General features: G+C 62.5%; 43 protein-coding genes (2 of these 43 running past the window's edge). 23 read left to right on the plus strand and 20 right to left on the minus strand.

The genetic code is table 11. From position 1 onward, the window contains the following. From MPC4_RS00705 to MPC4_RS00715, 3 genes are all read right to left on the minus strand, one after another. On the minus strand, positions 1-866 hold the 5' portion of the coding sequence (locus tag MPC4_RS00705; RefSeq protein WP_174510836.1) for an ATP-binding response regulator. The gene continues 556 nt to the left of window position 1, outside the view; the window shows 866 of its 1,422 coding nt (coding positions 1-866); it begins with the start codon at positions 864-866; its stop codon lies off the left edge, out of view. Beyond that, complete coding sequence (locus MPC4_RS00710) at positions 853-2,004, minus strand: FIST N-terminal domain-containing protein (protein ID WP_174510837.1); 1,152 nt, start codon at positions 2,002-2,004, stop codon at positions 853-855. Before MPC4_RS00710 ends, MPC4_RS00705 begins: the two co-directional genes overlap by 14 nt. 130 nt (positions 2,005-2,134) lie before the next feature. Beyond that, positions 2,135-2,545 (minus strand): DUF4399 domain-containing protein, encoded by a 411-nt coding sequence (locus MPC4_RS00715; RefSeq protein ID WP_174510838.1) that lies wholly within the window; start codon positions 2,543-2,545, stop codon positions 2,135-2,137. A 203-nt stretch (positions 2,546-2,748) separates the two neighbouring features. On the opposite strand from MPC4_RS00715, the gene MPC4_RS00720 reads away from it, so the two are divergent. Beyond that, positions 2,749-2,991: a hypothetical protein gene (locus tag MPC4_RS00720; RefSeq protein ID WP_174510839.1), complete on the plus strand. Its 243-nt coding sequence runs from the start codon at positions 2,749-2,751 to the stop codon at positions 2,989-2,991. Between the two features lie 65 nt (positions 2,992-3,056). Here MPC4_RS00720 and MPC4_RS00725 read toward each other — a convergent pair whose 3' ends face one another. The 8 genes from MPC4_RS00725 to MPC4_RS00760 form a co-directional block, all read right to left on the minus strand. Beyond that, entirely contained in the window at positions 3,057-3,272 is a 216-nt protein-coding gene (locus MPC4_RS00725) for a CsbD family protein (RefSeq protein WP_174510840.1), read from the minus strand. 197 nt (positions 3,273-3,469) lie between these two features. Next, positions 3,470-4,324: a metallophosphoesterase family protein gene (locus MPC4_RS00730; RefSeq protein ID WP_210253568.1), complete on the minus strand. Its 855-nt coding sequence runs from the start codon at positions 4,322-4,324 to the stop codon at positions 3,470-3,472. A gap of 34 nt (positions 4,325-4,358) precedes the next feature. After that, positions 4,359-5,276 (minus strand): diacylglycerol/lipid kinase family protein, encoded by a 918-nt coding sequence (locus MPC4_RS00735; RefSeq protein WP_174510841.1) that lies wholly within the window; start codon positions 5,274-5,276, stop codon positions 4,359-4,361. Between the two features lie 52 nt (positions 5,277-5,328). Next, entirely contained in the window at positions 5,329-6,054 is a 726-nt protein-coding gene (locus MPC4_RS00740; RefSeq protein ID WP_174510842.1) for a phosphatase PAP2 family protein, read from the minus strand. A gap of 42 nt (positions 6,055-6,096) precedes the next feature. Beyond that, positions 6,097-7,809 (minus strand): cation:proton antiporter domain-containing protein, encoded by a 1,713-nt coding sequence (locus MPC4_RS00745; RefSeq protein ID WP_174510843.1) that lies wholly within the window; start codon positions 7,807-7,809, stop codon positions 6,097-6,099. Positions 7,810-7,815: 6 nt separating this feature from the next. Continuing rightward, entirely contained in the window at positions 7,816-9,498 is a 1,683-nt protein-coding gene (locus MPC4_RS00750; RefSeq protein WP_174510844.1) for an FAD-dependent oxidoreductase, read from the minus strand. Between the two features lie 433 nt (positions 9,499-9,931). Beyond that, positions 9,932-11,602, minus strand: coding sequence for a sensor histidine kinase (locus tag MPC4_RS00755; protein ID WP_174510845.1), 1,671 nt, complete (start codon positions 11,600-11,602; stop codon positions 9,932-9,934). A 9-nt stretch (positions 11,603-11,611) separates the two neighbouring features. Further along, positions 11,612-13,045 (minus strand): FAD-dependent oxidoreductase, encoded by a 1,434-nt coding sequence (locus MPC4_RS00760; protein ID WP_174510846.1) that lies wholly within the window; start codon positions 13,043-13,045, stop codon positions 11,612-11,614. Positions 13,046-13,335: 290 nt separating this feature from the next. On the opposite strand from MPC4_RS00760, the gene MPC4_RS00765 reads away from it, so the two are divergent. Then, the gene (locus MPC4_RS00765) at positions 13,336-14,643 is read left to right on the plus strand and encodes a UDP-glucose dehydrogenase family protein (RefSeq protein ID WP_174510847.1); all 1,308 of its coding nucleotides are present in this window, start codon (positions 13,336-13,338) and stop codon (positions 14,641-14,643) included. A 117-nt stretch (positions 14,644-14,760) separates the two neighbouring features. On the opposite strand, the gene hrpB is transcribed toward MPC4_RS00765, so the two are convergent. Beyond that, a complete protein-coding gene (gene hrpB, locus MPC4_RS00770; protein WP_425312408.1) occupies positions 14,761-17,295 on the minus strand; it encodes an ATP-dependent helicase HrpB in 2,535 nt (844 codons plus the stop codon). 188 nt (positions 17,296-17,483) lie between these two features. On the opposite strand from hrpB, the gene MPC4_RS00775 reads away from it, so the two are divergent. The 3 genes from MPC4_RS00775 to MPC4_RS00785 all read left to right on the plus strand — a co-directional run bounded on the left by MPC4_RS00775 (position 17,484) and on the right by MPC4_RS00785 (position 22,955). Then, on the plus strand, positions 17,484-19,412 hold the full coding sequence (locus MPC4_RS00775) for a potassium transporter Kup (protein WP_174510848.1): 1,929 nt from the start codon (positions 17,484-17,486) through the stop codon (positions 19,410-19,412). A gap of 101 nt (positions 19,413-19,513) precedes the next feature. Next, positions 19,514-22,309, plus strand: a complete 2,796-nt coding sequence (gene mutS, locus MPC4_RS00780) for a DNA mismatch repair protein MutS (RefSeq protein WP_174510849.1) — start codon at positions 19,514-19,516, stop codon at positions 22,307-22,309. 160 nt (positions 22,310-22,469) lie between these two features. Continuing rightward, positions 22,470-22,955 carry a MarR family winged helix-turn-helix transcriptional regulator gene (locus tag MPC4_RS00785; RefSeq protein WP_174510850.1) on the plus strand — a complete coding sequence of 162 codons (486 nt, stop codon included), beginning with the start codon at positions 22,470-22,472 and terminating at the stop codon, positions 22,953-22,955. 137 nt (positions 22,956-23,092) lie between these two features. Here MPC4_RS00785 and hrcA read toward each other — a convergent pair whose 3' ends face one another. Both hrcA and MPC4_RS21050 read right to left on the minus strand, forming a co-directional pair. Further along, a complete protein-coding gene (gene hrcA, locus MPC4_RS00790) occupies positions 23,093-24,178 on the minus strand; it encodes a heat-inducible transcriptional repressor HrcA (protein ID WP_134489918.1) in 1,086 nt (361 codons plus the stop codon). A gap of 108 nt (positions 24,179-24,286) precedes the next feature. After that, on the minus strand, positions 24,287-24,646 hold the full coding sequence (locus MPC4_RS21050) for a response regulator (protein WP_244628767.1): 360 nt from the start codon (positions 24,644-24,646) through the stop codon (positions 24,287-24,289). A gap of 334 nt (positions 24,647-24,980) precedes the next feature. On the opposite strand from MPC4_RS21050, the gene MPC4_RS00800 reads away from it, so the two are divergent. The 3 genes from MPC4_RS00800 to MPC4_RS00810 all read left to right on the plus strand — a co-directional run bounded on the left by MPC4_RS00800 (position 24,981) and on the right by MPC4_RS00810 (position 31,724). Further along, entirely contained in the window at positions 24,981-27,770 is a 2,790-nt protein-coding gene (locus MPC4_RS00800) for a DUF6165 family protein (protein WP_174510852.1), read from the plus strand. A 490-nt stretch (positions 27,771-28,260) separates the two neighbouring features. Continuing rightward, positions 28,261-29,415, plus strand: coding sequence for a glycosyltransferase family 4 protein (locus MPC4_RS00805; protein ID WP_174510853.1), 1,155 nt, complete (start codon positions 28,261-28,263; stop codon positions 29,413-29,415). A 119-nt stretch (positions 29,416-29,534) separates the two neighbouring features. Further along, positions 29,535-31,724 carry an amylo-alpha-1,6-glucosidase gene (locus MPC4_RS00810; RefSeq protein ID WP_174510854.1) on the plus strand — a complete coding sequence of 730 codons (2,190 nt, stop codon included), beginning with the start codon at positions 29,535-29,537 and terminating at the stop codon, positions 31,722-31,724. Between the two features lie 160 nt (positions 31,725-31,884). Here the strand turns inward: MPC4_RS00810 and MPC4_RS00815 are convergent, their stop codons facing one another. Then, positions 31,885-32,607 carry an OmpW/AlkL family protein gene (locus MPC4_RS00815; protein WP_244628768.1) on the minus strand — a complete coding sequence of 241 codons (723 nt, stop codon included), beginning with the start codon at positions 32,605-32,607 and terminating at the stop codon, positions 31,885-31,887. Between the two features lie 295 nt (positions 32,608-32,902). On the opposite strand from MPC4_RS00815, the gene aroB reads away from it, so the two are divergent. Further along, positions 32,903-34,765 carry a 3-dehydroquinate synthase gene (gene aroB, locus MPC4_RS00820; RefSeq protein WP_174510856.1) on the plus strand — a complete coding sequence of 621 codons (1,863 nt, stop codon included), beginning with the start codon at positions 32,903-32,905 and terminating at the stop codon, positions 34,763-34,765. A 4-nt stretch (positions 34,766-34,769) separates the two neighbouring features. Then, complete coding sequence (locus tag MPC4_RS00825; protein ID WP_174510857.1) at positions 34,770-36,092, plus strand: HlyC/CorC family transporter; 1,323 nt, start codon at positions 34,770-34,772, stop codon at positions 36,090-36,092. Positions 36,093-36,191: 99 nt separating this feature from the next. On the opposite strand, the gene MPC4_RS00830 is transcribed toward MPC4_RS00825, so the two are convergent. Together MPC4_RS00830 and MPC4_RS00835 are read right to left on the minus strand one after the other, a co-directional pair. After that, positions 36,192-36,857, minus strand: coding sequence for a class I SAM-dependent methyltransferase (locus tag MPC4_RS00830; protein ID WP_174510858.1), 666 nt, complete (start codon positions 36,855-36,857; stop codon positions 36,192-36,194). A gap of 217 nt (positions 36,858-37,074) precedes the next feature. After that, a complete protein-coding gene (locus MPC4_RS00835) occupies positions 37,075-38,292 on the minus strand; it encodes a GNAT family N-acetyltransferase (protein WP_210253569.1) in 1,218 nt (405 codons plus the stop codon). 736 nt (positions 38,293-39,028) lie between these two features. Here MPC4_RS00835 and MPC4_RS00840 point away from each other — a divergent pair. The 4 genes from MPC4_RS00840 to MPC4_RS00855 all read left to right on the plus strand — a co-directional run bounded on the left by MPC4_RS00840 (position 39,029) and on the right by MPC4_RS00855 (position 43,152). Then, positions 39,029-40,045 carry an RluA family pseudouridine synthase gene (locus MPC4_RS00840; protein ID WP_244628769.1) on the plus strand — a complete coding sequence of 339 codons (1,017 nt, stop codon included), beginning with the start codon at positions 39,029-39,031 and terminating at the stop codon, positions 40,043-40,045. 359 nt (positions 40,046-40,404) lie between these two features. After that, positions 40,405-41,310: an RNA polymerase sigma factor RpoH gene (rpoH, locus tag MPC4_RS00845; RefSeq protein ID WP_174510859.1), complete on the plus strand. Its 906-nt coding sequence runs from the start codon at positions 40,405-40,407 to the stop codon at positions 41,308-41,310. 187 nt (positions 41,311-41,497) lie between these two features. Continuing rightward, complete coding sequence (locus tag MPC4_RS00850) at positions 41,498-42,190, plus strand: glutathione binding-like protein (protein WP_174510860.1); 693 nt, start codon at positions 41,498-41,500, stop codon at positions 42,188-42,190. A 215-nt stretch (positions 42,191-42,405) separates the two neighbouring features. After that, positions 42,406-43,152: a YebC/PmpR family DNA-binding transcriptional regulator gene (locus MPC4_RS00855; RefSeq protein WP_134489900.1), complete on the plus strand. Its 747-nt coding sequence runs from the start codon at positions 42,406-42,408 to the stop codon at positions 43,150-43,152. 9 nt (positions 43,153-43,161) lie between these two features. Here the strand turns inward: MPC4_RS00855 and MPC4_RS00860 are convergent, their stop codons facing one another. The 3 genes from MPC4_RS00860 to MPC4_RS00870 form a co-directional block, all read right to left on the minus strand. Beyond that, a complete protein-coding gene (locus MPC4_RS00860; protein WP_174510861.1) occupies positions 43,162-44,226 on the minus strand; it encodes a coiled-coil domain-containing protein in 1,065 nt (354 codons plus the stop codon). A gap of 209 nt (positions 44,227-44,435) precedes the next feature. Then, a complete protein-coding gene (locus tag MPC4_RS00865) occupies positions 44,436-45,068 on the minus strand; it encodes a fasciclin domain-containing protein (protein ID WP_174510862.1) in 633 nt (210 codons plus the stop codon). 68 nt (positions 45,069-45,136) lie between these two features. After that, positions 45,137-45,346, minus strand: a complete 210-nt coding sequence (locus tag MPC4_RS00870; RefSeq protein ID WP_134489894.1) for a hypothetical protein — start codon at positions 45,344-45,346, stop codon at positions 45,137-45,139. A 359-nt stretch (positions 45,347-45,705) separates the two neighbouring features. Here MPC4_RS00870 and MPC4_RS00875 point away from each other — a divergent pair, with 359 nt between their 5' ends. The 9 genes from MPC4_RS00875 to MPC4_RS00915 all read left to right on the plus strand — a co-directional run. Then, positions 45,706-47,163, plus strand: coding sequence for a circularly permuted type 2 ATP-grasp protein (locus MPC4_RS00875; RefSeq protein WP_174511084.1), 1,458 nt, complete (start codon positions 45,706-45,708; stop codon positions 47,161-47,163). Between the two features lie 137 nt (positions 47,164-47,300). Next, positions 47,301-48,263, plus strand: a complete 963-nt coding sequence (locus MPC4_RS00880) for an alpha-E domain-containing protein (protein ID WP_174510863.1) — start codon at positions 47,301-47,303, stop codon at positions 48,261-48,263. A 321-nt stretch (positions 48,264-48,584) separates the two neighbouring features. Then, the gene (gene rimP / locus MPC4_RS00885) at positions 48,585-49,355 is read left to right on the plus strand and encodes a ribosome maturation factor RimP (RefSeq protein WP_244628770.1); all 771 of its coding nucleotides are present in this window, start codon (positions 48,585-48,587) and stop codon (positions 49,353-49,355) included. 10 nt (positions 49,356-49,365) lie between these two features. Then, on the plus strand, positions 49,366-50,985 hold the full coding sequence (nusA, locus tag MPC4_RS00890) for a transcription termination factor NusA (RefSeq protein WP_174510865.1): 1,620 nt from the start codon (positions 49,366-49,368) through the stop codon (positions 50,983-50,985). 48 nt (positions 50,986-51,033) lie between these two features. Continuing rightward, on the plus strand, positions 51,034-51,699 hold the full coding sequence (locus tag MPC4_RS00895; RefSeq protein WP_174510866.1) for an RNA-binding protein: 666 nt from the start codon (positions 51,034-51,036) through the stop codon (positions 51,697-51,699). Positions 51,700-52,015: 316 nt separating this feature from the next. Further along, entirely contained in the window at positions 52,016-54,694 is a 2,679-nt protein-coding gene (gene infB / locus MPC4_RS00900) for a translation initiation factor IF-2 (RefSeq protein WP_174510867.1), read from the plus strand. 218 nt (positions 54,695-54,912) lie between these two features. Beyond that, positions 54,913-55,356, plus strand: coding sequence for a 30S ribosome-binding factor RbfA (gene rbfA / locus MPC4_RS00905; protein WP_134489884.1), 444 nt, complete (start codon positions 54,913-54,915; stop codon positions 55,354-55,356). Next, the gene (truB, locus tag MPC4_RS00910) at positions 55,353-56,255 is read left to right on the plus strand and encodes a tRNA pseudouridine(55) synthase TruB (protein ID WP_174510868.1); all 903 of its coding nucleotides are present in this window, start codon (positions 55,353-55,355) and stop codon (positions 56,253-56,255) included. Before rbfA ends, truB begins: the two co-directional genes overlap by 4 nt. Positions 56,256-56,364: 109 nt before the next feature. Then, positions 56,365-57,671: the beginning of an O-linked N-acetylglucosamine transferase family protein gene (locus MPC4_RS00915; protein ID WP_174510869.1), read on the plus strand. It continues 1,747 nt past the right edge of the window; 1,307 of the gene's 3,054 nt are visible here — the first part of the coding sequence; the start codon lies at positions 56,365-56,367; the stop codon falls past the right edge of the window.

A 57,671-nucleotide genomic window follows, 5' to 3' on the forward strand; every position in this document is an offset into this window, starting at 1 on the left:
CCGCGCTCATTCTCGCGCGCGGAGGCGCCGAGTTGCTTGAACTCCTCGAAAATCAGTTCGAGGTGGGTGCTCGCTATGCCGATTCCGGTATCAAGCACTTCGATCGCGACATCTTCGCCGCGCCGCCGGCAACCAATCAGGATCGAACCCTGCGCCGTATAGCGGAGCGCGTTGCTGACGAAGTTGCGCAGCACGCGCTCCAACAGCAGGCGGTCGCTGCGAATGACGGCGCTGCTCGGCGCGACCCGCAGGCAGAGGCCGACAGCTTCGGCCTGGGGCTGATAGTCCTGCCGCAGCCGGTCGAGCAATGGCTGGATCCGGAAAGTCGTGATCTCGACGGGCCAGACGCCGGCGTCAAGGCGCGAGATATCAAGCAGCGCGCGCAACAATTCATCGACGGTGTCTAGCGCCGCCTCAACGCCGCCGACGAGTTCGCGCCCATGCGGCGTCTCGATATGCTCCGCCAGCATGCCGAGAAACAGGCGGGCGACGTTCAGGGGCTGGTGCAGGTCGTGACTCGCCGCGGCGAGAAAACGTGTCTTGCTCAAATTGGCTTTTTCGGCTTCGCCCTTGGCGAGCAGCAGCGCTTTCTCCGCGGCGCAGCGCTCGGAAATCTGCTGAAACAGCTGATGCGTCAGATGCGTCAGCTCGGCGGTCCGCTCGACGACCCTGTTTTCGAGCGTAATCGCCGCCTGGAACAGCGTGAAAGCATTGGCGCCCTTTGCGCTCATGTCGTTTTCGACGCGGTCCATCAGCACATTGTTGATCTTGCGCAGCTTGGCGACCTCGGCGCGAAGCCGGTCGGCTTCGCTCTCCGGCGAGAGGCGCGCATCCCGGTTATCGCGGCCAATGTCAATCTGCGTCATAGGGCGTCCCGATGGCGATGGCGGTGAAAGTCTGGTTGAGGTGCATGCCTGAAAATTGTTCGCCGTAAGTGCTAAAGCCGATCACATTGTTGGCGGCGAGAAGCTCGCTGGCGAGATGCTTCGTTTGCGTCTTTTCGAGCGCCAGGCTTCGGTGGATGCAATCGAAGCCGATGATGAGCTCCGGCGGCCCGAGCGTCTCCTTCACGGACTGAAAGAAGGCCTCGAGGTTTTGTAGGACGGCCTCGCTTTGCGCCAGACGCAGGACGACGCCTTCATCGATCGCGCAGAAAAATGTCAGGCTTTCGTCGAAATGCGCCGCCTGGATGGAGCGCACGTGGAAATCCCCGCCAACCTTCACCATCAGAGGAAATTCGGAAAAGATCGCCGGCGTCAGCGTGAGTTCGGAAAGGCCGAGAATCCGCGCATATTCGCGCGCGGCCGGCTCGCCGTTCAGCTCAAAGACCTTGCGCTTCAGCGGATCGGCCCTGGTCACCACCATGCGCATGTCGGAACCGATGAAATGCTGGCATTTGACGATGCGAAAGGGCGCGTTGATCTTGATCGCTGTCAGAAGCGCGGCGTCGCGGTGGAAGGCGCCGTCGAAATAGATGAAAGCTCCGGTGAGGCGCAAATTGTCTCCCGCCGAGCCGCCGAGCAGCGGCGCCATTTCCATCAGAAGATGAATCGAGGCGAGGACGACTTCTTCATTGCCGGACATGCCGTCGATCAGCAGCATCGCGAAGGTGTCTTTGGGATCGAGGGTCAAGCCTTTTTCGTTCATCGCCGCGACAAGCTGTTGCGTCGCCGCGTGGCCGTCGGACATCTGGAATTGTGAGAGGTTTTCGATTCCGACGCTGGCGGCGCGGCAGTGCGAGGCGGCGATGCTGAAGCCTGTGATCGACCCGTCGACATAGCCGATGGGCGCGATTTCCCCCGACGTCGTACAGCCAATGACATGAATCCCCTCGAACGCCCGCCGCAGCTCCGGCTCCAGTATAGCGAGGTCGAAGCTGATGGAGCAGAAGAAGACGATAAGGCCGATATCGGGCTGGGCGATCGCCTCGCTGAATTCGCGCACCGCCGTCAGCGGATCGGGCGCGGTCGAAAACCCGCGCTTTATGACGCAGCGCGCAGCCACTGGTCGTCCCCTTCCGTTCGGCGGTTTCGTAGAAGGCCGGGGGCCGCAGCCTCAATCGGCGGCCCGTCGTTGCTTTTACCGCATGAAGGCTTTGGACGAAATTGATCTTTTCCGGCGCGGTCGGCGCCGGCTATGGCTTCACGTCAACGGTGATCGTGGAGCTGAGAGCCGGCCCGTAGGACAAATGGCCGCCATTGCCGAACTGCAGAGTGAGCGTGTGCTTGCCAGGCGGCAGCGTCAGTTGCGTTTCGGTCTGGGCCTTGCCGAAATGGATCGATTTTTCGTTCGCCGGGATGATCTCGTCTTTGGGCACGGGGCCGCCGTCGATGATCAGATGGTGGTGTCCGCTATCCGGGGTCGCATCGCCCGCGGGCTTCAGGGCGAACCCTTCGAGGCCGAATTTCACCTTGAAGGGGCTGATGACGACGGCGCCATCCTGCGGCTCGATGAAAAAAACGCGCGGGCTTGCGGCGTACAAAAACGAGGCGCCGACGCCAAGGCTCAGACAGGCGGCGAGCCCGATCGATGCGATATGTTTCATTGAGGCTCTCTGGACGGTGAGTTGCAGTACGCAAGCTTGGCGCAATATCTGGCCTCCAGCAAATGAAACCGGCGCGATCAAACCGCCTCGCATGGAGAAAATCAATTCATTCGATGCAAGCTGGCGATGGCCGAAACGCTGGAAACGCACTAGAAACGGCGCAGAACCAAAGTAGCAAGCGTATCCTTGACGGGGAACTGGACATGAAAACGCTCAGCGTAATGCTTCTGGCGGTCGCGGCCCTTGCCGCGCCCTTCCCGTCTCTCGCGCAGACCAACGCTCCGCCGCCGCCCCAGCCAAATGATGCGCCGCGCGATGATTGCCAGCCGGGTTATTCCGCGCAGTCCCAGGATCGGGCGGCCTATGATTGCTCGGGAACGCGCGGACGCATGGGCCTTGGCGCCGATCCCGCCCATCCTGAGGGGCCGGGCAATTTCTCAAGATAACAGCCGCACTTAGAATGAGGGCCGGCCCCTGCGGGCCGGCCCTTCGCATGAAACGACAGGCGCGATCAGAGCTTTTTATTGACCGCGTCGGCGACTTTATTGGCGCCTTCCTTGACCGCGTTCTTGGCATCGCCCACCGCCTGCTGAACGTGACCTTTGGTCTCCTGCACGATGCCTTCAGCCTCCAGCTTTTCGGAGCCGATGGCCTTGCCGACGCCCTGCTTGACATTTCCGGCGGCCTCATTGGCGAGGCCGGCGATCTTGTCTTTGGTGCCGCTCATTGCTGATCTCCTTGAAGAAAAACGGCCATCAGATCGGCCGTGCGAGAAACGCGCTTTGCTATCGAGAGTTCCACTTTACTGCTGGTAAGAAATTCACAAAATGACCCTGATCAATACGTTTTGAAACTAGCGGCAGGCAGAGCGTTTCACATCCAACGATGCGGACGAATGCTTGGAAGTGCTATGAAGATGGGCGGCTATTTCTCGCCACAGATGGGCAATGCCGCGCCATTTATATGGAGAGCTTCCGCTTGCGCGGCTTCCGTGCGTCGCGGCAGGCGCCAGACCGTCGCGGGGTGAAATTGCGAGCCGGACCATTCCATCGCCGTGACCTTGATCGTCTCGGCGTCGGCCTCAATCACAGAAAATCCGGCGGCCCGCCCCCTCGTTCGGCGCGACAAAGTGCCGGCCCCGATCGCATAGCTGCGCCCTTGCGCGAAAGGCAGCGCAAAGACAAAGGGATTATGCACGTGGCCGCTGAGAATGAGGTCGACGCCAGCTTCCGCGAGCACGCGCGCGGCCGCGCCGCCGCGATGAACCGCGCCGGTCACCACGGCGGTGTTCGTCCCGGCAAAAGGATCGAGAAGAGGATGATGACAGACAAGAACCTTCAGCGTCTTCGTCGAGGTTCTCATTTGCGCCGCGGCCTCGACCGCGGCGAGATTGATCGCGCCCTTGGACCAGTCGAGCCTTGGCTGCGCGCCGCGCGCGGTGTTGAGGCTTCTGACAGTGAGGCCCGGCAGATCGGCCGCCGTCTTCAGCGGCTCGCCGATGAAGCGCCGGTAGCGTGAGAAGGGGGCGAAAAAGCGCAGCGCGAGGTTCCAATAAGGCACGTCATGATTGCCCGGCGTCACGATCTGCGGCTGCGGCAGGCGTTTCAGCCAGAGGCTCGCGGCCTTGAACTGAAGGGATCGGCCATTCAATGTAAGGTCGCCGGATATAATCGTCAGATCCGGCGCACAGGCGTTTGCACTCGCGATGGCGGCCTCTACCGCAGCCGCGTTCTCACAGCCAAAATGCGGATCGCTGAGGTGAATGATGCGCAGGGTCACGGACGCGTCCCGCCTTTGCAAGTTCGGGCGCGCCTCAATGAGGGCGCGCGTCCGGCGCCGGAACGAGCGCGCGAAAAGCGCGGGGCAAGAATTTGAATTCGACCTCTCGATCCAGTCGATGTAATTCGCCGTCGAGCAGACAGGGGATCGGACGTCGCGAGAAGGCGCGGCCGCCACGGCAAAACTGCGCGCTCACCGCGGGATCGCTTCGAAAATCGCCAAGCAGCGCACTGACGCCGATGCGGCAGGCCTCGAGCGCATGACGTGGATCGAGCGCGATCGCCTCGAGCGCGGAATGGTCGGGGCAGAGCTCTGAAATGAGCGGCGAAATGAGCATGAGCGCTTCGGCTTTGACGCGCGGTCCTTGATCCAGTTCAAAGCTCAGCCTGCCGGTAAAGGCGCGCGCAAGCGCGCGCCGGGCATAGAGAAATGCGCGCTTCAGATTTCCATATCGCACAGCCTCGCGCGCCGGCGCCCAGAGCGCGGGAGCGCCGAGGATGGCGGCTACGTAAAAAGGACGGCCGCTGACGGTTCCGCCCGGAAACGGCTGGGCGAGTCCCGTGCTCAAGGCGCTGGCCAGCGCCTGACGCCAGTCCCGTTCGCCGTAAAGCGCATGGGGCAGCATGTTCATGGTGCCGCCGGGAAGGGGGGCGAGCAGCGGGCCGTCCGGGCCGCAAAGCTCGGCCGCCAGGCGCGCGGTGCCGTCTCCCGCCAGCGTGACGAGGAGATCCGGCAGAGTCTTGACGGCGGCGCGAACGGCGGCGTCTATGTCTTTTGGCTCGACGCTCGCGAGATGAAGCTCCGCCCCCGAGTGCGCGAGGATCGCTTCCATTTCAGCAGCGGCGTCTGGTCCGACGCCGCCCCCGGCGGTGTTCACGACCACGGCGATGCGCCTGAAGCGTGGCGAGGCGAACGGCTCGGCGTCCCGGTTTGGCAGCGTCTCAGCGTTCATGGCGTGAGAATGCATTGCCGCAGCTTGCGTTCCCTCGATCGCGCGGCGGAGGTCAGCCGCCAGCGTCCTTCTGAAGCGCCGCCTCGGCGTCCTTCGTTTCCGGCGCCGCCTTTCGCGTGATGATCCAGAAGCAGAGCGCCCAGGCGGCGCCGGCGCTCCAACCGGCGGCGACATCGGAAGGCCAATGGACGCCGAGATAGATCCGGCTGACGCCGATCAGCATCGTCACGAGCACGGCAAGGGAGACAAGATAGATGCGCACCGCCTTCGAGGTCTGCGTCTGCGCCAGAATCGCGGCGATGGTCATATAGGCCGCCGCCGATATCATCGCATGTCCGCTCGGAAAGCTGGCGCTCCAGCTCTGCGCCAGATGCGCGGCGATTTCGGGCCTTTCGCGATGAAAGCTGAGTTTCAGCGCGGTGTTGAGCAAGGAGGCGCCGCCGATCGCGGCGAGCAGAATGAAAAGCGCGCGCCAGCGCCTGGCAAGGATCAAAAAGCCGCTGGCGGCGATGGTCAGAAACCAGATGACGGTGAAGCCGCCGAGAGCGGAGATGTCGATCGCCGATTGCAGCAGCCAGGGCGGGCCAATCGGGATCGAAGGGTCTTTCGCCGTCCGGAAGGCGAGCAGAATCGCGCGGTCCGAGGCCGCCGTTCCGCCCTCCGCGACCTCCTCGACGAGATGGGCGAAGACCAGCGCGCTCGAGAGGCAGAAGAGAGCGATGAGCGGCTGAAAGCCGGTCCGTTCGATCGCCGTCCCGATTCTTTTCAATGCCGGCATGAGATTTTTCGTGAGGCGTGGCGGTTAAATCCGCTGTCCACGCTACTCCGCCGCCTCGGCGGTGGCGAGCGCGTCCGCCGTGCGCGATTGCTGCGACTCGCGCCAATTTTCAATCGCCGCGTCGTCGATGCCGAGTTCGCGCAGCACCGCCGCGCCGACGTCGAGACCGGGGGGAACGCTATCGTCGACGACGGGAATGACGCCGGCCATCTCGTAAGCCTCGCGCTCGGCCGGCTTGGCGATGGCGGCGAAGCGCCTGATATGAGGAAACGCCCGCGCCGCAAGGGGCGTCAGTTCGCGCGACACCTCGATCGCGGGCGCCGTGATGACGACGATCTTGCGATCGTGCATGCCGAGGGGCTCCCAGATACGCGGATCGGCGGCGTCGCCAAACACGACCGAATAACCGTCGGCGTTGGCGTCGGCGAAGGTCTTTTGATCCTTTTCGATGGAAGAGTAATTGATCTCGAATTCGGTCAGGGCGTCGGCGACTGTGCGCCCGACCGGCCCCATGCCGACGATCAGCACGGGAGCCGCGAGTTCGCGCTCCAGCGTCTCGCGCTCGTCCTTGGTCTTGCGGCGAGCCCGCATTTTACCGGCGATCTTGCGTCCGGATTTTGCGAGCGCCGGCGTCAGCGCGAGGCTGACGGCGACGGCGGCGATGACGATCGAGGCGACCTGATCGCCGACGAGCAGGCGCATCGCCGGAAGGCTGAGGATCACGAAAGCAAATTCAGACCCTTGAGCAAGAAGAAAGCCGAGTTGCATGGATCCCGGAGCCGACCAGCGAAAAATCAGGCTCGAGGCGGCGTTGGTCGCGATCTTGACCGCGATGAAAAGGATGGTGACGGCGATGACGGCGCCCCAATGCTGGCCCAGCGAGGCAAGATCCAGCGAAAGACCGACCGAAATAAAGAAAAAGCTCAGCAGCAGATTGCGGAACGGCTTGGTCTCGGACTGGATGATCGGCCGGTAGGGCGTCTCGGCGATGATCATGCCGCCAAGAAAGCCGCCAAGCGTCAGGGAGAGCCCGATCGAACCCGTCGCCCAGCTTGCGGCGAGCACGACGAGCAGCGCGCTCGCGGTGAACACTTCTTCATTCTCGGTGCGGGCGATGAGGTCGAACAGGGGCCGCACCACAAGCCGCGCCAGCACATAGGCGACGCCGAAGGCGATCAATGCTTTAACGACCGCCATGGCGAGTTGAGGCGCCAATGGACCGCCGTCGCCGTTCAAGGCGTTGACGATGATCAACAGAAAGATCGCGGCGACGTCCTGAAAGATCAGAATGGCGGTGGCGGTCATGCCGACCGGGCAATTCTGCTGGCGCCGCTCGGCGATCATGGCGGCGACGACGGCGGTCGAGGACAGCGCCAGCGTCGCGCCGAGCAGAAACGCTGGCAGCGGCGCGACGCCGATCAGCATGGCGAGAAGGCCAAGGCCAAGAGTGCCGAGAAGCACCTGCACCGGCCCAAAGCCGAAAATGTCGCGCGCCTGCTCGCGGATATGCTTCAGGGAAAAATGCAGGCCGATGTCGAACAGAAGAAAGACGACGCCGAGTTCCGACAAAAGCGCCACGGTCGAGCTTGTGTGCAAGGGCTCGACCCCGCTCGCCCTCAGCGCCACCCCGAGCGCGAGATAGCCGACGATCGGGCTTAGCTTCGCCGCACGGCACGCGATGGCGGCGACGACGCCGAACAATAGCAGCAGGACCACCGGGGCCAGGGACTGAAGAATGGTGTGCATATGATCCATGGTCGATCAGCCCCGCTTGGCTTCGAGGTAGCGATGAACATCGGAGACGACGACCGATCCTTCGCCGACGGCGGAGGCGACCCGCTTGGTCGAACCGGCCCGAACGTCGCCGACCGCGAAGATTCCCGGCTGCGACGTCGCGTAAGGCGAGCCCGTCAAGCCGGCGGCGGCTCCGGTCGCAACGAAACCCTTGCCGTCCAGCGTCAAGCAACCATTGAGCCATCCCGTGTTCGGCGCCGCGCCGATCATCACAAACATATTCGCGATCGCCAGGGTCTTGCTTTCGCCACTCTCCTGATGCGTCCAGGTGATGGCGCTTAATCTGTCCCCGCCCTGCAGGCGGCTGATCTCCGTCTGCGTGCGCAGCGTGATGCGGGGCGAGGCGAGGATTCGCTCGATGAGATAATAGGACATCGTCGACGCAAGGTCGCGCGCGCGGACGATCATGTGCACATGCGCGGTCTGGCGCGCGAGGAAAACCGCGGCCTGACCGGCAGAGTTGCCGCCTCCGACAACGACGACTTCCTCGCCTTCGCAGAGCTTGGCCTCCATCGCCGTCGCGGCATAATGAACGCCATGCCCCTCGAAGCGGTCGTAATCCTCAACGTCAAGTTTGCGATAGCGCGCGCCGGAGGCGATGATCAGGGTTTCGGTGCGGACCTCGCCGCCGCCGGCGAGCCGGAGGACGAACGGGTTTCTCGCACAGTCGATTCCAGCGACTTCGCGCGAAATCGCCAGCTTCGCGCCGAATTTCTGCGCCTGAACCTGAGCGCGGCCGGCCAGTGCCTGACCCGAGATGCCGGTTGGAAAGCCGAGATAATTCTCGATTCTTGAGCTCGTTCCGGCCTGTCCGCCGGGGGCCTCACCCTCGATCACCAGCGTGTCCAGCCCCTCGGATGCGGCATAGACGGCGGCGGCGAGGCCGCCGGGGCCGGCGCCGACCACGATGACGTCATGCACGCGTTGCGGATCGATCGTCTCGGTGAGGCCGAGCGCATCCGCCAGCGCCGCGTTTGAGGGGTTGTGCAGCACCTGATGGCGCACATCGATCACGACGGGCATGTGAGCCTTGCCGATCTCGAAGCAATCGAGGAACTCGCCGGCCTCGGCATCCGCGTCGACGTCGAGGACCCGGTGCGGATAGCCGTTGCGCGTCAAAAATCGCTGCAGGCGGATTTTATCGCCGTCATGCGTTTGGCCAATGAGCACGACCGCCGCGCGCCCATGCCGGATCATGCCGACGCGCCGAAGGATGAAGGCGCGCATCATGATCTCGGCGATGTCCGTCTCGGCTGAAGCGAGGCGACGGAAATCTGCGCGTTTGACGCGGATCAGCCGGCTTTCCACGGCCGTCCTGGCGCTGACCAGAGCCTCACGCTCGTTGAAGAGGTTAAGCTCGCCGGTGAACTGACGTTCGCTCAGGGCGATGAAGACGGTCGGCGCGCAGTCTTCGCTATGGTCGAGGATTTCTATTTTGCCTTCAAGGACGATAAAAAAATCGACGCCGCGCTCGCCGCGTTCGTATAAAGCCGCGCCGGCGGGCAGAGTTTCCTCTGCGCCGAACGTCGCCGCGCGCGCGATTTGTTCAGGCGTCAGCCGCGGAAAGGTCTGGGCTTCGCGCTCATAAGGATCGGTCGGATCGACCGTGAGCCCGGTTTCGGACGCGGCGTTCGCAGGTTCGAGATTCAAACGCGCTCTCCTGGTGCAAGGCGAAGACGGTTGGCGGCGGATCTTTGCGGCGGATGACTTTGGACGCAATCACAACGCGTTTCCGTCCAAAGGCTCAAATCCGTCTATCATCAACAAGTTAGAGATGAAGGCGTCCGAAAACCGATTCCCGCTTTTCGACGTCATGCCCTGGAGCGCTTTTCGATCGAATGGATCCATTCGATCGATCAGAAATCGCTCCATATTCAAAAGCTTGAGCATATTCCGGTCAGATCGAACCGATCTGACCGGAATATGCTCTGGCGCAAGCGGTTGATCGGATGTCGCCTTTTCTTGAATGACCACGCCAAATCCTTCCGCTTACGCCGGTTCCTCCTTTTGCGCCCGTGAACTTAAAGCATCAGCCGCCGCGGACAAGAGCCCGCGGCTTTGACGCCGGCCGTCGATCATCGCTTCAAGAGGCCCAGCGCTCGAAAGCCGATGAGCCTTTCGCGGCTTCGGGCGCGACATCGCCCTCGGCTCCCGCCGCCGCGTCAGGCAGGGTGATGAGGAAACGAGCGCCCGGATATTCTTCGGCGGCGTTTGCGCCCACCGCGCTCGTCGACGCCAGCGTCAGCGAGCCGCCATGCGCGCGAACGAGATCGGATGCGATGACGAGGCCAAGCCCGGTTCCGCCGGCGCGTCCCGAGCTGAACGCGGAAAAGAGCTTTGCGCGCGCGGCGAGGGGAACGCCGGGGCCGGTATCGGCGACCTCGATCACTATTTGCGTGCGATCCTGACTGACGCTTGCGAACCTGTCCTTTTGCGTTTCGCTCAGCCGCGCGTCGCCGTCGGCGTCGGGAGCGCAGGCTTCTTCACGCGCCAAAATGCGCACGCGCGCCGGCCACCCGGGGGAAGGACCTGCGCCCTGCAGCGCTTCCGCTCCGTTGCGGATGAGATTGACGAGCACCCGGAACATCTGCTCGGCGTCGGCGTCTATCTCGACGCCCTCGGGCACCGCATTAACGATTTCGATATGGCAGCCGGCTTGCGGCGTGACGCTTTCGACAGCCTCGTCGACGAGCGGACGCAGGGAGAAGCGGCGCAACTTCGGCGGCTCATCGACGGCGCGGCCATAGGTCATCGTCGCCTGACAGAAGCGGATGGCGCGGTCGAGCGTCGCGACCAGTTTTGGCGCAATTCTTTGAGCCAGGGGATCGGTGACATTGGCCAGACGGTCCGACAGCAATTGGGCGGACGACAGCATATTGCGCATGTCATGATTGATCTTGGCGACGGCAAGGCCAAGGGCGGCGAGATGCTTCTTATGATTGAGCTCGCGCACGAGCGATTCCTGCATCACGGCGAGAGCCGCCTCGGCCTGTCCGATTTCATGCTGCCGCCCGGACGGCACGATGATGCGGGCCGCATTCTCGGGATCCGCCCCGAATTGCGTGAGATTGGTGGTGAGGCGCCGCATCGGGCGCAGCACCATGACGTTGACCGCAATAGTGGCGAGGCTGGCGACGATCGCGGACATGACGAGGGTCATCGCCAGAAGCCGCCGCGAATAGGCCGCTATGCCGCGTTTCAGGGGCTGTTCGTCCATAGTGATGGCGACAGCCTCGCCGCCCATCGGAGCCTCGCCAAGAATGGTGATGACGCGTCCCTTCGGGGCCAGCATCGTCTCGATCGCGTGCATGAAGGAATCGCCGAACGACGGATTGCGCAGATCATAAACGGCGTCGACGGCGGGCGGCAGGTCCGACGCGGCGAGGATCCGCTTCGTTCCATGCATGTCGAGCACGATCACCCGCGCGCCGACGCTGTCCAGCAGCTGGAGTGACAGCGCCGGCGGCGCCATCGCGCTCGGCGCCGCTTCCAGCACGAGAGCGGCGGTATAGGCGGCGCTGAGGCGATTACGCAGCCAGTTCTCACGATAGATGGTAAGCCCCGGCAGATAGACCATCGTCGCGGCGATCATGACAAAAGCTGTGTTCAGCACCAGTACGCGCGTCGACAGCCCGAAGCTGAAATGACGGCGCGCCTTTTTGGCGACGCCGGGGCGCGCCGCATCCGCTCTCTCGCCCTGCGGGGCTCCGAGCGAGTCCGGTTTGGCGTTGGGAGGCATTGCGAAGTCGCTCATCAAAATCGCCTATGTCGATCGGCGCAAGAGGCGCAGGAGGCGCAAAAACCGCCACGCCGCTGGAGGCCGGCGGGCTTCGAAAGCGAGCGCGGCCGCCCGCGCCGCTTCGGAGAAGGACGGATAGGGCAGCGGGATCGAGGCTAGATCGGAGGCATACATCCCCTTGCATATGGAGAGCGTATAAAGGTTGATCAACTCCCCGGCCCCCGGTCCGACGATCGCCGCGCCAAGAATGCGGCCGGCGGCCGATGTGACGAGTTTCACATGGCCTCCTGTCGCTCCCTCGATCTGGGCTCTGTCGGTTGCCGCATAGGGCCACCGCAGCACGCGGATGCGACGCGCCCGCCGACGCGCCTCGGCCTCCGACAGCCCTGTGGAAGCGACCTGCGGGTCGGTCCATGCGGCGCGCACGCGCGGCGTTCGCCGCCGCCCGGCAGGAAACCAGGACGCAAAGGCGAGGATATGGCGAAGGATCTGACGGGCTTCGCATTCGGCGTCGCCGGTCGTCGCGCCGATCGCGTAGACGCGGCGGTTGCTGCTGCGCAGATTGGCGTCGACCTCGACGCCGCCCGCGTCAAATCGCACGCCCGCCGCCGCGAGGCCGAGACCCTCGAGCGCGGGGGAGGCGCCGAGGGCGAGAAGCAGATGCGACCCCTCGAGGGTTTCGATCTCGCCCTCCGTCTCGTCCGTGGCCAGCGCCGTGACGAAAACGCGGAGCCGTGCGCCATCGGGCTCGATGCGCAGAATTTTCGATGCTTCGCGCAGAACCACTCCTTCGCGCATCAATTGCGTGCGCAAGGGGGCGACGATCTCCGCGTCCTCGCCGGGTAAAATCCGGGTTTGCGCAACCACTGCGACCTCGGCGCCGAGGCGGCGCGCTCCCTGGGCGACGGCGAGCCCTTGGGAATCGCCTCCAAGAACGATCAGCCGCTCGGGCGGCGCTTCGAGCTGCGCAAGATCCGTGGCCGTTAGCGGCCGGATCAGATCGAGCCCTGGGATGGCGGGCGCCCGCATCTGCGCCGGGGCGGCGATGACGAAGCGACGCGCTGTGACGATCCGGCCTCCCGCCTCGACGGCGTCTGGCCGAACGAATCGTCCCGGAGCTTTGAGCACGCTCACATTCATGGCTTCGAGCCGGACCTGTGCATACTGGGGCCCTAGCGCTTTTTCGACCTGAGCGATGTGCGCTGCCACACGCGAAAATTGAAACGCCGGACGGCCTGGGACCGTGCCATACGCGGCGCGACCGATCGTCGCGGCGAGGTCCCCGCAAGCCCGCAAAGCCTGGCCTGGGGCGATGTCGGCGAGATGGTCCGCCGCCATCGGCTTGCCAACAATCACGACGGAAAGGCCTTGAGCGGCGGCGGCGGCGGCGAGGGCGAGGCCGGCGGCGCTCGCGCCCAGAATACAAAGGTCAGGGCGCAAGGCCTCGTTACCATTCATTATGATGCGCCCCTGTTCGCGCCCGCATTTTCGTCCTAGACGAGATGTCTTCGCTCATTCGCATGGTGATCTGCTTGATGATGACGCGCATGGTTTGGCTATTTCGCAGGCACGGCGTGGCGACTTTGAGATCAAAGTGGCCGCCGTCGAAGAAATCGGGTCACAATCGAAAGATAAAATGACAATTTGGCTACGGTCGCAATCAAACCTATGGTTGCTTCAAGACGTCTTCTAGTCGTGCTATCGCTTTTGAACAGCGGTTCATCGACGATCCATTTTTGGAGCGGGATATGCATATTGCAATGGTCGGATCAGGCTATGTGGGACTCGTTTCTGGGGCATGCCTCGCCGACTTCGGACACAACGTCATTTGCATCGATTCCGATGTTCGCAAGGTCGATTCTCTGAAAGCCGGCAAGATGCCGATTTACGAGCCGGGGCTGGCGGAGCTTGTCGGAAACAATGTTCGCCATAAGCGGCTTTCCTTCTCAACCGATCTCGTTCAGGCGGTCGGCGAAGCCGAAGCCGTTTTCATCGCCGTTGGCACGCCGTCGCGTCGCGGCGACGGCCATGCCGATCTGAGCTATGTTTATCAGGCCGCGCGCGACATCGCCGCGGGTCTCAAAGGCTTCACGGTTGTCGTCACCAAGTCGACAGTGCCGGTCGGCACCGGCGACGAGGTCGAACGCATCATTCGCGAGGCCCGCCCCGACGCCGAATTCGCCGTCGTCTCGAACCCTGAGTTCCTGCGCGAGGGCGCGGCGATCGACGATTTCAAACGACCCGACCGCATCGTGATAGGCGTCGAGGACGAACGCGCCCAGCAGGTCATGCAGGAGGTCTATCGCCCCCTCTATCTCAACCGCGCTCCCTTCGTCTTCACCAGCCGCCGCACCTCGGAACTCACCAAATACGCCGCCAATGCGTTTCTTGCGACGAAAATTACCTTTATTAATGAAATCGCCGATCTCTGCGAGCGCGTCGGCGCCAATGTGCAGGACGTCGCGCGCGGCATCGGCCTCGACAACCGCATCGGCGCGAAATTCCTTCATGCCGGCCCGGGCTACGGCGGCTCCTGCTTTCCGAAGGACACCCAGGCGCTGATCAAGACGGCGCAGGACTTCGGCTCGCCCGTGCGAATTGTCGAAATCGTAGCGGCGGTCAACGATCAGCGCAAACGCGCCATGGCGAGGAAAGTGTTCGCCGCCCTCGGCGGATCCGTCCGCGGCAAAACCATCGCCGTGCTTGGCCTGACATTCAAGCCGAACACCGATGATATGCGCGATTCGCCCGCGATTTCAATCATTACGGCGCTGCAGGATGGCGGCGCGCGCGTCAATGTCTTCGATCCTGAGGGGATGGATCAGGCTCGCCTCATCCTTGAGGATCTGACATTTTTCTATGATCCCTACAGCTGCTGCGAAAAGGCCGACGCTCTCGTGATCATCACGGAGTGGGACGAGTTCCGGGCCCTCGATCTCGAACGCGTCAAATCGCTGCTGAGCGCGCCCATCATGATCGATCTGCGCAATATCTATGACCCAGGCGAAATGGCGCGCAAGGAGTTCACCTATTCGGGCGTCGGCCGGGGGGGCTAAGCCTATTTCGATCCGATTGGTTCGATCTGACCGACAAAAATATGCTCAAGCTTTTGAAGCTGGAGCGATTTCTGATCGATCCGATGGCGCCTCAGAATTCCGGAAGCCGCGAAAAACTCAACTGCCGCGCGGCTTCGCCCTGGTCGTCGCCGTGGCGCTGGCGGGATCGTCCGGCCAGAGATGGCGCGGATAGCGTCCTTTCATCTCGGCTTTCACCGCCGCCCAGGAGCCGCGCCAGAACGTCGGCAGATCTTTGGTGATCTGGATCGGCCGCGCGGCGGGCGACAGCAATTCGAGGGTCAGCGCGACCTTGCCCCTCGCGAGGGCCGGATGGCTCGCGAGGCCATAAAGCTCCTGCACGCGGACGGCGAGGGTCGGGCCGCCCTCCGTCGCATAATCGAGGGCGATTCGCGATCCAGCAGGCGTTTCAAAATGGGCCGGGGCTTCCTCCTCCAGGCGGCGCTGCATGTTCCAGGGCAACAGCGCCTTCAACGCTTTTTCGAGATCATCGGCCGTGATCGAGGCGAGGCTGACGCGCCCCTCGATGAAGGGCGCGAGCCATTCCCCGACGCTCTCCGCCAACGCCGAATTGGAGAGGTCCGGCCAATCATCATCCGGCTCGGCGCGGCGCAGGAAGGCGACGCGATCACGCCATTGCGCAAGCGCTTTTGTGAAGGGAAGCTGCTCGACGCCGGCGCCGTCCGGCGCGAGATTGGCGATGCCTTCCGCGAGAATGCGCGCGGAGGCCTCGCCGGGCGGGACCGGTAGATTTTGCTCGGCGAGAACGAGGGCGCCGAGCCTGCGCCGCCGGCGGGCGCGCAAAGTCTTGCGCTCACGGTCGAAACTGACCTCTTCCTGCGTTTTGATCCTGTCTCGCGCAATGGCCTCAAGATCAGCCTCGCTCAGGGCCGCCGCGACATTGATGCGGGCGGCGCCCGCGCGCCCCGCGATTTCGCCGATCGCAAGGAACGTTTCGCGCGCCAGGGCCTCATGCGGCTCCAACATCGCGGCGCGGCCATTCGCCATCAAAAATTCGCCGGGAGCGCCGCGGGCCTTTGCGATCCGGTCGGGAAAGGCGAAGGCGAGCCATTTTCCGCAGTCGACCGGCTCCGCGTTCGAGGACTTCCTGCCGCCGGCCTCGCGCGCAAAATTCTGCGCAAGCCGCCGCGCATCCTCCGCGCGTCTCGAATGTTCGCGCCGGAAGCGGTCGAGCCTGACCGCGAGATCGGGCGAATCTCCGCCTAGCCCGCGTTCGACGAGAAGCGTCGCGATCTCGGCGCCGGCGAGAGCGTTTTTCTGCCGCGCGGCCTCGACGACCATTGCGGCCAGTCGCGGCGGCAGGGCGAGACCCGCGATCGCCTTGCCCGCCCCGGTCAGCGCGCCATCGGCGTCGATGGCGTCGATGTCGCGCAGCAGCGCCCGTGCTTCTTTCAACGCGGGAAGCGGCGGCGGATCGAGCCAGCGCAGACTCAAGGGATCGCGCACGCCCCATGAGGCGAGATCGAGGACAAGGCCGGAGAGGTCGGCCGCCATGATCTCGGGCGGCGCGAAAGGCTCGAGCGCGCCGGTCGCCGCCTCCTCCCACAAACGATAGCAGACACCGGGCTCCGTGCGGCCGGCGCGGCCCCGGCGCTGGTCGGCCGCGGCGCGCGAGACGCGCACGGTTTCGAGAGAGGTCAAGCCGCGGTCGGGTTCGAAACGAGGGGCGCGCGTCAGGCCGCAGTCAATGACGATCCTGACGCCTTCGATGGTTAGTGAGGTTTCGGCGATCGAGGTCGCGAGCACGATCTTTCGCGCCGGCTGCCTGACCGGAGCGATGGCGCGCTCCTGCGCGGCGCGGTCAATCGCCGAATAAAGCGGCGCAATCTCGATCGAGGGATCAGACAGCCGCTCGGCGATTATCGCGGCGGCGCGATTGATCTCTCCCTGGCCCGGAAGAAACGCCAGAATCGAGCCGCTTTCCTCGGAAAGCGCCCGCAGCGCCGCGGCGGCGACCGCCGCCTCGATACGCTCACCGGGCCTTCGGCCGATATATCTGGTGACGATCGGAAAGGCGCGCCCTTCGCTGAGGATGACCGGAGCGTCGTCGAGAAGCGCGGCCACGCGCGCGCCATCGAGCGTCGCCGACATGACGAGAATGCGCAAATCCTCGCGCAGCGCGGATGCGGCGTCGAGGCAAAGCGCAAGCGAAAGGTCGGCGTCGAGGGAGCGCTCGTGGAATTCGTCGAAAATGACGAGCCCGACGTCGGCAAGCGCCGGATCGCCGAGAATCATCCGCGCAAAAACGCCTTCGGTGACGATTTCAATGCGTGTTCTGCTCGAAACTTGCGTTTGCGAGCGCACCCTGAGCCCGATGGTCTCGCCGACGCGCTCGCCAAGCGTCGAAGCCATGCGTTCGGCGGCGGCCCGCGCGGCGATGCGGCGCGGCTCCAGCATGATGATCTTTTGGGCGCGGAGCCAGGGCTCGTTGAGAAGAACGAGCGGAACCCGCGTCGTCTTGCCAGCGCCGGGCGGCGCGACGAGGACCGCCTTCGGCCGGGCGGCGAGATGGGCGCGAAGCTCGTCAAGAACGATGTCGATGGGAAGCGCGTCGGGGCTCGGCATGGCTGTTCTGATCGCAGTTTGGCGCGCGGCGGACAAGAGCGTCGCCATCGCGGCGCAGCATTGGAGCATGCGCGGCGCAAGCTCCGCGAGCTAGGCTGTGTGGCTGGGTTGACACGGCGGCGGGAAATTGCGCCGTTCCCCGCTATCAACGGGTTTTGATTAAAGCTATTTTAAGCATGATCAGGAGCGGCCGATCCCCTATGGGAGGCCGCTGCCGCCTCGCGAAGGACAACAGAATGGCGCAGCAAATTGCGCACGGAACAAGTTCGCCGGTGACCGGGGAGCCCATAGCCGCCTGCGATCCTGCGCCGCACAAAAGCGCCGTCGGCGCTTTGGCGCTCGGATCTCTCGGCGTCGTTTTCGGCGACATCGGAACCAGCCCGCTTTACGCCTTGCGCGAGTCGTTGAACCATATGAAGACGACCGGCGTCACCGATGGCGGCGTGCTTGGCACTGTCTCCTTGCTGCTGTGGGCGCTGTTCTTCACGGTCACCGCCAAATATGTGCTTTTTCTCATGCGCGCCGACAACAAGGGCGAAGGCGGCACTTTGTCGCTGATGGCGCTGGCCCAGTCTGCCCTCGGCCATCGCGCCGCCGCGGTGTTCTTTCTGGGCGTCGCGGGCGCGGCGCTTTTTTCCGGCGACGCAATCATAACGCCGGCCATTTCGGTTCTCTCGGCGCTCGAAGGGCTCGAGCTCGTGACGCCGATTTTCACGCCCTATATCCTGCCGGCGACCATCGTCATCCTCATCTCCATTTTCTGGGTGCAAAGTCACGGCACCGCCCGCGTCGCGACTTTCTTCGGTCCCATCATGGCGGTGTTTTTTCTGACCATGGGCGTTCTCGGGGCGATGCATATTCATGATTCGCCGCGCATCCTCCTCGCCTTTGATCCGATCTATGGCCTGCGTTTTCTGTTCGGGCATGGCCTCATCGGTTTCGTCGTGCTCGGCTCCGTCTTCCTTGCGGTGACGGGAGCTGAGGCGCTTTATGCGGATATGGGTCATTTCGGCCGGCGCCCGATCCAGGGCGCGTGGCTGTTTTTCGTGCTGCCCGCGCTGACCTTGAATTATCTGGGGCAGGGCGCGCTCGTTCTGGCGACGCCCGCCGCCGTCGAAAATCCATTCTTCCTGATGGCGCCGCCCTGGGCGCTGCTGCCCCTCGTCATCCTTTCGACCGTCGCGACGATCATCGCGAGCCAGGCGGTGATCACGGGCGCCTTCTCCCTCGCCCGGCAGGCGATCCAGCTCGGGCTGTTGCCGCGCATGCTGATTTTGCACACATCGGAAACGCAGGAAGGCCAGATCTATATTCCAAGGATCAATCGCCTTCTTCTTGTCGGCGTGCTGCTGCTCGTGCTGATGTTCAAGAGTTCGAGTTCGCTCGCCTCGGCCTATGGCATCGCGGTGACCGGCACGATGGTGGTGACGACGTCGCTCGCCTTCGTCGTCGTCTGGAAGCTCTGGCATTGGCCGCTTTGGCTCGCGGCTTTGTTCATATCGGGTTTCCTCGCCATCGATCTCGCCTTCCTCGCAGCCAATCTGCTGAAAATCGTCGATGGCGGCTGGGTGCCCCTGCTGCTTGGCGGCTTCGCCATGGTCGTCATGTGGACATGGGTGCGCGGCGCTGATCTGCTCGCCCGCAAGACGCGGCGCGATTCGATCTCGATGCAAGATCTCATTCGCATGCTCGAGAAATCAAAGCCGATCCGGGTCGCAGGCACGGCGGTTTTTCTCACCACCTCGCCCGAGGTCGCGCCTTCAGCCTTCATGCACAATCTGAAACATAACAAGGTGATGCATGAACGCGTGCTGCTCATGTCGGTGAAGACGGGGGACACGCCCCGCGTGCCGCAGGCGAGGCGCTTTGAAATCACCAAATTGTCCGATGATTTCACCAGCATCGTTCTGAATTACGGCTATATGGAGAGCCCGCGCATTCCAGCGGCGCTCGCGAGCCTGCGCAAGGCGGGGCTCAAATTCGACATTATGACGACGTCGTTTTTCGTTGGGCGACGCAAGATCAAGCCGGCGCAGAATTCCGGCATGCCGGTCTGGCAGGACCGGCTTTTCATTGCGCTATTTCGACAATCGGCCAATCCAACGGATTATTTCTCAATCCCCTCCGATCGCGTGGTCGAGCTCGGCGAACAGTTGACCATCTGACCAAGCGCCGCCGGCCTCTTTGGCCGCTGCGATCGCTAAAATGCTCTGGAAAGTGCGTTTGCGGCAGTGCGGATCGCCGCCAGTCTTGCTAGCGTGCGCCGATGCCAAAGCGCGCAGCTCCCCCCTCCATCAAAGACGACAACACGCAGGTCTCCGGGAAGGCCGACGTTGTTTCGCCTCAGCTCGACGCCGCGCCGGCGAAAAACTCGCCGATGATGGCGCAATATTTGGAGATCAAGGCGGGTAACCCCGGCTCTCTTCTCTTCTACCGGATGGGCGATTTCTACGAATTGTTCTTCGACGACGCCGAGGTCGCCGCCAGGGCGCTCGGAATCGTTCTGACGAAGCGCGGCAAGCATCAGGGCGACGATATCCCGATGTGCGGCGTTCCCGTGGAGCGCGCGCAGGAATATCTGCATCGGCTGATCAGTCTTGGCCATCGCGTTGCGGTCTGCGAACAGATCGAAGACCCGGCGGAGGCGCGAAAGCGCGGCGGCAAGTCGGTCGTGCGACGCGAAGTCAAGCGCCTCGTCACGCCCGGCACGATCACCGAGGATACGCTGCTCGATCCCTCGCGCGCCAATCGTCTGCTCGCCATTGCGCGGGCTGCGCGATCCGATGGGCAATGGAGCTATGGCCTCGCGGCGCTCGACATTTCGACGGGAGAATTCCTCGTCAGCGAGGCGCCGGAAGCCGCGCTCGAGGCGGAAATCGCGCGCATCGAGCCGGCCGAGATCATCGTCCCCGACGCGCTGATGGATTCGCCTGGGCTCGTGCGCTTGTGCCGCGAGACGAAAGCGCCACTCACTCCGCTCGGGCGCCAGTCCGGCGAGGGCTCTTCGGCCGAGCGGCGGATCCTCGATTATTTCGGCCTCGCGACGCTCGATGGCCTTGGCGCCCTATCCCGCGCCGAAATCGCAGCCGCCGCGGCGGCGCTCTTTTATGTCGAGCGGACGCAATTTTCCGCGCGTCCCTCGCTGAACCTGCCCGCGCGCCTTTCGCGTGAAACTCATATGGCGATCGACGCTGCGACGCGGGCCAATCTCGAGTTGACGCGAACCTTGACCGGCGCGCGTGAAGGCTCGCTGATCGGCGCGATCGACAAAACGGTCACCGCCGCGGGCGGACGCTTGCTTGCGGAGCGGCTCGCCGCGCCCTTGACGGATATCGGCCAAATCGCGCGCCGCCAGACGGCGGTGGCGTTCTTCATCGACGAGCCGGGCTTGCGGGGCGAGGTGCGAAAGGCGCTGAAAGCCGCCCCGGATCTGATGCGCGCCATATCGCGTCTTGCGCTCGATCGCGGCGGCCCGCGTGATCTTGCCGCCCTGCGTGATGGATTTGCCGCCGCCTTCGGCGTTGCGCAAGCGCTGGACGGCGCGGCGGCTCTCCCCGAAGAGCTGCGCGAGGCCAGCGCAGCCGGCAGCTCCCTCGACGCCTCGGTGATGGCGCGCCTTGGCGAGGCGCTGGCCGACGCCTTGCCGCTCAATCGGCGCGACGGCGGCTTCATTCGGCCAGGCTTCGACGGCGCTCTCGACGAATGCCGCGCGCTGCGCGACGAAACCCGCAAAGTGATCGCCGCCCTGCAGGCGCGCTACTGCGAGCTTGCCGACACGCGCCAGCTCAAATTGAAGCACAATCATTTTCTCGGCCATTTCATCGAAGTGCCGCAAGCGCAAGGCGAAAAGCTGCTGCGGCCGCCCTTTGACGCAACCTTCATCCATCGTCAGACGATGGCCGACGCGATGCGCTTTTCGACCAGGGATCTGGCCGAACTCGAGGTCAAGATTTCTTCCGCCGCGGATGAGGCGATGAGCCGGGAATTGGCGATTTTCGCTGATCTTGCCGCTTTGCTCCTCGCGGCGAAGGCGAGCGTCAAGCGCGCGGCGGAAGGACTTGCTGCGATCGACGTCGCGGCGTCGCTTGCCGAGCTTGCCGCCGATTGCGACTGGACGCGGCCCGAGGTCGACGCGTCGCTTGCTTTCGCGATTGAAGGCGGGCGCCATCCCGTCGTCGAAGCGGCGCTGCGCACGAGCGGGCAGGCCTTCGTCGCCAATGACTGCGCGCTTTCGGGCGTTGCGGGAAAGGGGGGGCGGATCGCGATCGTGACCGGGCCGAACATGGCCGGCAAGTCGACCTATCTGCGGCAGAACGCGCTGATCGCCGTGCTGGCGCAGATGGGCGCCTTCGTTCCGGCGCGGCGCGCCCATATCGGTGTCGTCGATCGATTATTTTCGCGTGTCGGCGCCGCCGATGATCTGGCGCGCGGGCGCTCGACCTTCATGGTTGAGATGGTCGAGACCGCGGCCATTCTCAACTCCGCGCGCGAGCGCTCTCTTGTCATCCTCGACGAGATCGGGCGCGGCACGGCGACGTTCGACGGACTTTCCATCGCCTGGGCGGTGATGGAGCATCTGCACGAGAGCAATCGCAGCCGGGCGCTGTTCGCCACGCATTTTCATGAGCTGACGCAGCTCGCCAAGCGCCTCGAACGCATCGACAATCTCACCGTGCGGGTGACGGATTGGAATGGCGACGTCGTGTTCCTCCACGAAATTATTCCCGGCGCGGCCGATCAGTCGTATGGCGTCCAGGTCGCCAAGCTCGCAGGCCTGCCGACGCAGGTCGTCGCGCGCGCCAGGCATCTGCTTGCTGAATTCGAGGCGAGCGACCGTTCGCGGCAAAGCGATCGCCTCGTCGCCGATCTGCCGCTGTTCTCGGCCGCCAGCGCGCCCAAAACCGCCTATGATAACGAAGCGCAGCACGAGACGAAAGCGCGCGATCGAACGTCCGACGCGCTGGGCGTCGCGATCGACGCGATTGATCCGGATGAATTATCTCCGAAGAGCGCCCTTGAGCAGCTCTACCGCCTGAAGCGGCTCCGCGCTACACAGCATTGATTTTACGAGCTATTGCCTCATTCGAGAACAAGCAATTAAATTGTAAAAAATAGAATTGCGCAATGAATGCCCATTGTTCGTATTTTCTCTAGTTTCGTTTTGACGCAGGATGGCGTTCACGATGGCGCGTCGATAGCGAATCCGGCCGGGAGTGCATTCAATGTCTGAAGACGACGCCATGCCGCGGGTCGACCAGCAGCTGTGCTTTGCGCTCTATTCGACGCTTCACGCGATAAATAAAGTCTATGCGCCTCTTCTCGCCGCGATCGGCCTCACTTATCCGCAATATCTCGTGATGCTGGCGCTCTGGGAAACGGATGACGTGACGGTCAAGGCGATCGGCGAGCGCCTTCATCTTGATTCGGGCACGCTGACCCCGCTCCTGAAGCGGCTCGAGGCCGCGGGACTGCTCAGCCGCGCCCGAGATCCGAAGGATGAGCGTCAGGTGCGCGTCAAGCTGACCGAAAAGGGAAGCGACATGCGCAGACAGGCAAGGAATATCCCCGGACAGATGGCGCGGGCGATGGGCCGCCCCGCGGACGATCTCAAGGCCGTCCGCAAGGAATTGCGCCGCATCCGCAATGCTCTCCTCGGCAAGCGCGACAAATCAGAGAAAGGCGAGCAGCAGCGGATCGGCTCCTTTTGAAACGGGTCAAACCATGATGCCGAAAAGTTGCAGACTTGTCGGACCAACATTATGCGTCAAAACAAAGACTTAAAGACCAGAATGTAATGTGATTGCGTTTGAGCGCCTTCTGCTCAGGCTGCGGGCGATAAAGCTCTCTACCGATTCTGCAACATGCGAGAGACGACCTTCGAGGTGTAATCGACCATCGGCACGATGCGGGCGTAATTCAGACGTGTCGGGCCGATGACGCCGAGGACGCCGACGAGGCGCTGCTGCTCATCGTGAAAGGGCGCCGCGATCATTGATGATCCGGACAGCGAAAAGAGCTTGTTCTCGGATCCGATGAAGATGCGCACGCCCTCGCCGCCTTCCGCCCGGTTCAGAAGGTCGATCACGTCTTTCTTCGTCTCGAGGTCGGCGAACAGCAGGCGGATGCGTTCGAGGTCCTCGATTGCCGTCAAATCCTGCAAGAGATTGGCCTGGCCCCTGACGATAAGCTGCGGGTCGCCGGAACTCTCAGCCCAGCTTGCAAGGCCGGCGTCGATCAGGCGCGTCGTGAGTTCGCCGAGCTCCTTTTCGGCGGCCCGGTGGGAGGCCTCGATCTCGATCCGGACATCAAGCAAAGTGCGGCCGCGGATGCGCGCATTGAGAAAATTGCCGGCTTCGATGAGGGCGGAGGGCGGCAGCCAGGCGGGAATATGGAGGATGCGGTTTTCGACCGAGCCATCCTCGGAGACGAGCACCGCGAGCGCGCGCTCCGGCTCGATCCGGACAAATTCGATGTGTTTGAGACGCGCGTTGTCCTTTGTCGTCACGACGACGCCGGCGCCGCGCGTCAGTCCCGACAGCATGCTCATCGCGTCGCCGAGCACGGCCTCGAGCGATTGTTCCTGCGCCGCGGCCTTGACCTGCGCCTCGATATGTTCGCGTTCACCGGGGCTGACGTCGCCGATTTCGAGCATGGCGTCGACGAAAAAGCGCAGGCCAAGCTCGGTCGGAAGCCGCCCGGCGCTGGTGTGAGGGGCATAGATCAGGCCGAGTTCCTCAAGATCCTGCATCACATTGCGGACAGAGGCGGGCGACAGCGGCATCGGCAGCAGCCGCGCGACATGGCGTGACCCGACCGCCTCGCCGCTGGTGAGATAGGAATCGACGATCTGCCGAAAAATTTCCCGGGAGCGCTCGTTGAGGCTCGTCAAACCGCTGCCGTTAGGGCGCGTAGGGTCCAAAGGCATCGCCATAGGCACAGAATGGCGGTCACCGGCCCAGGATGCAAGAGGAGCTTTCTGTTCGCGGTCTGGCGCGGGGCCGGCTTCGCGCTCCGCCGGCGCGCTTTTGCTCCCGGCGCGCTAGCCGAGAGCGCTTTCGATAGCGGTTTCGAGATCGCCTAATTGAAATGGCTTTTGCAGAATTTTGGCTCCGAAATAAGCCTCATCCAGACCCCGCGAGCCGTAACCGGACAAGAAAACAAAAGGAATCTCTCGCGATTTCAGGATATCGGCTATCGGAAAGCTGCGGGCGCCGTTCAGATTAATGTCCAGCATCGCGAAATTCGGCTCGGCCCTGGTGAGAACTTCCATGGCCACCTCGACGGAAGAAGCGACGTCGACACATTTGCATCCGATATCGGCGAGCATGTCTTCGATCAACATGCTGATCAAAGCTTCGTCCTCGACCACGAGGACGCGAAAGTCGTTTTCGATTCTCAAGGCATTCCGCCATTCAACGAGGACGCGTGCATCTAAAATTCCACAACGGTTAGGTTGGTTCCTCGCGACGGTGAATTTTTCGGGGGAAGAAATCAGCCCTCGGGCGGCGGCGCCAAGGCCGTGATCGCGGCGCTGCCCATCTTGCTTCGCGCTAACCGTCAGGCCCGCGAAAGCTTTTTTCGTTTCAATCCCATTCGTGCTCCGGCGAGTCCGATTTCCGGCTCGCGTCAGCCAAGCTTCAGGTCCGGCGGAGATGTCCCGCTGCGTCAGTTGCGATCGTTTTGAAATTTGTCTCGGCCGGCGCCCCCGGCCGGCGCTGTTCGCGAGCATTTGAATGAGCGTACAAAAAGCAGGAGAGAGCGTTTCCGCCCAAGGCCGTGGCGAAATTCGCAACAAGGCGCTTCTCCAGGTCGCGATCACGGAGGCTTTTGCCTTTCTCAATTCGGGCGAGCCGCGCGAGGCGATCGCCCATCTCGCGCAATATGCGGATCTCGCCGCGCCGAGTGATCTCGCCAGCTATGTGTTCGGCCTGATTTACTTCAATGCCGAGGATTTCCGCAACGCTCTGATCTGGTTCAACCGCGCGTTGGCGCTAAGATCCGCCTACCCTGAAGCGCTTGGCGCGCGCGCTATTGTGCTGCAGCGGCTCGGTCAGCCTCAGGATGCGCTCGAGGCCTTTCGGGACGTGTTGAAGCTGCGCCCCGACGACGCCGATACGCTGTTCAGCATTGGCGTCATCCTGCAGAGCCTCGGGCGAATGAAAGAGGCGCTCGCCGCTTATGAGAGCGCGCTTCGCGTGCGGCCGAATCATTGCGAGGCGCTGACCAATCGCGGCGCCTTGCTGGAGCGGTTTGGCCGGTTTGAGGACGCGCTCGCCTGCTTTGAGGCGATCGTCGCGCTGCGGCCGGCCGACGGCGGCGCCCTCTTTAACAAGGGCTCGATCCTGCAAAAGCTCGGGCGTCATGAAGACGCGCTGAAAGCTTATGAGGAGGCGGCGCTCGTTGGTCCGCTCGACGCGGAGACCGAACTCAATCGTGGCAATGTGTTGCAAAAACTCGGCCGTCTGGAGGACGCGCTGGCCTGTTATGACCGCTCGTCACGATGCCGGGACGGCTATCCGCAAGCGCTCTATAATAAAGGCATCGCGCTGCAGGGGCTCCAGCGGCCGATCGAAGCGCTTGCAGCCTATGACGCCGCTCTGGCGCTTGATCCCCGTTATTGTGAGGCGATCTGCAACCGCGGCAACATATTGCATGAGCTCGGCCGCCTGGACGAGGCTTTCTCAGCTTATGCCGAAGCTTTGAAGATTCGGCCGGGATTTCCGCCGGCGCTGACCAATCGCGCCAATATTTGCCTGCAATGGGGCAGGGCCGATCAAGCTCTGCGATATTGCGACGAAGCGCTGCGGCATGACGCGCGGCACCCGCAGGCGCTCGGCATGCGCGGCGCGGCGCTGCAGAAGCTCGGGCGGCTCGAGGAAGCCTTGAGTTCGCTCGATCGCGCCGTCGAATTGAACCCGCAGGCCCCCGAGGTTTGGCTCAATCGCGGCAATGTTCTGCAGGAAGTTGATCGCCTTTCGGACGCGATCGCCTCCTATCATGAGGCCTTGCGCGTTCGCCCCAACTATCCCGAGGCGTTATCGAGCCTTGGGGTGGCGCTGAAAGAAACAGGGCAGATTGATCAGGCGCTGGCCTGTTTCAATGAAGCTCTCCGGCACAAGCCGGATTATCCGGACGCCCGCAACAACCGGGCCGGCGCCCTGCTTTTGAAAGGCATGCTGAAGGAAGGATTTGAGGATTTCGAAAGCCGTTGGGAGCGCTCGAACGCGCCGCCGAAAACGATCGCGGCGCCGCCGCAGTGGACCGGGGAGGATCTGACCGGCCGCAGCATTCTCGTCTGGGATGAGCAGGGCCTTGGCGACCTCATTCAGTTCGCCCGTTATCTGCCGCGTCTCGTCGAAGCGGGCGCCGACGTCACATTGCTTTGCCGCAAGAATATGCAGCGGCTCTTGAGCAATGTCTCGAACGAGGTGCGTTTCATCGACGCGCTCGACCCCGCAGCCGCCTATGATTTCCAGTGCGCTTTGCTCAGTCTCCCGCGCGGATTTGCAACGACTCTCGAAACCGTGCCTGCTGCGACGCCCTATCTCTACCCGGAACAGGACGCCGTCGCCAAATGGGCGGCCCGGATCGGCGCGCATGGGTTTCGCATCGGCGTTTGCTGGCACGGCAATGCCTCAATCAATCTCAAAAGGAGCGTTCCGCTGAGCTGTTTTGGCGCTCTCGGGGCGATCGCAGGCGTGCGACTGATCAGCCTCGTCAAGGACCAAAGGTCGATCGAGATCGAGACGCCGAAAGGACCGCTTCGCATTGAAAGCCTCGGCGAGGATTTCGACGCCGGTCCCGATTCGTTCATCGATTGCGCGGGCGCGATGACCGCTGTCGACCTTGTAATCACCTCTGATACGGCGATCGCCCATCTCGCCGGCGCCTTGGGCCGGCCTGTCTTCGTTGCCCTCAAGCAGGCCCCGGATTGGCGATGGCTGCTGGAGCGATCCGACTCGCCCTGGTATCCAACCATGCAGCTGTTTCGCCAGGAGCAACGCGACCAATGGGAGCCCGTCTTTAGCGAGATCGCGGCATGTGTCGCGCTGCGCGTCGGCGCGCGTTCAGGGCCCCCGGACCCGCTGGCGCAAACCGGCGCGGAAACGCCGGCCGCCGCAATCAGCGCGGCCGCGCTCATCGCGATCCCGGGCGCGGTCGGGGAACTCATCGACAAAATCACCATTTTGGAAATCAAGGAGAGCCGGGTCGAAGATCCATTGAAGCTCGCCAATATTCGCTTCGAATTGGACCTGCTGCGCAAACTGAAGGCCGAAGCCGACTTTGGCGGCGTCAAGCTCGATCGCCTCGAAACGGAGCTGAAAAGCGCCAATGAATTCTTGTGGAATGTCGAGGATGCGTTGCGGGCATGCGAAATGCGGCGGCAATTCGACGACGAGTTCATTTCCCTGGCGCGACTCGTCTACAAGTCGAATGATCGGCGGGCAGGGATCAAAAAACGCATCAATCTCTTGTTCAATTCAGCCATCATAGAAGAAAAATCATATGCGCACTCGCCGTAGAGCGCCTTCCGATCGAATGGGGTCATTCGATCGATCAGAAATCGCTCCAGATTCAAACGCTTGAGCATATTCTTGTCGACCAGATCGAACCGATCTGACCGGAATATGCCTAGCGCGAGTCAATGATCGCGGCGAGACCAAGCGGCAGGCGGGTCGTCTTCCGCAAGGATCGGTCCGCGGCAATCGGACGGGCGAACGGCTGAGACGGCGCGCGACGGCGTGGAAAGGCGCCGGCCGTCTTCCATCGCGGATTTCGCCGACGCGCAACTTCAGCGAACCCGCAAAACGTGCGCGGTTGCTCTCGCCATTTCCGCGCCATTCCCGCGCCATGTTAATCGTGCATCTGAGGAAAGCGCGGGTATTCCCAAAAACTCCAATGTCTTTCCAAGGGCAAGTTTTGGTTGCGGCGCCGAACAAAGTGGCGCCCCCAGTGGAACTTCCGCGCAAATACGTCATTGCAAGGATATCATGCCGTTGAAAGGAAGAGCTTATGCGTATAGCGCTCGTTGCTCCGTTGGCCGAAGCAGTGCCCCCGAAGCTTTATGGAGGCACCGAGCGAGTTGTCTCATGGCTGGCGGAAGAACTGGTCCGGCAGGGTCATCAGGTGACCTTGTTTGCGAGCGCGGAATCGCAGACTTCCGCTGATCTTGTCGTATCTGCGCCGCAGAGTCTGAGATTGGCCGGCATCCGGGACCATATCGGCAGCACGCTCGCCATGTTGCGCGAGGTCAGGCGCAGGGAGGACGAATTCGACGTCATTCATTTTCATATCGATTTGCTGCCGAATGCCCTTTTTCACGACCTTGTTCACAAATGCTTGATCACGCTGCACGGACGCCTCGATCTTCCGGACGCTCATCCGCTTTATCAGGCCTTTCCGGAAATGCCCCTTGTGTCGATCTCGGACTCGCAGCGCCTGCCGATGCCGAAATGCGCGAACTGGCTGGCCACCATTCAACATGGCCTTGCTTCTCACATCTGCCCCTTTGATTCTGAAGGCGGCGATTATCTGGCTTTCCTTGGCCGTATTTCTCCCGAAAAACGGCCGGATCGCGCGATCGAAATCGCCAAGAAGTCGGGGACCAAATTGAAGATCGCCGCGAAGGTGGACGCGGCCGATCTTGAATATTTCAAAAATCTGATCGAACCGATGCTCGATCATCCGCTCATTGAATTCATCGGCGAGATCGACGAGGATCAAAAATGCGAGTTTCTCGGCAGGGCCCGCGCGTTGCTCTTTCCCATCGATTGGCCTGAGCCGTTTGGTCTCGTCATGACCGAATCAATGTCGGCTGGAACGCCGATCATCGCGTGGCGCAATGGCTCCGTGCCGGAGGTCATTACGCCTGGCGTCAGCGGCGTGATCGTCGATTCGGTCGATGAGGCGGTCGCGGCGGTCGAGACGGCAACTCGAATGAGCAGAGCAGGGGTGCGCGCCGATTTCGAAAGGCGCTTCACCGCGGAGAAGATGGCGCGATCATATATCGCCGCCTACCGCTCCTTGTTGGCGATGGCGCCGGCGAAACAACGCTCCGCGCCGCCAGTCGTTCCGCATCCCGCTAAGGCGCCGCTCGCAGCGCAGGCCTTCCACCGCGAGCTTGGCCGTATCAACGGACCAAGCATGCTCGAAACGCCGCTTGGCTAGGCGGCGGCGCACATCGCGCGAAGAGCCGCCGAGGCTATAATAGTTTTTATTTGAGCGTTCAGGGGCGCCCTCATCAAGGGGGCGGTCCAGCGCATCTGACGATTGAGAGCGGACGCGCAATGGCAGAGGCTCCACGCGGCATCGATCACCTCATGGACGGGGCGATCGGGCTGCCGCAACATTACATCGAGACCGAAACGTCGTTGGTTCAGAGCGCGCTGCGCAGTCTGAAGCATGGCGACGCCTTCGCGGTATTCGACGAATATGGCGACATCGGCGTCGCCGGGCCGGGACCCGAAGGGCTCTATTTCAACGATACGCGTTTTCTCTCCCGCCTGAAGCTCCTTGTGGACGGAAAACGGCCGCTGTTGCTGAGTTCCGTCGTTCAGGATGACAACGTCGCTCTTTCCGTCGATCTGACCAATCCGGACATTCACATCGACGGCGCGATTTCGATGCCGCGCGACACGATCTGTATTGAACGCACCAAATTCCTGTGGCGAGGCGTTCTTTATGAACGGATCGGGTTTCGCAATTTCGCCGATATCCCGCGGCAGTTTCGCATCGACATAGGCTTTGGCGCCGATTTCCGCGACCTCTTTGAAGTGCGCGGGTCAATGCGCGAGAAACGCGGCCAGATCGCGTTCATGCGCGACCAGACCGGCGTCGAATTTCAATATGATGGCCTTGACCGGGTAAGGCGCGTCACAAAGCTAGTATTTTGGCCAGAGCCCGAACATGCCGATCAAACTCGCGCGCGTTTTCGATTTGATCTTGGGCCGCATGGGCGCGGATCCATGTTCCTTTCCGTCGTCTGCGCGGATCAGAACCCGCCGCATCTGACGCATTTCTCGATCGCTTTTCGCGACAGGCGCCGCGCCATTCGCGCCAAGACGGCGGCGATTGCGACGGTCAACAGTTCGAATGATCTCTTCAACGAAGTGTGCTGCCGGGCGACGTCCGATCTTTATATGCTGGTCTCCCGCACGCCCCAGGGGCTTTACCCTTACGCCGGCATTCCCTGGTTTTCGACAGCTTTCGGGCGCGACGGCATCATTACGGCGATGATGCTGCTTTGGCTCGATCCCGTCATCGCCAAAGGGGTGCTCAAGTTTTTGGCCGCGACGCAGGCGAAAACGATCGATCCTGCCGCCGATGCGCAGCCGGGCAAGATTCTGCACGAGACCCGCAATGGCGAGATGGCCCGGCTTGGGGAGGTTCCGTTCCGGCTCTATTATGGCTCAGTCGACGCGACGCCGCTCTTTGTCATGCTCGCCGGCATGTATTTCGATCGAACGGGCGATGTCGAGACGATCACGGCGATTTGGCCCAATATCAAGGCGGCGCTTCAGTGGATCGACGAATTCGGCGACAAGGATGGAGACGGATTCGTCGAATATGCGCGCGAGACAGGGGATGGCCTCGTCAATCAGGGCTGGAAAGATTCGTATGATTCGATTTTTCACGCCGACGGCGCCCTGGCGGAAGGCCCGATCGCGCTATGCGAGGTTCAGGGCTATGTGTACGCCGCCAAGTCCCACGCGGCGAAGCTCGCCGGATATTTTGGCGAACGCGATCTCGAATCAAAACTCCTCGCCGAGGCGCAAAGCTTGCAAAAGGCATTCGACGCGACCTTCTGGTGCGAGGATCTCGGCGCCTTCGCCCTGGCCCTCGACGGGCGAAAGAAGCCTTGCCGGGTCCGCGCCTCGAATTCAGGACATGCGCTTTTTGCCGGGATCGCCAGTCCGGAGCGGGCGCCCCGCGTGGTGCGGACGCTGCTGAGGCGGAGTTCGTTCAGCGGTTGGGGCATTCGCACGGTGGCCGATGGCGAGGCGCGCTACAATCCAATTTCCTACCACAATGGTTCGGTCTGGCCGCACGACAATGCGATGATCGCGCTGGGCTTCGCCCGCTATGGCTTTGCGCGCGAGGCCGCGCAGGTTTTCTCTGCGATGTTCGATGCGGCCGCGCACCAGGATTTGCGCCGCCTGCCCGAACTTTTTTGCGGTTTCATTCGCCGCCCGCATCGGGGGCCGACTTCCTATCCGGTCGCCTGCGCTCCGCAGGCCTGGGCGGCGGCTGCCCCCTTCGCCTTTCTGCAAGCCTGCCTCGGCATGGAGCTGTCTCAGCGGAACAACGCGATCCGGTTCATCGATCCGATGATGCCTGATTTCCTGGATTCCGTGACACTTACGCGCCTTACGCTCGGGGCGTCACAGGTCAAGCTGAAGCTCGAGAGGCATGGCGAGGACGTCACCCTCAACCTGCTGGAGCGGCGCGGCGACGCAAAACTCATGCTGGTCAAATGAGCGCGGCCTTTAAGCCCGCGTTTTAGCGCATGAGGCCAACAAGCCCGAACGTTTTCGGCGTCATGCGCTAGGCCGTCGCGAGCAAAAAAGCTTGCGACATTCGCCGCAAGCTTTCGAGCCAAGGGATGATCACACGAGACGCGTCGCCGCGCGGGGCCCATCAATATTTTGCGACGATCGCCGAGGCGGGACCGCCGAAACGATAGGTGATGCCGGCGCCGATCAGCCAGGGGCTGATGGCGGCGTTGCCTGAAACCGAGGCTATTCCCGGCGCCACAGTCGCGTTGACGCGCGTGTTCATCAGAAGTTTCTTGACGTCGAAGTTGAGGCCCCAATGATCGTCGATCATATAGTCGAAGCCGATCTGGCCGGCGACGCCCCAGGAATCGCCAAGGCTCAGCGAATTCAGAATTTGGCCATCCGGATGCACGGAGAAAAAGTGCGTATAATTCACGCCGACGCCGGCATAGGGCTGGAAAGCGCCGAGCGTCGTCACATGATATTGCAGCAGCACGGTCGGCGGAAACAGCAAGGTGTGGCCGATGTAGCTGCCGTTGAGCGTCCCACCCTTCAGGAAAAGATTGTGGTAGGAGACGCAGCAGACAGCTTCGATCGCGATATTCTTTGTAAAGAAATAGCTGACGTCTAGCTCGGGAATGACCGCGTCTGACGCCTTGACGCCGCCGCTGACAAAACCGCCCGTGGCGTTGTTCTGGAGAATGCCGCCACCTTCCGGCAAGACGCCGACGGCGCGCAGGCGCACCTGAAAGGGCTGGAACGCCTCGGGCAGAGCCGGGGCCGGCGCCAGAGCCGGCGCTGGCGCTACTGGAAGGTCGGCCGCGAACGCCGCGACGGCCGACGCGCCAAGCATGAGAGCTGCCATAGCGCAGCGAACGATCCTAATCATCAAAACCCCCGAACACTCCTAAACGGGCTTTTAGCCCCTGGCGGCGATCCGCCAACTGTGCCGTCGCAACGTGCTCCGATAGGCAAAGCTTCGGTTTGATTTAGATCAATTGCAAGGGTTGCTGGACTGTTAAGGACTAAACTGTTGCAAAGCTGCCACTTATTATGCGGAAACAGGCACATGCGCTAAAAATTGCTCAAAATTCTGCTGAGCCCGCGCGCAAGGCAAACTGCCGCTTAAATCCGATCCGGGCGCATGCTAGAGTTTAACGATGACCAGCGGCTCTGAAATCGTGAAGGACAGTCAAGACGGCGTGCGGGATCGCAGGATCGCCTCGCTGACGCAGACGCTTGGAGATCGCTCCATCGTTCTCGTCGGCTTCATGGGATCAGGCAAGACCTCGACCGGCCGGCGTCTGGCGCAACGCCTCGGACTGCCTTTTGTCGACGCCGATGTGGAGATCGAGGCGGCGGCGGGCATGACGATCGCCGAGATTTTCGCCAAGCACGGCGAGCCTTCGTTTCGTGATGGAGAGCGCCGCGTCATGGCGCGCATTCTCGAGGACGGCCCTCGCGTGATCGCAACCGGCGGCGGCGCCTTTCTGAACGAGGAGACGCGGGCGCGAATCGCCAAGCGGGGCGTCTCGGTCTGGCTGAAGGCCGACCCCGAGGTGCTCTGGCGACGCGTGCGCAAACGCTCGCATCGTCCCCTGCTGCAAAGTCCAGACCCCGAAAAAACTTTGCGTACGCTGCTCGAGCAACGCTATCCTCATTACGCGCGCGCTGATGTCACAGTGATATCCCGCGACGGGCCGCATGAGCTGGCGGTGGAGGAAATCATCTGCGCCATTGAGTTTTTCATGCGCTTTTCGCCTGACCCCCCGCCCCTCACGCCCTCGAGACCAATGAACCTCTCTAAAACCTCCGCGCCGGCCCCGATTTCCCTCGCGACGGGAGAAGTGCTGTTCGACGCGTCCGGTTCGCCGCCTGGCGCGGCGCAAGGGCCAGATGGCCGGCCCCCGGCCGCAAAGGTTCGGGTCGATCTCGGCGCGCGCTCCTATGATATTCTGATCGCCTCCGGCCTTATCGCCGAAGCCGGCGGCCACATCCAGCGTCTCGCGCCCGGGGCCGCCTGCGCAATCGTCACCGACGCCAATGTCGCAGAAATCCATCTTGCCGGGCTGGAAGAATCTCTCGACAAGGAGGGCGTTCGCCATTCCGTCGTCATCGTGCCGCCTGGCGAGACGTCGAAGTCCTTCGCGACTTTCGCCGAGGTCTGCGACGCCGTCATCGCGGCGAAGCTGGAGCGTGGCGATCTGGTGATCGCGCTTGGCGGCGGCGTCATCGGCGATCTCGCCGGATTCGCGGCGGCCTCGATCCGGCGTGGCATGCGCTTCGTTCAGATCCCGACCAGCCTTCTCGCCCAGGTCGATTCCTCTGTCGGCGGCAAGACCGGCATCAATTCAGACCACGGCAAAAATCTCGTCGGCGCATTCCACCAGCCCTCTCTGGTGCTCGCCGACGCACATGCCTTGGAGACGCTGCCGGCGCGGGAATTTCGCGCCGGTTACGCGGAAGTCGTCAAATACGGCCTCATCGGCGACGCCGGCTTCTTCGGCTGGCTTCAGACGCATTGGCGCGGCGTCTTTTCAGGCGGCGCCGACCGTGTCCACGCCATCGCGACGAGTTGCCGCGCCAAGGCCGCCATTGTCGCCCGCGACGAGCATGAGCGAGGCGATCGCGCGCTGCTCAACCTCGGCCACACCTTCGGCCATGCGCTGGAGCGCATCAACCATTATGATGGCGCGCGGCTGGTGCATGGGGAAGGCGTCTCGATCGGCATGGCTCTGGCCTTCCGCTTTTCCGCAAAATTGGGCCTCTGCCCGTGGGGGGACGCAGACCGGGTCGAGGCGCATTTGCGCGAGGTCGGCCTGCCGACGCGGCTCGCCGACATCAAAGGCCTCGCCCTCGACGCCGGCCAGATCATTGAGGCCATGTATCAGGACAAGAAGGTCGAGCGCGGCGCCCTGACCTTCATCCTGGCGCGCGAAGTCGGCGATTGTTTTGTCGCGAAGTCGGTGGACGCCGAAGAGGTTCGGGCCTTTCTTCAAGACGAATTGAACACAGGAATTTAACATCATGCACGGCGCAGGCGCCGACGTTCTGCCGGTCTCATTGTGGATCGCAATCGCCACCATCCTTCTGTGCATCGCCCTATCGGCCTTTTTCTCCGGCTCCGAGACAGCGTTGACCGCGGCGTCCCGCGCGCGCATGCACGCATTGGAGAAGGGCGGGGATCGGCGGGCCGCTCTGGTCAATCGCCTTTTGTCCAGCCGCAACCGGCTGATCGGCGCGTGCCTGCTCGGCAATACGCTGGTCAATATCGGCTCTTCGGCCTTTACAACGAGCATTCTCGTCGCCCTGGTCGGCGATCGCGGCGCGATTTACGCAACCGGCATCATGACGGTGCTGCTCCTCGTCTTCGCCGAAGTCCTGCCCAAAACCGTGGCGATCAATTATCCCGACCGCATGTCGCTCCTCGTGGCGCGGACGCTGTCCTTCTTTGTCGCCATTTTCGGTCCGGTGCTGGTCGCCGTCGAAATCCTTGTGCGCAGCGTCCTGAAGCTTGCCGGCGTCGACGCCAGTCAGCAGCGCTCGATCCTCTCCGGCCATGAGGAACTGAAAAGCACTGTCGATCTCTTGCATGAGGAAGGCGGCGTCGCGCGATCCGATCGCGACATGTTTGGCGGCCTGCTCGATCTGCGCGATCTGGAGGTTTCCGACGTCATGGTGCATCGGACCAATATGCTGACGCTCAACGCCGATTCGCCGCCAGAGGAATTGATCCGCGAGATCGTCGAGGCGCCCTATTCGCGCTTGCCGATCTGGCGCGATGATCCCGAAAACATCATCGGCGTTCTGCACGCCAAGGATATTTTACGCGCGCTCGACGAAGCGGGCGGCAAACTCGAGCATTTCGATGTCGAAAGCATCGCGCTCAAACCCTGGTTCGTGCCGGACACGACGCCCGTGCAGGACCAGTTGCAGGCGTTTTTGAAGCGCAAGATGCATTTCGCGATCGTCGTCGATGAATATGGCGTCGTGATGGGACTTGTCACGCTGGAGGATATTCTCGAAGAGATCGTTGGCGATATTTCCGATGAGCACGATCTTGTCGTTCAGGGCGTCCGTCCGCAGGCGGACGGCTCAGTCACCGTCGAAGGGTCGGTGCCGATCCGCGACCTGAACCGGGTGATGGGCTGGAACCTGCCCGACGAAGAAGCGACAACGATCGCCGGCCTCGTCATTCACGAGGCGCGCGCGATCCCCGAATCGGGGCAGGTCTTTACTTTCCACGGCTTTCGCTTCGAGGTCGTGCGGAAAACCAAAAACCGGATCACTTTGCTGAGGATACTGCCGGCCTCCGCCGCGGAAAAGGCTGGTCTGGCTGCGCCGCGTTGACGGCAATATGCGTCGCCGCCTGAAGGCGTCGCGGGCTAGCGCTCAAGCTCCTTATCGACGCGCGGCCGGTCGCGCAGATCCAGTCACTGAGCTGTCCCTCTACCCGCGCCTCCCGTCATATGTCCACAGCTCCATTTCCTGCCTAATGAGAGAGTCCTTTTTTGCGCCAGCATATTTGAGCCAGCCGGACGACCGAAATACGGAGGAATGAAAAGGATTAAGGTAGAAAATGCGGATTGGCCGTGGATTGGATTCGATCGTTTTTTTGATGTTGTCCAACACTAACTGCAATGTTTGGGAGCCGAAGGGATTGTTGAGGAAAAATACCGTTCCATCGCTGTAATCCATCTGCGCCGCGTCGCCGCAACGCACCTCAATGGGTGATAAGCGACCGCTCAATTGTTCCGCGTTTGCCGTCGCTTTGGCGGCGAAGACCGGAGATAACTCGATCCCCACGGCTTTGGACACGCGCTTTCGCGCGACATAGCAAAGCACCCGTCCATTTCCGCATCCGATGTCGAAAAAGACATCGTCTGGCTTAAAGACAATGCGGCCGACGAACCAAAAGACAAGTAAATAACTGCAGGGTTGGTTCTGCGTGGCGTCGTCGAATTTTCCGGCTTTCTCGGAGGAAGAACCAACGTTCGCGGCAGGGTCAACTTCCGGAAGAGTGTTGATTCTCCAGCGCCAATCAATCAGACGATCCGCGGCGAGCCGCAGATTGCTGCGCAAACCGCTTAGAACCGGTGAATTCAAAATCGACATATCCGGGCTCTCTTGCTGGGGACGATAACCGCGATTCCATAGCTGCATTCAAACAATGGATTCAGCCGCACATAATCTACTTGATTGCCTGCCAAACCACGGGTTCGGGCAGCAAAACCTGTCGCGCGGGAGGGGCGGGCGAGCCAATGTCAATTGAGAAGCAAGCCGACCTGCGCGAAACGCCAATTTATACGGGTGAGATCGAGGGCGCCTGGCGTCAAGCGACACGCGCTTTGACCTTCGCGAAACCCGAGATGATAATTTTTCGAACTTTGGCCGCGAGGCGAGACATGTGCCCGGCCAGCAATGAAAATTCCGCGAGACGACCGCGTGGGCTGAGAAATATGATGCGCGTCTTGTGACGCGTCTCGCTATTCGCCCAACGCGCCTTATAACTACCCTCTAGTGGCCGGAAATCGAAATCGAGATCGTTGGCGTGTGACCATTTCACCAGGAATTCCACCAGCAAGGTTCCGACCGAATAGAGGCGAAATGCGTCATCATATGTCGTGAAAAAACCCTCGACGCATGACTTTCCAACCAAATTCACGGACGCTGCGACCGGAACGCCGTTCACCTTCACAAAGGCGACAAGCGGAATGGACGATAAATCCGTGTGACCGGCGAGCGCGACGAAGAAATCCTTCAATCGATCGTCTTCCAGGTACGGCGTATTCAGCCCGCGCGACTGAGACCACTGCCGCTTGTTCGCAAACAGCCAGGTCAGAACCGCCTCGGCGTCGTCGACCGTTGTACACCAGCCGATCTCAGTGCGACCGCTTGCGTTCAGTCGCTTAAGGTCGCGGCGCAAGTTTTCGCGAAGCGACCGCGGAAGAGTGGCGAGAAAGTCCTCCCATCGAGGTATCCCCCGCAGCCGTATCGCGTATCCAGGAAGCGAGCCGAGGCGGTGCGGCAAGAGGGGCAGCATCCAGGATTGCGGAGCCGCGTCCAGCGCCTCTTGCAGGACGCTGCCCTCCTCAACGAGAACAATCTCCAGAATGTCCGCATGAGCTTTCATGGCGGCGCTAACCGCCGCCGTGACGGCCTCCTTGTCCGCTCTGCCTCTGACGAGCGGTCCGCCATATTCTTCGCCGCTTCCGCATGTCAGACCCTTGGCGATCCGCAACAGACCCTTGCGATGGATGGCGAGCGGCCAGATCGCCAGCAAACCGCCATCGTCGTAGACCATCGCTATGTTGATCGGCGTGCTCTTGGCCAGCGCGCGCGCCGCGGCGACTTCGCAAAACCCATAAGTCGCGCATTGAGAATAGTCCTGCGCGGCGGCGGCGAGTTCCTCCCAGGCGCGGCGCAGGGCTTTGAAAGCGTCCAAATCTTCGATGGTTATGATTTCGCCCCGGAGGCGGTTTCCGCGGCCGGACGTCATGTCGTCGGGCATCTCGCCCTGTGGATCGAAGGCCGCTGGTTTGTGATCCATGCTTTGCATGATCGTCCCTCTGATTCTTTTGGCGTCGATCGAACGCGGGCGGGTTTGATCGACGCCATTCTGATTTTCCACGGGCCGGGGTTGTTGACGCGCGTCAACAGGGATCGGTTTCGGGATAAAAATATACTATACACTGCTGGCTGATATGGCAGGAATATTACAAATTGCGGACTACCGTCGGCGCGATTGACCGAGGAATATTATTCTAATTTTATGCCGCCATTCGGCATTATAATTTTTCGTCTTTTTGAGGGGCGCACATTGATCGAGATCTGATGCGCGCCCCAGCTCCGTCCGGCGCCGACTTGAGGCTTTGAAACAGTTCGTCGCAATTGCTTGCGCGCAGCCTCTCATGCGCGCTCCGGCCGAAGCGGGGTTCATTCAATGGTGCAAGAGTAGCAGAGGACTGGCCTTGGACAAATCGGCTTTCGATATCGTCGGCCGTTTTCTTCGGGCGCCCTTCTGCGCCGGGGCGCGCGCCGGTCGCGAACTTTGGCGGGCGTCGGAAAGATCTCGATGCTTTTTGCGGCGGGGCGCTCCAAATACAGAATATAAGCGGCCGGGGCGGACATTGAGGGCGCGCCGCGGCCTGTTTCGCAGACGATGGCTCGTGGCGGCGGGGCTGGCGCTGAGGCGGGACGAGATCTCGCCGCCTCCCTATATGTCAGGGAAGCGAGCGGGAAGGGGATCGAAGGTGCCGACGGATTTGAGGGATCAGGCGGATTTAGTGGCCGCGGAGAGGGGCAAGGCTTCCTCGCGCGCCTTTCGCGTCGGCCCGGAGCGCGGCGGCGAGCGGCTTGACCGGTTTCTCGCGGCCGAGGTTTCCGCCTGCGGACTTTCCCTGTCGCGCACGCGGCTGAAAGCGCTGATCGAGGCCGGCTGTGTCGCGGTCGATGACGCCTTGGTGACCGACGCCAGTTTTTGTGTGCGCGCGGGGCAGACCATCGGCCTCGAGGTTCCGGCGGCGACCGACGCCGCGCCTGTGGGACAGGACATCCCGCTCAATGTGGCGTTCGAGGATGATCATTTGCTCGTCATCGACAAGCCGGCGGGGCTGGTTGTCCATCCGGCGGCGGGGCATCTCGATGGGACGCTGGTCAATGCGCTGATCGCTCACTGCGGCGCGAGCCTGTCCGGCATCGGGGGAGTGAGGCGGCCGGGCATCGTGCACAGGCTCGACAAGGATACCTCGGGCTTGATGGTCGTCGCCAAGACCGATGAGGCGCATCATGGCCTGGCGAAGACCTTCGCCGACCACGGCAAGACTCTATCCCTGACACGCGAATATCTATGTTTGGCGTGGGGAACGCCGACGCGTGCGTCGGGCGTGATCGACGCGCCGCTTGGGCGTCACGCCGTTGACCGAGAAAAAATCGCTATTGTCCCAGAGGCGCGAGGGCGCCACGCCGTCACTCATTGGCGCGCGCTTGAACGCTTCGGCGCCGACGCCAGCCTGATCGCCTGCCGGCTCGAGACCGGCCGCACGCATCAGATCCGCGTGCATATGGCGAGCATGGGACATCCCCTTCTTGGCGATCCGGTCTACGGACAGGGCTTCAAAAGCAAAGCGGCGCGCCTTTCGCCGCAAGCGCAAGCGGCGCTGAAAGCTTTGGCGCGGCAGGCCCTGCACGCCGCCGTACTGGGCTTTGCGCACCCGGTGACGGGCGCCCCGCTCCACTTCGAAAGCGCGCCGCCGCGAGACATGCTGGATCTGCAGGCGGCTTTGGCGGCGGGGGCGAAATGATCGCAAAGGCAATCTTCCCGCACAGCCTCGCGCAAGCGGGACGAGCGATAATGACAAGCGTTGAGCGCGGCGCGCGGTTTCTCCTGGCGGCGGTCAGGCCTGTCTTCATTTTTCCGTTAATGTGAAACCTTAAAGGGGCGCCGCGCGTAGTGGTTATTGACTCTCTTAAACGGCCAACAGCCGTGCTTAAGAACCGCGCCCCAACGGCCGCCAATGTTGCGAAAATGTAATGCGCTGCAACATGGCGCGCCCCTTTCAGCACTGGTTCAGGCGCCATATATTCTGATGTTGTGTGGCTGACTCCTTGAGTGGCCGCGCCTGGGCCTGCCGAGACGGGGGTCCCCCTGGAGGTGGAAATTATGAGTGCTGCGCTGCCGATGATCTCAAGTGAGAGTGGGCTCGCTCGTTACTTGAATGAAATCAGACGGTTCCCCATGCTGGAGCCGCAGGAAGAATATATGCTGGCGAAAAGTTGGCGCGAACACGCCGACAAGGACGCCGCCCATAAGCTCGTGACGTCGCATCTGAGACTCGTCGCCAAAATCGCGATGGGTTACCGCGGCTATGGTTTGCCGATCAGCGAAGTCGTATCCGAAGGGAACGTCGGCTTGATGCAAGCCGTCAAACGCTTCGAGCCGGATAAGGGCTTTCGTCTCGCCACATACGCAATGTGGTGGATCCGCGCGTCAATTCAAGAGTATATCCTGCGCTCGTGGTCGCTCGTGAAGATGGGCACGACCGCAAGCCAGAAGAAACTCTTCTTCAACCTGCGTAAGGTGAAGAGTCAGATTTCGGCGCTGGAAGAAGGCGACCTCAAGCCTGACCATGTGGCGAAGATCGCGCACCGGCTCGGAGTTTCCGAGCAGGACGTCGTCGATATGAACCGGCGCATGTCGGGCGACGCTTCGCTCAACGCGCCCCTGCGCGAAGAGGGCGAGGGCGAGTGGCAGGATTGGCTCGTCGACGATAGCGCCAGCCAGGAGAACACGCTTCTCGATCGTGAGGAGAAAGACAATCGCCTCGGCGCCTTGCATAACGCGCTGGGCGTGTTGAACGATCGTGAGCGCCGCATTTTCGAGGCGCGCCGGCTGGCCGACGATCCGATGACGCTGGAGGCGCTCTCCGACGAATTCGATATCTCGCGCGAGCGTGTGCGGCAGATCGAAGTGCGCGCCTTTGAAAAGGTGCAGTCCGCCGTAAAGGCCGGCGTCGCGCGTATCGAGATGCAAACGCGGACGCCGCAGATCGCCGGGCCGGCCGCGTAGGCCTCGCGCCGTCGATCCGCTCTGGCTTTGTTGGAGACAAATCGCGACCGCCTCCCGCGAGGCGGTCGCGATTTTTTGATGGATGGCTTCACGAAAGCCGCGCTGATACGCTCATATGTGACGGGGCCTTAAGCGCTCTTTGAACCCTTCTGCATGGTTGTGCCATGCTTTCCGCGGCGCGAGAGAAATGATCGATCTGTTTTATTGGACGACGCCGAACGGGCACAAGATCACGCTTTTTCTTGAAGAGGCCGGACTGCCCTATGCGATCCATCCGGTCAATATCGGCAAGGGGGAGCAATTCACGCCCGAATTCCTGGCGATCGCGCCGAACAACCGCATTCCCGCGATCATCGATCGTGATCCGAATGATGGGCGCGCGCCCGTGCCGGTCTTCGAATCCGGCGCGATTTTACTCTACCTTGCCGAAAAAACAGGCAAATTCCTGAGCCGGGACCTTCGCGCAAGGGTAGCGACGCTCGAATGGCTGTTCTGGCAAATGGGCGGCCTCGGGCCGATGGCCGGGCAGAATCACCATTTCAACATTTATGCGCCGGAAAAAATTCCCTACGCGATCGAGCGGTATGTCAAGGAAACCAACCGGCTTTACAGCGTGCTGAACAAGCGCCTCGCGGGCCGGCCCTTTGTCGCCGGCGATTACTCGATCGCTGACATGGCGATCTATCCCTGGATCGTGCCGCACAAGAATCAGGGTCAGGATCTCGAGGATTTTCCTCACCTCAAAATCTGGTTCGAGACAATCGCGGCGCGGCCGGCGACCCTGCGGGCCTATGCGCTCGCCTCCACGATCAATCAGTTGCCGACCATCGCCGACGAAGAATCCCGCAAGATCCTGTTTGGGCAGACGGGTCGGGCTTGAACAGAGGCGCCCGCGCCCATGCGCGCGGGTCTTTATTTCCGGCCATTCCCGGCTTATATGCTGGCGCTCCGCGCTCAGGGAGAGAGGATGTTCCGAATCGGACCGTCTTCGTATCTCCTTGTCTGATCGCATTTTCTTGACGCAAAGCGCCAGCCGCTTCGCCTGAAAATGCTGTTGAGAGCGCTTGTGACGGAGAGGGGACGGGATTTTCGGGCATGGCCGGACATAGCCAATTCAAAAATATCATGCACAAGAAGGGCAAGCAGGATGCGATCCGCTCCAAGCTCTTCTCCAAACTCGCCCGCGAAATCACCGTCGCAGCCAAGCTCGGCCTGCCGGACCCCGCCATGAACGCCCGCCTGCGCGCCGCCGTCATCGCCGCGCGCGTCGAAAACATGCCGAAGGACAACATTGAGCGCGCCATCAAGAAAGCGTCCGGCGCCGACGCCGAAAACTACGATGAAGTGCGCTATGAAGGCTATGCCACGGGCGGCGTCGCCGTCATCGTCGAGGCCCTGACCGACAACCGCAATCGCACCGCGGGCGAGGTCCGCTCTTATTTCACCAAGGTCGGCGGATCCCTCGCCGAGACCGGCGCCGTGTCCTTCATGTTCGATCATGTCGGCCTCATCGAATTTCCGGCGAAGGCCGCCTCCGAAGAGGCGATGCTTGAAGCCGCTATCGAGGCCGGCGCGGACGACGTTCAATCAAACGAGGAAACGCATCAGATCATCACCTCGCTCGAGAGTTTGCGCGACGTCGCGCAGGCTCTGGAGAGCAAGTTCGGCGAACCGACGAAAGCCAGCCTGATCTGGAAGCCGCAGACGACGATCAGCGTGGATGATGAAGCGGGCGAAAAGATTCTGCGTCTCATCGGCCTCCTCGAGGACAATGACGACGTCCAGAATGTCTTTGCCAATTATGAAATTTCCGACGCGCTGGTGGCGAAGCTCGGCGGCTGATCGCGGCCGCTACTTCGATTTCGCCGCGAGATGCGCTTTGGCGAGCGCGCGCGCCGCGGCTTTGTCGGAGCTTTCGTCGAAGCGCTCGGGCGGCGCGGAGTCGAGCGCGAGCCCGGCCATGCGAATGATGGCGGCGCCGATTTCATTGATGTTTTGACGCAAAATGGTGTTTTCCTCGCGCTCGCTGGAAGCGGGCGCCGTTTCGCGCCCCGAGCTGAGGCGGCGCAGCGCCGCGAGCTCTTGAGCAAGACCGTCGGAACGCTCCCTCGCCGCGTCGAGATCCTGACGCGCGGCCGCGTCGGCGGCGTTCAGCCGCGCGATTTTCTCAACCAGCCGCCGCTCGACGGCGCGCGACGTCTCGATCTGCCGCCTGCGCCGCCGCAGCAGCTCCGCCTCTCTGTTTTGTGCGATCGTCAGAGCCTCTTCGCGGTCGGCGAGCTGCGCCGCCGTCGCCTTGAGCGTCGCCGCGCCGGCGTCGCGTTCGAGGCGCAGGGTCGCGAATTCGTCGGCCAGCCGGGCGATGTCGTTGCGGGCGGCCACGAGATGTGCCTGTTGCATCGTCACAAGCGCCTCAAAATCGGCCAAAGCTGCGCTTTGCTTTGCAGCCTGAGCCTTAGCCGTCGCGATTTCGCCGCGCAGCTGCGTCAGATCGCGCTCCTTCAGCTCGTTGAGGCCGTCCGCGCCATACAGCGCCGAGTTGGCGGCGGCGAGTTCAGCCTGCGCTTCGGCCAAGGCGATACGCGCCGCCGCGAGCTCAGCCGCCTGCTCGCGATAGCGACTTTCGAGCGCGGCGTGGTGATGGCTCTTTTCAACAAGCTGAATCGCCCTGCGGCCGAGCTCGGCCATGTCCTGCATGCGAATCGCATTGAGCGCCGCGGCTTTCTGTTCCATTTTTCGGCGTTCGACGGCGAATTCGGCGCGCAGGAGGTCGCGCTCGGCGATGATTTCCCGCGTCGACAACGGAACCAGCATTTCGAGCCGCCGCGTCGACAGGCGTATGGCGCGCCGCCAAAACGCCGGAGCGATCACGAGAGCGAGCAGCCCTGCGATCAGAAATCCAAGCGCGAATAGCATCGCCTGTTCGATCAAACCAGCACGCTCAACCCGGGGTCATGGGAGGACGAAGAGGACATTTGTATAAAATGATATCCAAATAAACCGTATGCGAAAAAGCCTTTGGCCGCAAAACCCAGCATTAATATGACTTTCGCCCAGCGCCCTGAAGCCGGCGCCCCGAAGTCTGCTCGCGGGCGCGCGGCTCGCCGATGACGCCGGCTCAATGCTCAGCTTTTCGGCAGAAGGACCGTGTCAATGACGTGGATGACGCCGTTTTTCTGGTTCACGTCCGAAATCGTCACAATCGCCCGGTCGCCCCTTGCGTCGATGATCTGAAGCCTGCGGCCATCCTGCACAATCGTGAGATCCTCGCCCTCAAGCGTCCTGAACGTCGCCTTTCCCTCCCCCTTCCGGATGGCGGCGACGAAATCCGCCACTGAAAACTTTCCCGCCAGCACGTGATAGGCCACGACGGCTTTTAGAGCCGCGGCATTCTCAGGCTTCAGCAGGGCGTCGGCTGTCGCTTTCGTTAGGTTCAGGAAAGCTCTGTTGACGGGCGCAAAAACGGTGAAAGGGCCGGTTTCCGCCAGAGTCCCGGCGAGCCCCGAGGTTTCGGCGTCCGCGACGAAACGGGTGTGATCCTTTGAAGTCGCGGCATTCTCGAGAATGGTCTTCGAGGCGTACATTGGCGCGCCGCCGACCTCGACCGACATATCAAATTCCGCATTCGCATTTTTTGTGCTGGAGGTCGCGCCGTCAGCCGGGGCGGCGGCTTCCGGCGCGGCGTCCTCGGCCCAAATAGGCGGCTGGCCCCCGAGCAGGACCAGAGCCGCGGCGAGCGGAAGAAAAAGCGGCTTCATCATCCTGTTCAGTCGCGGTTCCTGGCCCAGTCGATCCGTCATCGGCCGGATTGGGCCTCGGGTTTATATCAGCGCATCGCCGCGGAATGAAGCGTCGCCGCGGCGTCCGGCGCGATGTCGCGGCGGTGCTTCTGCATAGCGGCGACGCCGATCCACAGAACGGCGAGAATGACGAGAGCGGCGAGCCGCAGAACCTGCGCCAGCGTGTTGCCTTCAGCGCCCCTGCGCGGCGAGGAGCGGCGTTCGCGAGAGCCGGGGGTGGTGGAGGCAAGAGACATGGCGGCGCTCCTTCAGCTGGAGAAAAGGGCGACGCCATGCTGGGACGCCACGCGGGGCGGAGACGAAGAGGCGCGGGCCGCCCGCGTGTTGCGATATCCGCAAGCTAGGCGCGAGTTCTTTCCAGACCGTTAACCATAAGCATCTCATTTCAAGTCAATCTACGTCGTTTTGCGTTGGCTCATGGCGCTCGCCAATTCCTTCGTCAAAAGAGAGGAAATCAGTTAGTTTGACCGGATTGACCTCGGCCGACTCCCGCTCTCTGGTATGCAAAATGCTTATCCAAGGATAAGCGGCAAATAGCCGAACGATTCTCAGCAAGGAGCTCAAGCTATTGGGAGACGGGCGCTATTTCGACGAAATGACATTGGCGGGGGGCAAAGTCCGCCCCGTCTACAGCAAGATCGCGCGATGGCTCGGCGCAACCTCGACTGAGCACCTCGCCTCGCGCCGCGCCCAGGCCGAACTCTTGTTTCGACGCATGGGAATCACCTTCGCCGTTTATGGCGAAAAGGACGCCGGCGAGCGTCTCATTCCCTTCGACATCATCCCGCGCATCATGCTGCGTTCGGAATGGGCCAGGCTCGAGGCCGGCCTTCTCCAGCGCGTCAAGGCGCTGAACTGCTTTCTCAAAGACGTGTATGGCGCGCAGGAAATCATCAAGGCCGGCAAGATCCCCGCCGATCTCATCCTCAAAAACTCCGAGTTTCGCCCGGAAATGGTCGGTCGGCCGGTGCCCCATGATATTTATGTCCAGATCGCGGGGATTGATGTCGTGCGGACCGGCGAAGACGATTTCTATGTGCTCGAAGACAATGTCCGCACGCCGTCCGGCGTCTCCTATATGCTGGAAAACCGCGAGGTGATGATGCGGCTGATGCCGGATCTTTTCGCCGAGCATCGGGTCGCCCCCGTCGAGAATTATCCCGACGTGCTGCTGGCGGCGCTGCGCTCCGTCGCTCCGCTCGGGAGCAGCGGGCAATCGACCATCGCTCTCCTGACGCCCGGCCGCTTCAACTCGGCCTATTACGAACATTCGTTTCTGGCCGACAAGCTCGGCGTCGAGCTCGTCGAGGGACGCGATCTTTTTGTCGAAGACGACAAGCTTTACATGCGCACGACGCAGGGCGCGAAAAAGATCGACGTGCTCTACCGGCGCATCGACGATAATTTCATCGATCCTGAGGTGTTCAATCCCGATTCGGTGCTTGGCGTTCCGGGGTTGATGCGCGCCTATCACGCCGGCAACGTCACGCTCGCCAACGCGGTCGGCACGGGCGTCGCCGACGACAAGGCGATCTACACCTATGTGCCCGAGATCATTGAATTTTATCTCGGCGAGAAGGCGATTTTGAAGAACGTCCCGACCTGGCGCTGCCGCGAGCCGGAAGCCTTGCGCCATGTGCTCGCAAATCTTCCTGATCTCGTCGTCAAGGAGGTCAATGGATCGGGCGGATATGGCATGCTCGTCGGCCCGCGCGCGACCAAGGCGCAGATCGAGACTTTCGCCGCCAAACTGACGAAGGACCCGAACAATTTCATCGCTCAGCCGACGCTCGCGCTATCGACTACGCCGACCTTCTTCGACACAGGAATCGCGCCGCGTCACGTCGATCTGCGGCCCTTCGTTCTCACCGGCACTAACGGCGTTCGCGTGGTGCCGGGCGGCCTTACGCGCGTCGCCCTGATCGAAAACTCGCTTGTCGTCAATTCCAGTCAGGGCGGGGGCACCAAGGACACCTGGATCGTCGATGATTCGATTTTCGATGCGCCGGCGGCGTTTCAAAGCCAGAGTCAAAGCCAGAGCCAGCTCGCTTAAATTCGCAACCGGCCTCGCGGCGGCCGCCGATCGCGCCGCTCAGGATCTTGCCCACCTCTTGCTGCGTCTTTCCGATTTCCCGCCTATTTCCCAAAGCTCGTCGCCCATTGGACTTAAGAGAGGCTTAGAAGCAGGCAATGCTCTCCCGCACAGCTGATCACCTCTATTGGCTCGCCCGCTATGTCGAGCGCGCCGATTTCCTCGCCCGCATCGTCGAAGCGACGCAGCGTCTGGCGACCCTGCCGACGAATTATTCCGGGACCGGAACCGAATGGGAAAGCGCGCTCGAATCCTCTGGCGCGGCGGCCGGCTTTCGCGAGACGCGCGGCGCCGCCGCCGAGGAGCAGAGCGTCGTCGAATATCTCACCTTCGCGCCGGACAATCCGTCTTCGATCCGCAATTGCATCGAATTGGCGCGCACCAATGCGCGGGCGGTTCGCACCGCTCTCACCGTCGAAATGTGGGATGCGATCAACGGCGCCTGGATCGAGCTCAAGCGGTTTGAGGCCAATAATGCGTCGCGCGGCCAATATGACCGGCGCGAACTGTCGCGCTTCCTCGATTTTGTGAAAAAGACGTCCCTCGATTACGACGGCTCGGCCTATCGCACCATGCTGCGCAATGACGCCTTCTGGTTTTCGCGCCTTGGCCTTTACATCGAGCGCGCGGACAACACCGCCCGTATCCTCGACGTGAAGTATCATGTGCTGCTGCCGGAAAACGAAGCTGTCGGCGGCTCGCTCGATTATTTCCAATGGACTGCGATTTTGCGCGCCGTCTCGGCGCTGACCGCCTACCATTGGGTCTACCGCGAGAACGTGAAGCCCTGGCTCATCGCCGATCTTTTGATCCTGAAGCTCGAAATGCCGCGCTCGCTCATCGCCTGCTACGACAATATCGTTCATTTCCTCGATTCGATCGCCAAAGCCTATGGGCGCACCGGACCGGCGCAGAAACAGGCTCATGCCGTCATGCAGCGGCTCGAAAACGCGACGACGAGCGAAATTTTCAAGATCGGCCTGCATGAATTCATCACGGGCTTCGTTCAGGACAATGATCGTCTTGGAAATACGATCAGCGAGCAATATCTGCAGTATTAGCGCGCTTGATTATCGCGCTTGCAGCTTAGGCGCGGCGCCCGCCCGCCCCGACGGGCCCCGATTGGCGTCTCCGACCGAATCAATTCCGCTGGAGGCTTGCGCCGCCCCGCTGAAAGGGCTATATTCTTTTTATTCAATCTTCTCATAGCGTTTATCTTAGTCGGATGAATGCCGTATCGAGAGTGGGCCCGTCCGGACCCGCTCTTTTTTGTTGCCGACAAGACCCGCCGCGCATCGGCCGCGATATGCCCGTCAGATGTTTCGTTGGGGAATCGATAGAGTTTGGATCAAAGCACGAATTTGCAGGAAGAGCCGCGGACTTTGCTGGATGAGGCTCGCTTCGTCCTGGAAACCGGCGCCGCCGCGCGGATCGCCCATGTGGCGCAGCCGGTGCTCGCTGACCTTGGCTATCGTCTCGTCCGGGTCAAGCTCTCGGCGCAGGACGGCATGACTGTGCAGATCATGGCGGAGCGGCCCGACGGATCGATGACCGTCAATGATTGCGAGACGGTCAGCGCGGCTCTATCGCCGGTTCTCGATGTCGAGGATGTTGTCAGTCAGGCCTATCGGCTTGAAATTTCATCTCCTGGGATCGATCGGCCCTTGGTGCGGGCCTCCGATGTGCGGCGTGCAGTGGGGCAGGAGGCGCGCATCGAACTGCGCGTTGGCGTCGAGGGCCGCAAGCGTTTCCGCGGCGTGATCGCCGAGGTCGATGGCGATGGGGTTGAAGCGTCGGTCAAGCTTATGCGCAATGATGCGAAGCCCGGCGAAGATGTTGAGGCGATATTGCCGCTGCGCGACGTCGCCGAAGCCAAGCTCGTGCTGACGGAGGCTCTGATCCGAGAATCCTTGCGCGCGGCGAAGGCGGCGCTGGCGGAAGACGGCCCATCCGAAACGGAGGATGAGGACGCGGAAGAGAGCGCCGGAGCGCCGCTGCCGCAGCGCGGGCCAGGCCGCTTCGCCGCGCGTAACAGCGCCGCGAAAGCCAAGCCGCTTCTGCCGGCGGGCGTCAGATCCAAATTCAAACAAGCCAAATCGGGCAAACCGCAGGCGGGCGCGCGCCCTTCGCCTCCGCGCCCAATGCCGAAATAGGAGATGCAAGATGGCCGTTAGCGCCAACAGGCTCGAACTTTTGCAGATCGCCGACGCCGTCGCGCGCGAAAAGTCGATCGACCGGCAGATCGTTCTGACCTCGATGGAGGATGCGATCCAGAAGGCGGCGCGTTCGCGTTATGGGCAGGAGACCGAGGTTCGCGCCGAAATCAATCCGAAGACCGGCGAAATTCGCTTTTCCCGGCTTCTGCTCGTCGTCGACCAGATCGAAAATGACGCGATCCACATTACCCTCGCGGAAGCGCGCAAGAAGAATCCGGCCGCGCAGGTCGGCGACTGGATCGCCGAGACGCTGCCGCCCTTCGATTTCGGCCGCATTGCCGCCCAGTCGGCGAAACAGGTCATCGTTCAGAAGGTGCGCGAGGCCGAGCGCGACCGGCAGTATCAGGAATATAAGGATCGCATCGGCGATATCGTCAACGGCGTCGTCAAGCGCGTCGAATATGGCAATGTGATCATTGATCTTGGCCGCGGCGAAGCCACCATCCGCCGCGACGAGATGATCCCGCGCGAGATGTTCCGCCCTGGCGATCGCGCGAGAGCCTATGTCTATGACGTGCGCCGCGAGCAGCGGGGACCGCAGATTTTCCTGTCGCGCACGCATCCGCAGTTCATGGCCAAGCTGTTTCAGCAGGAAGTGCCGGAAATCTACGACAATATTATTCAGGTGAAATCGGTTGCGCGCGATCCGGGTTCGCGCGCCAAGATCGCGGTGATTTCGCGCGACGCCTCGATCGATCCGGTCGGCGCCTGCGTCGGCATGCGCGGCTCGCGCGTGCAGGCCGTCGTCAATGAACTTCAGGGCGAAAAGATCGACATCATCCCGTGGTCGCCTGACGCCGCCACCTTCATCGTCAATGCGCTGCAGCCGGCCGAAGTCGTCAAGGTGGTGCTCGACGAGGATTCCGCGCGTATTGAAGTTGTCGTGCCCGATGACCAATTATCATTAGCGATCGGACGGCGCGGCCAGAATGTCAGGCTTGCCTCGCAGTTGACCGGATGGGATATCGATATTCTCACCGAAGCCGAGGAATCGGAGCGCCGGCAGAAAGAATTCATCGAGCGCACCAATATCTTCATGAAGGCGCTCGACGTCGATGAGGTCGTTGGGCAATTGCTCGCCTCCGAGGGGTTCCGCTCCGTCGAGGAACTGGCCTTTGTCGAACCCGCCGAGCTTGCGACAATCGAGGGATTTGACGAAGACACCGCCTCCGAAATTCAGGCGCGGGCGCATGATTACCTCGCAAGGATCGAAGCCGAGCAGGATGCGCGCCGTATCGAACTTGGGGTCTCCGACGAACTGAGGGAGGTCGCCGGCGTCACCACGGCGATGCTGGTGAAGTTCGGCGAAAACGACGTCAAGACCGTCGAAGACCTCGCCGGCTGCGCCACGGACGACCTCATTGGCTGGACCGAGCGCAAGGACGGCGAGAGCGTGAAGCACGCCGGCTATCTCGATGGTTTCGAACTCAGCCGGGAGGAGGCCGAGACGATGATCATGACGGCGCGCGTGCACGCCGGTTGGATCGAGGCGGCGCCCGAGCCCGAGCCCGAGCCGGCGGCGGAGCAAGCGCCGGAAGAACAAGAAGACGGCGAGATCACGCACTGACCCCTGGCAGCCTTGGGTTTTGTGCGCGGGCGGCGATTTGGAGCATGGATGCTGGCGGAAGTCGAACCGAGCGATAGCGAGACCGGACCGGAGCGAACCTGCATCGTCACGCGGACGAAGGGTTCGCCGGGGGATATGATTCGATTTGTCGTCGGCCCGGGCGATGTCGTCGTTCCGGACATCAGGCAGAAATTGCCCGGGCGCGGCGTATGGGTTACAGCCAGCGAGCTTCGGGTCGCGGAAGCAGTGAAAAGGCAAGCTTTCGCGCGCGGCTTCAAAAAGAAGGTGCTCGCGTCTGAAGATTTGCCGGCGGAGATTGAGGCTTTGCTGACGCAAGATTGCTTGCAGGCGCTGTCGATCGCCAATAAAGCGGGGCAGATCGTAGCGGGATTTGGCAAGGTCGAGGAGGCGATCACGGGCGGCTCCATCGCGGGATTGGTCCACGCAGCGGATGGCGGAGCCGACGGGGCGCGCAAGCTCGGGCAGAGTCTGCGGCGGCGTTTCGGAGAGGGAGCTGTAAGGCCGCGCATCGCACTCTTTCGTTCAGATCAATTGGATTTGGCGTTAGGGCGGGCTAATGTGATACATGCAGCTTTACTGTCGGGATCCGCGAGCGAGGCCTTTCTCGCACGTTGCCGCCGGTTGGAGATGTACCGGCCGGCGGCGCTGGAGCCGCGGCCGGCGGATTTGGGTTTGGAAGACGATTGCGATTGAGGCGGAAGGTTTTCGTGCCGCGGGCGGCATGGAAAGGTTTTGCGAATTGAACTGGGGCTGTTGCGTCGTCGGGCGAGCGCCGTTTGTCTGCCGATGGGAGCATGATCCGGCAAGGGGCCGGTTCCTCTGGTTCACGGTCTGAAGCGAGTGTGGCGCGATCCATCCGAAAGATGGCTGATCTTTCGAATGGATCGAGAATTGAAGCGGGAAAATAGCGGCCGTGAACTCCGCCAGTGCGGAGCCTTCATGGTCTCGACGGCCGGCGCTGCCGGCTTATTGAATTTCGAATGGGCGCGAGCCCGGGAACGCAAGACTGATGAGTGAAACGAAGAACCCTGGTGACCATACGCTGAGCGTTTCCCCGACCAAGACGCTGTCGCTGAAGCGTCCGGTCGAGGCTGGCATTGTGCGCCAGAGCTTTTCGCATGGTCGCAGCAAGGCGGTCGTCGTCGAGAAGGTAAAGCGCCGCGCGCTGGGAAGCGAGCCGCACCCGCTGCGCGAGAGCGCCGCGCCGGAGCCGGCTCAGCCCGCCGTCGCGCCGCAGCCGCCGCGTCCGCAACAGCAACAGAAGCCGCAGCGTCCGCAGGGCGGGCCGCCGCGCTCGTCGTCCGGCGTCATCCTGCGGTCGCTGACGGAGGAGGAGCGCGAGGCGCGCTCCCGCGCTCTGTCGGGGGCGCATGAACGCGAGATCGAAGAGCGCAAGCGCGCTGAAATCGAAGCCAAGGCCCGTGAGGAGCGCGAGGCGCGTGAACGCGAGGAGCGCGCCGCCGCCGAAGCGCGCAAGCGCGAGGAGGAAGCGCGCCGCGTTCTCGAGGCGGAATCGAAGCGCCGGTCGGAACAGGAAGCCAAGCGGCGTCTCGCCGGTGGCGAACCCGCGCCGGCTCCAACGGGCGGGGCGCCGCGCAAAGCGCCGGCCCCCGTCTCGGCGCCAGCCTCAACCACGCCGGCGGGCGCGCCGGCCGCGCAGGGTCAGCCAGGACCGGCCGGCCTCGCCGCTGTCGCCCGCCCCGCGTCGGCCGAGGAAGACGAGGCCAAACGCATCATCCGCCGTCCGGGCATGCCGACGAAGGTCATCGTCGCGCGCCCGGTCAAGGGCGCCGAGCAAAAGAGCCGCGGCCGTCTCACGGTCGCCAGCGCGACGGGGGACGAAGAAGAGCGCACGCGCTCGATCGCGGCCTTCCGCCGCCGCACCCAGCGGCTGAAGGGCCATGTCAGCGAGACCAAGGAAAAGCTGGCGCGCGAAGTCGTCCTGCCTGAGACGATCACCATCCAGGAACTCGCCAACCGCATGTCGGAGCGCGCGGTCGACGTCATCAAGCTGATGATGAAGCAGGGCCAGATGGCGAAGATCACCGATGTGATCGACGCCGATACGGCGCAGCTGATCGCCGAGGAGCTCGGCCACACGGTCAAACGTGTCGCCGAATCCGACGTGGAAGAAGGCCTGTTCGATACGCCGGACGCCGACGGACATCAGGTTCCGCGCCCGCCGGTCGTCACGATCATGGGCCATGTCGATCACGGCAAGACCTCGCTGCTCGATGCGATGCGCCACGCCAATGTCGTTTCCGGCGAGGCGGGCGGCATTACGCAGCACATCGGCGCCTATCAGATCGTCGCCTCCAACGGAGTGCCGGTGACCTTCATCGACACGCCCGGCCACGCCGCCTTCACGGCGATGCGCGCGCGCGGCGCCAAGGTCACCGATATCGTCGTGCTGGTCGTCGCCGCCGATGATGGCGTGATGCCGCAGACGGCTGAAGCCATTGCCCACGCCCGCGCCGCGAATGTGCCGATCATCGTGGCGATCAACAAGATCGACAAGCCGGACGCCAAGCCCGAGCGCGTGCGCAGCGAATTGCTGCAGTATGAAGTGCAGGTCGAATCGCTCGGCGGCGACACGCTCGAGGTCGAGGTTTCGGCGACGAAGAAGATCAATCTCGACAAGCTCGTCGACCTCATCGCCCTGCAGGCCGAACTCCTCGACCTCAAGGCGAACCCCGATCGTCCCGCCGAAGGAACGGTCATCGAGGCGCGGCTCGACAAGGGCCGCGGCCCCGTCGCGACCGTGCTGGTGCAGCGCGGCACGCTGCGGGTCGGAGACCTCATCGTCGGCGGTTCGCAATGGGGCAAGGTGCGCGCCCTGCTCGACGACAAGGGCGAGGCGCGGCACGAGGCCGGTCCGTCGATGCCGGTCGAGGTTCTGGGCTTCTCGGGTTCGCCCGAGGCCGGTGATCGCGTCGCCGTGGTGGAGAATGAAGCGAGAGCCCGCGAAATTGCCGAATATCGCGACCGCCAGAAGCGCGAGCAGGCCGCGGCGCGGGGCAATCTGGCGCGCGGTTCGCTCGCCGACATGATGAGCCAGCTGAAGACGGCTGGGCGCAAGGAGTTCCCGCTCGTCATCAAAGGCGACGTCCAGGGGTCGGTCGAGGCGATTATCGCGACGCTCGAGAAGCTCAACACGGATGAAGTCGCGGCGCGCGTCATTCACGCGGGCGTCGGCGGCATCACCGAATCCGACGTCACTTTGGCCGAGGCTTCGGGAGCGGCGCTGATCGGCTTCAACGTCCGCGCCCATAAGGAAGGGCGCCAGCTGGCCGAACAGTCAGGTCTGGAAATCCGCTACTACAACATCATCTATAATCTCGTAGATGATGTAAAAGCCGCGATGTCCGGCCTTCTCGCACCCACTTTGCGCGAGGAAATGCTTGGCAACGCGGAAATACTCGAGGTTTTCAATATTTCGAAAGTCGGCAAGGTGGCCGGCTGCCGGGTCACGGATGGAACCGTGCAGCGCGGCGCCAATGTCCGGCTCATCCGCGACAATGTGGTCGTGCACGAAGGCAAGCTATCGACGCTCAAGCGCTTCAAGGACGAGGTCAAGGAAGTCGTCGCCGGTCAGGAGTGCGGCATGGCTTTCGAGAGCTACCAGGACATGCGCGCGGGCGACGTCATCGAATGCTATCGCATCGAGGAGATTCAGCGCTCGCTGTAAGGCGGCCGCCAGCGATGCGAAGGCCGCAAAGAGTAACGCCTCTGGCGGCGCTGGATGATCGGCCGAGCCGGTTTTTCCATCGTCGCCAGATTACGTTGAAGGTTCAATGGCGATCCTTGAAACGAACAGCGGATCGCGGTTTGTCGAAGAGCTGATGAGCTTTTCCGGGCAGAGCAACGCCCGTAGATGAACGCCGGAAGGCGTCGGAGTTCCAGAAATTGTCCAGACTTCATCACCAGCAGGGCGCCCAACCCTCGCAAAGAATGCTGCGCGTCGGCGAACTTGTGCGCCACGCCATGTCGGAACTGCTCACGCGTTCGGACATCAATGATCCTGCGCTCGAAGGCAAGGTGATAACCATTCCCGACGTGCGCATGAGCCCGGACCTTAAGCTCGCCACCGTCTATGTGATGCCGCTCGGCGGGGAGAGCGCAGCCGACGTGCTGATGGCGCTCGAACGCCACAAGAAATTTCTGCGCGGAGAGATCGCCCGGCGCGTCAGCCTGAGGTTCGCCCCGGACGTCCGCTTCAAAGCCGATCCCAGCTTCGACCACAGCGGCAGGATCGACGCTTTGCTCAATACGCCGAAGGTCAAGCAGGATCTGGTCGATCAGGCCCTCGACGCCGAGCCCGAGGACCATCCGGCGGATAAGGGCGAATGAGCGCTCCCCGATCCACGCGTAAGGACATTGATGGCTGGGTCATCCTCGACAAGCCCGTCGGCATGACCTCGACCCATGCCGTCTCCCGGCTGAAACGCATTTTCAACGCCAAAAAGGCCGGCCATGCGGGCACGCTCGATCCGCTGGCGTCGGGGATTTTGCCGGTCGCTTTCGGCGAGGCGACGAAGACCGTCCCTTTCGTGCAGGACGGTGAGAAGGCTTATCGTTTCACCGTGCGGTTCGGCGCCGAAACGGATACGGACGATTCCGACGGCAAAATCGTCGCGCAATCGGAGCTGCGGCCGGAGCGGGCGGAGATTCTTGCGAGACTGCCGCAATTCATCGGCACGATCGAGCAGACGCCGCCGGCCTTTTCCGCGATCAAGATCAACGGCGAACGCGCCTATGACCTCGCCCGCGATGGCGAAACGCCGCAGCTCGTCGCCCGGCTAGTCACGATCCATGCGTTGGATCTCGTCAGCGCCGATCAGGACGAGGCCGTTTTCGAGGCGCGCTGCGGCAAGGGCACTTATGTGCGCGCCATCGCCCGCGATCTCGGCCGGCTGCTGGGCTGTTTCGGTCACGTCACCGCATTGCGCCGGACCCGAGTCGGCCCCTTCACCGAGGCGGACGCGATCGCCTTGAGCGATCTCGAGGAGAGCGGCGTCGAGGCGCAGGCGATGCGCCGCGTCGAGGCGGGGCTAATGGAATTGCCGCGCGTCATCGTCGATCGCGACGCGGCCGCCAAGCTTCGGCGCGGGCAATCGATTTTGCTCCGCGGCGCCGATGCGCCGATGGACGGCTCCGCCTATGCGGCCTGCGGCGGCGTCGTCATTGCCGTCGGCGCTGTCGAAAAGGGCGAGCTGGTGCCAGGACGAGTTTTCAACCTGCCCTTTTAGGACCATCGTCGAGCCGGTCGCGCCCGCCCTGCGTTTTTCCAAGCGCACGCTTGGGGCAAGCCCTGCGCCCTAGTCTTGCGCTCATTAGCGAACAGAGCGGCGCGGGGCGATGGCAGCAACAGAGGGCGAACGCAAATCAGCGGCGGGGCGGGGCGAAGACGAACTTTGGCCGGTCCCAGCCGATCAATCCCTGACGCTGGCGTTGGAATATTTTCGCGCCGGACGTCACCGGGCGGCCGAGGAAATCTACGCCAAGATCCTCGCGGTCGAGCCGGACCAGTGCGTCTGCCTCCATCATCTCGGGCTGATCGCGCATCATCGGGGTAATCACGAGGCCGCCGCGGACCTTGTTTCGCGCGCGATCGCGTCGAAGCCTGATTATGTCGAAGCATTATCCAATCTTGGCGCAATTTATCGCGCCCTTGGGCGCACCGATGCGGCGATCGCGGCGATCGACCGGGCGATCGCCTTGCAGCCTGATTTCACGCAGGCCCATTCCAATCTCGGCAATGTCCTCGAGGATCAGGGGCGCCTCGTTGACGCGCTGACCGCCTACCGCCGGGCGGGATCGCTCAATCCCGGCTTCGTCCAGGCCTACGCCAACGCCGCCAACATCCTGCGTAAGCTCGGGCGGCAGGAAGAAGCGATTGCCGTCTGCGAAGAGATCATCGCGCATCGTCCGGATGCTCCTGAACCTTATTTCAGCCTTGGCAATATTCTGAAGGAGCTGCGCCAGCCGGGGAGGGCGATCGCGGCCTATCAACGCGCCGTCGCGCTGCGGCCTAATTTCGCCGAGGTCTACGTCAATCTCGGCAACGCGCTGCAGAGCCAGAGCGCGTTTGACGATGCGATCGAAGCCTATTCGCAAGCCATTCTTTTACGTCCGACGATGGCGGACGCTCACGCCAACAAGGGCGCGGCTTTGGAGGCGCTCGGCCGGCTGCCGGAAGCGATCGCCAGTTTTCGCGCCGCCGTGGAGATCGATCCTCAACTCGTCGATATCCGCATCTGGCTGCATCATAAGCGCCGCGCCATCTGCGACTGGGACGGGATTGAAGCGGAAGAGGCTGAGCTGCTTAAATTCATGGAGTCGGGAAACTCGGCGCCGCATCCTTTCTCGATCCTCAGCATGGCGACGAGTCCCGCGCTGCAGTTGCGCGTCGCACGCGCCGCGGCCGCAGGATTTGCAATCCAGCCGCCCGATTTCGCCCCGAGGCGGGCGGAGGCCTCCGCCCGCAAGCTGCGGATCGGCTATCTGTCCAATGATTTTTGCCGTCACGCCACGGCCATTCTCGTCGCCGAACTCTTCGAACTGCACGACCGCGCGCGATTCGAGATCACGGCCTATTCACATGGTCCGGACGATCACAGCGAGATCGGCGCGCGCCTCAGAAAGGCGTTCGATCATTTCGTCGA

This window comes from Methylocella tundrae (assembly GCF_901905185.1).
In the GTDB taxonomy this organism is placed as follows: domain Bacteria; phylum Pseudomonadota; class Alphaproteobacteria; order Rhizobiales; family Beijerinckiaceae; genus Methylocapsa; species Methylocapsa tundrae.

Coding starts and splice junctions, on each gene's coding strand:
- MPC4_RS00715 (WP_174510838.1), bottom strand. CDS start 2,545: ATGAAACATATCGCATCGATCGGGCTCGCCGCCTGTCTGAGCCTTGGC.
- MPC4_RS00720 (WP_174510839.1), top strand. CDS start 2,749: ATGAAAACGCTCAGCGTAATGCTTCTGGCGGTCGCGGCCCTTGCCGCG.
- MPC4_RS00725 (WP_174510840.1), bottom strand. CDS start 3,272: ATGAGCGGCACCAAAGACAAGATCGCCGGCCTCGCCAATGAGGCCGCC.
- MPC4_RS00735 (WP_174510841.1), bottom strand. CDS start 5,276: ATGAACGCTGAGACGCTGCCAAACCGGGACGCCGAGCCGTTCGCCTCG.
- MPC4_RS00740 (WP_174510842.1), bottom strand. CDS start 6,054: ATGCCGGCATTGAAAAGAATCGGGACGGCGATCGAACGGACCGGCTTT.
- MPC4_RS00745 (WP_174510843.1), bottom strand. CDS start 7,809: ATGGATCATATGCACACCATTCTTCAGTCCCTGGCCCCGGTGGTCCTG.
- MPC4_RS00755 (WP_174510845.1), bottom strand. CDS start 11,602: ATGAGCGACTTCGCAATGCCTCCCAACGCCAAACCGGACTCGCTCGGA.
- MPC4_RS00760 (WP_174510846.1), bottom strand. CDS start 13,045: ATGAATGGTAACGAGGCCTTGCGCCCTGACCTTTGTATTCTGGGCGCG.
- MPC4_RS00765 (WP_174510847.1), top strand. CDS start 13,336: ATGCATATTGCAATGGTCGGATCAGGCTATGTGGGACTCGTTTCTGGG.
- hrpB (WP_425312408.1), bottom strand. CDS start 17,295: ATGGCGACGCTCTTGTCCGCCGCGCGCCAAACTGCGATCAGAACAGCC.
- MPC4_RS00775 (WP_174510848.1), top strand. CDS start 17,484: ATGGCGCAGCAAATTGCGCACGGAACAAGTTCGCCGGTGACCGGGGAG.
- mutS (WP_174510849.1), top strand. CDS start 19,514: ATGCCAAAGCGCGCAGCTCCCCCCTCCATCAAAGACGACAACACGCAG.
- MPC4_RS00785 (WP_174510850.1), top strand. CDS start 22,470: ATGTCTGAAGACGACGCCATGCCGCGGGTCGACCAGCAGCTGTGCTTT.
- hrcA (WP_134489918.1), bottom strand. CDS start 24,178: ATGGCGATGCCTTTGGACCCTACGCGCCCTAACGGCAGCGGTTTGACG.
- MPC4_RS00800 (WP_174510852.1), top strand. CDS start 24,981: ATGAGCGTACAAAAAGCAGGAGAGAGCGTTTCCGCCCAAGGCCGTGGC.
- MPC4_RS00805 (WP_174510853.1), top strand. CDS start 28,261: ATGCGTATAGCGCTCGTTGCTCCGTTGGCCGAAGCAGTGCCCCCGAAG.
- MPC4_RS00810 (WP_174510854.1), top strand. CDS start 29,535: ATGGCAGAGGCTCCACGCGGCATCGATCACCTCATGGACGGGGCGATC.
- MPC4_RS00815 (WP_244628768.1), bottom strand. CDS start 32,607: ATGGCAGCTCTCATGCTTGGCGCGTCGGCCGTCGCGGCGTTCGCGGCC.
- aroB (WP_174510856.1), top strand. CDS start 32,903: ATGACCAGCGGCTCTGAAATCGTGAAGGACAGTCAAGACGGCGTGCGG.
- MPC4_RS00825 (WP_174510857.1), top strand. CDS start 34,770: ATGCACGGCGCAGGCGCCGACGTTCTGCCGGTCTCATTGTGGATCGCA.
- MPC4_RS00830 (WP_174510858.1), bottom strand. CDS start 36,857: ATGTCGATTTTGAATTCACCGGTTCTAAGCGGTTTGCGCAGCAATCTG.
- MPC4_RS00835 (WP_210253569.1), bottom strand. CDS start 38,292: ATGGATCACAAACCAGCGGCCTTCGATCCACAGGGCGAGATGCCCGAC.
- rpoH (WP_174510859.1), top strand. CDS start 40,405: ATGAGTGCTGCGCTGCCGATGATCTCAAGTGAGAGTGGGCTCGCTCGT.
- MPC4_RS00850 (WP_174510860.1), top strand. CDS start 41,498: ATGATCGATCTGTTTTATTGGACGACGCCGAACGGGCACAAGATCACG.
- MPC4_RS00855 (WP_134489900.1), top strand. CDS start 42,406: ATGGCCGGACATAGCCAATTCAAAAATATCATGCACAAGAAGGGCAAG.
- MPC4_RS00860 (WP_174510861.1), bottom strand. CDS start 44,226: ATGCTATTCGCGCTTGGATTTCTGATCGCAGGGCTGCTCGCTCTCGTG.
- MPC4_RS00865 (WP_174510862.1), bottom strand. CDS start 45,068: ATGAAGCCGCTTTTTCTTCCGCTCGCCGCGGCTCTGGTCCTGCTCGGG.
- MPC4_RS00870 (WP_134489894.1), bottom strand. CDS start 45,346: ATGTCTCTTGCCTCCACCACCCCCGGCTCTCGCGAACGCCGCTCCTCG.
- MPC4_RS00875 (WP_174511084.1), top strand. CDS start 45,706: ATGACATTGGCGGGGGGCAAAGTCCGCCCCGTCTACAGCAAGATCGCG.
- MPC4_RS00880 (WP_174510863.1), top strand. CDS start 47,301: ATGCTCTCCCGCACAGCTGATCACCTCTATTGGCTCGCCCGCTATGTC.
- nusA (WP_174510865.1), top strand. CDS start 49,366: ATGGCCGTTAGCGCCAACAGGCTCGAACTTTTGCAGATCGCCGACGCC.
- MPC4_RS00895 (WP_174510866.1), top strand. CDS start 51,034: ATGCTGGCGGAAGTCGAACCGAGCGATAGCGAGACCGGACCGGAGCGA.
- infB (WP_174510867.1), top strand. CDS start 52,016: ATGAGTGAAACGAAGAACCCTGGTGACCATACGCTGAGCGTTTCCCCG.
- truB (WP_174510868.1), top strand. CDS start 55,353: ATGAGCGCTCCCCGATCCACGCGTAAGGACATTGATGGCTGGGTCATC.